The sequence below is a fragment of the Janthinobacterium sp. LS2A genome, assembly GCF_036543145.1.
GTDB classification, from domain to species: domain Bacteria; phylum Pseudomonadota; class Gammaproteobacteria; order Burkholderiales; family Burkholderiaceae_D; genus Janthinobacterium; species Janthinobacterium aestuarii.
Genome location: NZ_JAZHPB010000007.1, coordinates 1 through 56,539, shown reverse-complemented (window position 1 = coordinate 56,539; position 56,539 = coordinate 1). Strand labels below are relative to the sequence as shown.

Here is a 56,539-nt window from a genome sequence, read left to right as displayed (position 1 = left end):
GCGCGCTGGACCGCTCCGTGCTGGGCGGCCTGGCCGGCCTGGAAATCAACGGCGGCAGCTTGTTGCTGAACGGCAGCCTGTCGGCGGACCGCTATGCGCAAGGTGGCGGCGTGCTGAGCGGCAATGGCAATCTGCTCGTCGCCAACAGTTTTAATCAGACTGCCGGCGCCATCCGGCTGGCAGGCCAGCTGGCCATTACGCAAGCGGCTGGCGACTTGCGCTTCGCCAGCGTGGCGGCGAACGACGTAAAGCTGAGCGCCTTGACCGGCGCCATCGGCCAGGATGGCGCGCTGCGCGCCGGTAGCCTGGTTGCGCAGGCACGCGATGGCATCGTGCTGGGCAATGCGGGCAACCAGGTAAGCAGTTTTACCGCCAGCAATAGCGCAGCGGGCGGCATTGCGCTGAACAATACCTCGGCGCCGGGCACCTTGACCTTGGGAACGCTCGTCACGGGCGCGGGCAATATCGCCATCGACAACACGGGCGGCGTCGCCGCTGGCAATATCAATGCGAATGGCGGCAACGTCAGCGTGACGGCGCACAGCCCCGTCACCGTCAACGGCAAGATCACGGGCAATGATATCGCGCTCAATGCCAGCACGGACGTGCTGCTCGGCGATGGCACGCAGTTGGCTGCCGCGCGCGATATCAGCCTGGTGGCTGGCGGAGACATCCATGTCGGCGGCAATGCGAATATCGTCAGCGGCGGCAATTTCAGCGCCAGCGCGGGCGCCAGTGTGCGCTTTGCGGACACGGCAAGTTTTTCCTTGCCGGCAACGGGCAGCATGAGCGTGCTGGCGAAAACAGGCAGCATCACGGGTGACGCGGGCGTGCGCGTCAACCGCCAGCGCAGCGGCGTGACCCTGCTGGCGCCGAATGGCGCGGTGAGCATGGCGGATGCCATCTTCCTGCCAGCGACGACCATCGACAAACCCGTGATCGACGCCGCCACGAACGCCGCCATCGACGACGCCTTGCGCATCATCAAGCAGGCCGACCGTGCCAATGATGTGCTCGTGTCCACGCCGCCAGCCAAGCCGGACGACAAGAAGAAAGACAGCAAGGATGTTGCCGATGCCACAGATAAACCTACAGGATACAAATTCGATGATGCCGCTAAAAAAATGTACTGCAATTAAGGCCTTGCTGTGGCTGGCCCTGATGTGCGTGGGCGCACACGCCTGGGCGGGGCAGGTGGCCGGTACCGTCATGCAATTGAGTGGTCCGCTGATGGCCAAGAAGATGGACGGCAAGGTGAAAATCCTGGCTATCAAGTCCGAGGTCGAGCAGGGTGACACCTTGCTGACGGAAAAGGAAACCTATGCCTTGATCAAGCTGATCGACAATAGCGAAATCATCCTGAAACCGAATACCAGTTTCGTGATCGAGCAATTCAGCTACACGGCCGAGCAGCCCGATGGCGACCATGCCATCTTCAGCTTGCTCAAGGGCGGCTTGCGCTCCGTCACGGGCCTGCTGGGCAAGCGCAACAAGGAGCGCTTCGAGATGAAGACGCCGGCCGCCACCATCGGCATCCGTGGCACCACCTTCATTGCCAGCTACGTGCCGCCGGCGGCACCTGGCGGGGCAGCGGCGCCCAAGGCTGGCCTGCCAGGATTGTATGTGCAGGTGCTCGATGGCATGATTCATGTGACCAATCCTGCGGGCACGCTCAACTTTGCCCCGGGCCAGTTCGGTTTTACGCCCAACTTCCAGCAGCCGCCCACGCTGCTGCCCGTCAATCCTGGCATAAAATTCACGCCACCAGTTGCCTTTGTGCTATCGTCCTCAAGCGGCGGCGGTTCTGCAGGCGGCAGCAAGCCTGCCGCCATCGATTGCGTGGTGCGCTAAGTTTTTCACGCAAGCCCGGGAAACCCATGAAAATAGGGCTTGACCTTCCCATCGTTGGATAGCAGATCCTGACCTTATTCGTTAATCTTTCGGACAGGATCTGCCATGAACCAGAGTGCACTCGCTCCCGCCACTTCCCCACCCGCCGCCGCGCATGCGCAGGCGCTGGCCATCGAAGGCATGAGCTGCGCCTCGTGCGTGGGCCGCGTGGAAAAAGCCCTGGCCGCCGTGCCCGGCGTGACCCAGGCCAGCGTCAACCTGGCCACGGAAGTGGCCAAAATCAGTTCCGACACGCCGATTCCCCTAGCCACCTTGCAGGCAGCCGTGGAAAAGGCCGGCTACACGGTAGCGCAGCGCGAAATCGACCTGAACATCGCCGGCATGACGTGCGCCTCTTGCGTGGGCCGGGTGGAAAAAGCCCTGCTGAAGGTGCCGGGCGTGCTGGGCGCCAGCGTCAACCTGGCGACGGAAAGCGCGCGCATCAAGGTGACGGGTGGCCTGGAAGCGGGCACCCTGATCGCCGCCATCGACAAGGCCGGCTATGCAGCCAGGGTTCCCGCCGCCAGCCAGGCCAGCGCGCCCGCTGCCGCACCCAACCGCGATGGCATGAAAGTGGCGTTCGCGGCCGTGCTGGCCTTCCCCTTGATGTTGCCGATGCTGCTCGAGTGGGCCGGCATCCATCTGATGCTGCCAGGCTGGCTGCAATTCGCGCTGGCCACGCCCGTGCAGTTTTACTTTGGCGCGCGCTTCTACAAGGCCGGCTGGAAGGCGGCCCGCGCCGGCAGCGGCAATATGGATCTGCTCGTCGCGCTGGGGACGAGCGCCGCGTATGGCTTGTCCGTCTACCAATGGCTGACGGCGGGCGAAATGCTGCCGCACCTGTACTTTGAAGCATCGGCCGTCGTCATCACTTTGGTGTTGTTGGGCAAATGGCTGGAAAGCCGCGCCAAGCGCCAGACGGCCTCGGCCATACGCGCGCTGCAAGTCTTGCGTCCGGAATCGGCCCGCGTGCGCCGCGACGGCGTGGAAATCGACTTGCCCGTGGAACAAGTAAAAGTGGGCGACCTGGTGGTCATCCGTCCCGGCGAGCGGGTGGCCGTCGATGGCGTGGTGGTGGAGGGCGCCAGCCAGATCAATGAGTCGCTGATCACGGGAGAAAGCTTGCCGGTCGATAAGCATCCGGGCGACAAGGTCACGGGCGGCGCCATCAATGCCGATGGTTTATTGCTGGTACGCACGCAAGCGGTGGGTGGCGAGACGACCTTGTCGCGCATCATCCGCCTGGTGGAAGACGCCCAGGCGGCCAAGGCGCCGATCCAGCATCTGGTCGACAAGGTCAGCGCGATCTTTGTTCCCGTGGTGCTGGTGCTGGCGCTGCTGACCATGCTGGGCTGGTGGTTTGCTACCGGCGAGCTGGAGAACGCCATTATCAACGCCGTGGCCGTGCTGGTCATCGCCTGCCCCTGCGCGCTGGGCCTGGCCACGCCGACGGCCATCATGGCCGGCACGGGCGTGGCTGCCCGCTACGGCATCCTGATCAAGGATGCGGAAGCGCTGGAAGTGGCGCATGCCGTCAATACCGTCGTGTTCGACAAGACGGGCACCTTGACCATCGGCAAACCTGCGCTGGCGGCCCTGCATGCACACGGCATCGACGATGCCCGCCTGTTGCAGCTGGCGGCCAGCATCCAGCGTGGCAGCGAGCACAGCCTGGCGACGGCCGTACTCGACGCGGCGGCCGCGCGCCACATCGAACCCTTGCCAGCCACGGGCCTGTCGGCCTTGCCGGGCCGCGGCCTGGCGGCCCACGTCGATGGCCTGGAATTGAAACTGGGCAGCACGCGGCTGATGCAGGAGTTGAAGGTGGACATGGCGCCGCTGGCGGAACAGGCCTTGTCGCTGGAGAACACGGGCAACACGATCTCGTGGCTGGCCTCGGGCACGGAACTGCTGGGCCTGTTCGCCTTTTCCGACCAGGTCAAGCCGAACGCGCAGGCGGCCATCGCCCATCTGCACAGCCTCGGCATCCAGACGGTGATGTTGACAGGAGATAACCAGGGTAGCGCGGACGCCGTCGGCAAGCTGCTGGGCATCGACACGGTGGCGGCGAAAATGCTGCCGGCCGATAAAACCGCTAAAATCGTCGCGCTGAAAGGCGAGGGCGCGAAAGTGGCCATGGTGGGCGACGGCATCAACGATGCGCCCGCGCTGGCGGCTGCCGACGTGGGTATCGCCATGTCGACGGGCACGGACGTGGCCATGCATGCGGCCGGCATCACCCTGATGCGCGGCGATCCGGCCCTGGTGGCGGATGCCATCGATATCTCGCGCCGCACGTACAGCAAGATACGGCAGAATCTGTTCTGGGCCTTCATTTATAACCTGATCGGCATTCCGCTGGCCGCCTTCGGCCTGCTCAACCCCATGGTGGCGGGCGCGGCGATGGCCTTCAGTTCGGTCAGCGTGATCAGCAATGCCCTGTTGCTGCGCCGCTGGAAAGCCCGCAGTGCGCATACCAAGGAGTCATAGGATGAATATCGGCCAGGCGGCAAGCGAAACGGGCGTATCGGCAAAAATGATACGCTACTATGAAAGCATTACTTTGTTAAAACCCAGCGCGCGCAGCGATGCCGGCTACCGCATCTACACGCCGAACGACTTGCACGCCCTGCGTTTTATCAAGCGCGGGCGGGGCCTGGGTTTTTCGCTCGAGCAGATCCGCGAACTGCTGTCGCTGTGGCAAAACGATCAGCGCGCCAGCGCGGACGTAAAAGGCATCGCCCTGGCCCACGTGGCGGACTTGAATCAGCGGATCGCCGAACTGACGGAAATGCGCGATACCCTGGCCCACCTGGCGCAATCGTGTCACGGCGACGACAAGCCCGATTGCCCCATCCTGCAAAGCCTGGGACTGGCCGGCGACAAGGAAGCGAAAGCATGTTGCCCTTGATGTAAGTCAACGGAGGTGCATATGGCGTATGAACTGTACTATTGGCCCACGATACAGGGGCGTGGTGAATTCATCCGGCTGGCCCTGGAAGAGGCGGGCGCCGAGTACCACGACATCGCCCGTTTGCCTGAGCGCAAGGGGCAAGGCGCTCCCGCCATGCTGGCCTGCCTCGACGGCGGCAGCACGCCACAGGCCGCCTACGCGCCGCCCGTGCTGCGCGATGGCGAGCTGCTGATCGGCCAGACGACGAATATCCTGTTCTACCTGGGCCGGCGCCTGGGCCTGGCGCCGCGCGCGGAAAGCGGCCGTTTGTGGCTGAACCAGTTGCAGCTGACGATGGCCGACTGGCTGACGGAAGTGCACGACACGCACCATCCGCTGTCGATGAATCAATATTACGAAGAGCAAAAGCAGGCGGCCATGCTGCGCAGCGCCGATTTCCGCCAAACACGTTTACCCAAGTTTCTCGATTATTTCACGCAAGTGTTGCTGAACAGCCGCGGCCAGTATCTGGTGGGCGCCAGGCTCACGTATGGCGACCTGTCGCTGTTCCAGATGCTGGCCGGTTTGCATTATGCATTTCCGCAAGCCATGGCGCGTCTGGTGCCTGAATATCCTGCCTTGTCCGACCTGCACGATGCTGTGGCGGCGCGGCCAAACATCGCCCGCTACCTGAAATCGAAGCGCAGAATCGCCTTCAATGAGGACGGCATCTTCCGCCATTATCCCGAGCTGGACGGATAAAAAAACAGCCGGCGCAATGGCCGGCTGTCGTGACGCTGCTGTGGCTGTTATTGCGCGCTGGTGACGGGAAAGCCCGCCTCCACGATGGCCGCGCTGATGGCGCCCAGCTCGGCGGGCGATTCCACCGTGACGCGTTTGCTGGCCAGGTCGATCTGCACCTGGGCTTGCGGATCGATGGCTTGCACCGCTTTCGTGACCGAGCCGACGCAATGGCCGCAGCTCATGTTTTCAACTTGTAACTGATACATGGCAAGCACTCCTTCAATGGTTAAGTGTGTCCACTGTAAGCCTTCCCCCGATGGTAAGGTCAAGGGGAAAGCTGCCCTACGGGTCAATTCAGCAGGAAATCGACGGCTTGCATGGGCGGCGGCACCTTGTCGTCCTGCACGGATTCGCGCAAGCTGATGTCGATGGCGCGGCACATGGCCGACAGAGGCAGATCGTTGGCATCCTCGCCGAACGGTTCCTCTATCTCGTCGCCCAGCGCGTCGAGGCCAAAGAAGGTGTAGGCGACGATGGCGACGACGAACGGCGTCATGAATCCGAGCGAATCGACGAGGCCGAAAGGCAGCAGGAAACAGTACAGATACGCTGTGCGGTGCAGCAGCAGCGAATACGAAAACGGAATCGGCGTGCTGCGGATGCGTTCGCACGACGCGCCCGCCGCCACCATGGCCGAGACCGTGTTATCGATCTGCGTGGCGAGGATGCTGTCGATGCGGCCCTGCCGGACGCAGTCGGCCAGGTCGTGGCCCATCTGCAGCATCAGGTAGTCGGACGGGTTCGCCGCCTTGCAGGCCGCGTCCCATTCGGCCGGGCGCAGCAGCGGCTGCAAGTCGGCCGGCCCGCGCGTGTCGCGCAGCTGGTGGCGCAGCGCATGGCAAAAGGCGATGGTGCGGTAAATCATTCGCACGCGCACGTCTTCCAGGCCCAGTCTGGCGTGGGCCGGCGTGTCGCTGCGTATCATGGTCTGGCACTGGCGCGAGAAATTACGGCTGCGCAAGACCAGTTCGCCCCACAGCTTGCGCGCTTCCCAGTAGCGGTCGTAGGCGGCCGTGTTGCGAAAGCCCAGGAAGATGGCCAGCGGCAAGCCGATCAGGGTAAACGGGATGGTGGTGAGGATCACCTTGTGGTCGAACAGGGTGCCGTGGCACCAGGTGACGAGCGTGGCGATCAGGGTGTTGACGATGAGCGTGATGCGGATGCGCGGCAGGACGGAACCGCGCACCACGAGGAACAGCCGTAGCGCCGATGGACGCTCGCGCACGATCATGTTGTGCTCCCCGTTTGGGAGCGGGCTGGCGGGGAACGGCGCGCCCGGTGATGGTTAAAAGGGGTAAGACGGAACGGCAATGGCCGGGAACAAAAAGCCCGCGATATGTGCGGGCTGAGCTGGGTGTGCATGGGAAGCAGAGTAGGGGAGACGGCTTGAGTATAGGCCGCCGCTTCTCTTCAGGCCAATTCACAGTAATAATGGGTATTATTCATTTCATGAATGAATATTTCATTTGTAATTTAAGTTCACATAACTACTGAAATTACTGTTTCTTTTTCCGTCGGGGCCAGTCGCAATCGAGCAAGTCGCATGGGTTGCAGGAACAATGGTGGCAGTCCGGCGACGGGATGTCGCAATCGCAAAAGCCTGCCTGGGCCAGATGTCTGCCGCTGCGTCGTGCCTGCGGATGCAGCGCGAGGTGCTGGCGATGCCGTTCGCCGCAGGCGCGCAAGCGGCCTTGCAACAGGGGCAGGCCCGTGCGCAAGCCATGACGTTCAATCATCCGGTAGCCATAGGCGGAGCAGCTGTCGCGCCCCGTCAGCACGCGGTAGGCGCAGGAAAAACCCTTCCATGGGGACAGGTAGCGCTGGTAGGCGCGAATGGCCCACAGGGCCAGGCGTTTGCCGCAAGTGTCGAATGAGAAAATGCCAACTCCTTTACCGGGGGCGTCAAGACGGTGGTGCGAGCATACGACAAGTGTCCAAAAAATAATAGCGCCAGCGGCCTAGGCAGCCATGATTTTCCAGCCATACCAGCCGAACGCCGCCGCCCACGCCAGCAAGATAGCCAGCCCTGGCAGCAATAGCCACTTCGCCACGGACTCTTCCCACGCCACATACGGCTTGCCGCCGCGCGCGATGGCCAGCAGCGCCTGGCCCCCGTTCAAGCCGGCAAACGGCAGCAGGTTGAACGCGCACAGTTTCAATGAGAACAGGGCGAACACGAGCGCAAAGCCGTGCGTGCGGGCAAAGTTTTCTCCATCCCCCAGCAATGCCTGCGCCGTCGACAACGGCGCCAGTGCGCCGTGGATGATTTGTCCGAAGGCAGCGACAAAGCGCTCCCAGCCCGAGGCTCCCAAGATGCACAGCGACAAGGCCAGCAGCACCCCCACGCCGCTCAATGGCAGCAGCACCTGCTTCCACAGCGGCTGGAAGTTATAGGCGTCCAGGCAACGATCGTCGTCATACAAGATTTCCTCGCGCGTATCTTTCAGCACTACATTGCCGGCCAGCGGCAGCAGCTTGATGTGCACTTTCCCCCAGGTCAGCAAAGTCGGGCCCACGCCATAGCTGACGCTGCGCACGGTGATGCCGAATGCGCGGGCGCACGCGGCCATGATGGAAATGTGGATGAGCATGAAAAGGACGAAGCAGAGCAGCAACTGGAGGGCGGGGTGCATCGGATAGGGTGTCCTGAATGAAAGGAGCGGTATTAGAACATACCGTCAAGAAAAGTTGCGCACATGAAAAAAGCCCCGGTCGCATCGCTGCAGCCGGGGCTTCGAATGACTGGGCAGCTTGCGCCGCCCGCTAACACTTACAGCACTTCGCTGGCGTGGTCCGCCAGGCGCGAACGCTCGCCGCGGGCCAGGGTGACGTGGCCGCTGTGGGTCCAGCCCTTGAAGCGGTCGACCACATAGGTCAGGCCGCTCGAGCCTTCCGTCAGGTACGGCGTGTCGATCTGTGCGATGTTGCCCAGGCACAGGATCTTCGTGCCGGGACCGGCGCGCGTGACCAGGGTCTTGACTTGCTTCGGCGTCAAGTTCTGCGCTTCATCGATGATGAGGAACTTGTTGACGAACGTGCGGCCGCGCATGAAGTTGAGCGACTTGATCTTGATGCGCGAGCGGATCAGGTCTTGCGTTGCCGCACGGCCCCATTCGCCGCCATCGGAGTCGGACTTGTTCAGCACTTCCAGGTTGTCGTCGAAGGCGCCCATCCATGGCGACATCTTTTCTTCTTCCGTGCCTGGCAGGAAACCGATGTCTTCGCCTACCGGCACCGTGACGCGGGTGACGATGATCTCGTTGTAGAGCTTGGTTTCCAGCACTTGCGCCAGGCCGGCGGCCAGGGCCAGCAGGGTCTTGCCGGTACCGGCCTGGCCCAGCAGGGTGACGAAGTCGCATTCCGGATTCATCAGCAAGTTCAGCGCGAAGTTCTGTTCGCGGTTGCGCGCCGTCACGCCCCACACATTGTTCTTCGTGTGGCTGAAGTCGCGCAGGGTTTGCAGCACGGCCGTCTTGCCGTTGATCTGTTTCACCTGGCCATAGAACGGCGTTTCGCCGTTTTTCGGTTCCAGATAGATAAACTGGTTGACCAGCAAGGAAGGAATGAACGGGCCCGTCACGCGGTAGAACGTGGAGCTGTAGCCGTTCTTGCTTTCCTGCCACGATTCCATGTCCTTGCCATGCTTGTTCCAGAAGTCGTCCGGCAATTGCACGATGCCCGAATACAGCAAGTCCGTGTCTTCCAGCACATGGTCGTTGAAGTAATCTTCGGCCGGCAAGCCCAGCGCGCGCGCCTTGATGCGCATGTTGATGTCTTTCGACACCAGCACGACAGGGCGGCCTTCCTGTTCCGATTCCAGCGAGCGCACGACGGCGAGGATCTGGTTGTCGGCCTTGCCCACTGGCAAGCCAGCCGGCAAATCGGCGCTTTGCAAGCGCGTCTGGAAGAACAGGCGGCCCTTGGCATCCTTGTTGCCCAGCTTGGACAGCAGGATGCCGTGTTCGATGGCGTCGTCGTCCGTGTTGCTGATCAGGGCGTCCAAGGTGCGCGAGACCTGGCGTGCATTGCGCGCCACTTCCGTCATGCCCTTTTTATGGTTGTCCAGCTCTTCCAGGGTCATCATCGGCAGGTACACGTCGTGTTCCTCGAAGCGGAACAGCGACGATGGATCATGCATCAGCACGTTCGTGTCGAGCACGAACAGCTTGCTGATGCCGCGCTGGTCGGCGGCCCGGCTGGCGGACGATTTGAGCTGCACTTCCACAGGCTTGTGCTTGGCCGGATGCGGTTGCTCGGCTTGCTTGAGGGGCTTGATCGGCGTGACCTTGCCTTTTGCGGCCGGCTTGGCTTTCGCTGCGGGCGCAGCAACGGCGGCAGGCGTGGCCGCAACAGGCGCAGGTGCAGGCGCTGCTGGCTTGGCGACCATCAGGGCCGCCACTTGCTTGATCTTCGTGGCCGCATTGCGGACCGGCTTTGCAACTTCGGCGATTGCCGTTTCAATGATCGGTGCAGCCACTTTCTTGGCTGCCGGGGTTTTGGTGGCCGGGCGCGCTGCGCCTGCGGTTGGGTAATCTTGGGTGGCCAGGATGGTGGCTGGCTTGCTCGGTAATTTTGGCAGTGGCATCAGGATCTCAATCAAAAAATTTCTGGAATGAATCTCCCATGGGCAGCCAGCTTCTGGCGGCACTTCTCATGGGGGGATGCGAGGGGAACAACAATGCTACAGGACGAGAAACTGCCGGAAGGCCGGCAGCATGGCCGGTCATGGACGCCATCGGCGGGCTGCTGGCCCGCCTGGCGGAGTGGATGGAGGCGCTTCGTTGACTCAAAATGGCGATAGGTACCGTGAACTGAACTGCGGTTGAACCAGGCTCGCTGGAAGCCGACAACACGCATTGGATCAACATGGACGATCAATTCAGATGCGCTACGAATTCCAGCACTTCTTCCACGTGAGTTGCGACCTTCACGCCTCTCCATTCTTTCACCAATCGGCCCTGGGCGTCAATCACAAACGTACTGCGCTCGACGCCGCGGACCGTCTTGCCGTACATCTGTTTCATCTTCATGACGTTAAACAGCAGGCAAACGGCTTCGTCCGGGTCGGAAATGAGCTCGAATGGCAGCTCGAGCTTGGCCTTGAAGCTTTCGTGCGAGCGCAGGGAATCGCGGCTGATGCCATAGATTTCCACGCCGGCGGCGACGAATTGCGGATACGCATCGCGGAAAGCGATGTTTTCCGTGGTGCAGCCAGGGGTGTTGTCCTTCGGATAGAAAAACAGCACGGTGGCCTTGGCCGGGCGGCCCAGCAACTGAAAGGTTTTGCCGCTGGTCATGGCGGCGCTAAAGTCGGGTATGCTAACGAGGGATTGGCTATCAGCCACAGGTTCTCTCCTGAACGGTGATCATCAGCGCTGGTTTTTAATCTGGCAACGCATCCAGGTGCAACAATACAGCATTCAGGCCGCTTTGCCCTGCACAATCAGGCGTCCCGAACGCCCGGGCAACTCATCCCAGGTGATGGGGCAAACGGGCAAGTCCGCATCTTTTATCTTTTCATAGTAATCGCCCATCGCTGCAAACCGGTAGCCCTGGGCTTTCCAGCCAGCCAGCAGTTGTTCGAAAATGGGGGCGAGTTTCTGTCCTTCAAGTTCCGCATGCAAGGTATACACGTGATCGCGGGGATTATCCGCCGTCAGCGACAATATATGCGCGGCAACATTGCCGGTGGTGATCAGTTTGCCGTCGATTTCGCAGCCCAGCAATTCATCCAGGGTGGGCAGCGTGGTCGGCAGTTGCACGCATTGCAGGATGGTGTTGCCGTTGCGCACGCGGTGCGGGCCTTGCGACGGCTGCGCCATGGCGCCGCGCGCGTCGAGCATGGCGCGGCCATCTGAGGCAAAGCGGTAGCCGGCCGTGTCGTGCTCGACAAAGGCGCTGACGTTCATTTGCCAGCCGGCCGCGCCGTGCGTGTGCGGCTTGGTGCCAAACACCTGTTCGTAGCGGTTGGCGGCCTTGCGCATCATGTTGATGGTCCAGGCGGCGTTGCGCTTGGCCACGTTGTCTTGCCACAGGGTGTGATCCCAGGTGTGGATGCCGCACTCGAAACCGGCATCGCGCACGGCGCGCAATTGCGCCGCGCATTGCTTGCCGATATCGGGTCCCGGCAGCAAGGTGCCGTACATCAATGTTTTCAAGCCGTAGTGCTCGACTACCGACGTGCGCGACACCTTGCTGAAAAAGCCGGGCCGCAAGGCGCGCCGCAGGGCCCAGCCCGTGTGGTCTGGGCCCAGCGAGAACAGAAAGGTGGCCTTGGCCTGGTGCGCGGTCAGCATGCGCACCAGATTGCCCATGCCTTCACGGGTGCCGCGATAGGTATCGACGTCGATTTTCAGGGTCAGGAACGGCTTGCTCAACATTAATCCATCAGGGCTTTGGCTTGGGCTACCTGGCTGCGGTAGGCGTCGAAAATATTGCGCAGGGAATCGGCCATGGTGGTGGTCGGTGCCCAGCCCAGCTCTTCGCAGGTATTCGTGATTTTCGGCACGCGGTTTTGCACGTCCTGGTAGCCGGCACCGTAGTAGGCGCCCGAGGTCGTTTCCACGATGTTCACGTGTTTCGCGCCTTCGGCGTATTCCGGGTACTCGGCGGCCAGGGTCAGCATCATGCCGGCCAGGTCGCGGATCGAATAGTTATTGGTCGGATTGCCAATGTTGTAGATCTTGCCGCTGGCGATGCCGTTCTTGTTGGCGATGATGCGCATCAGCGCATCGATGCCGTCGTCGATGTAGGTGAACGCGCGTTTTTGCGCGCCGCCGTCCACCAGCGAGATGTTTTCGCCGCGCACGATATGGCCGAAGAATTGCGTCACCACGCGCGAGGAACCTTCTTTTGGCGTGTGGATCGAGTCCAGACCCGCGCCGATCCAGTTGAATGGACGGAACAGGGTGAAGTTCAAGCCTTCCATGCCGTAGCCCCAGATCACGCGGTCCATCAGCTGCTTGGCGTTCGAATAGATCCAGCGCGGCTTGTTGATCGGGCCGCAGATCAGTTCCGAATTTTCCGGATCGAATTCCTCGTCATGGCACATGCCATACACTTCCGAGGTCGACGGGAAGACCAGGTGCTTGCCGTACTTGGCGGCCGAGCGGACGATAGGCAGGTTGGCTTCGAAGTCCAGTTCGAAGACGCGCAGCGGCTGCTTGACATAGGTCGATGGCGTGGCGATGGCCACCAGCGGCAGGATCACGTCGCACTTCTTGACGTGGTACTCGACCCATTCCTTGTTGATTGTGATGTCGCCTTCGAAGAAGTGCATGCGCGACTTGTAGTTGTCATCTTCCAGCAATTCCGTGATGCGGTCCGTGTTCATGTCCATGCCGTAGACATGCCAGTCGGTGGTTTCCAGGATGCGCTTGGACAGGTGGTGGCCGATGAAGCCGTTGACGCCTAAGATGAGGACTTTTTTCATGTGAGATTCTCTTGTGTGATATCAGTGTGTGCTGACGCGGGTGGTCAGACTTGCTTGCAATTGCTGAGCCGAAACCGGCTCCCCGGCAGCCCTCAGCGCGGAAATGGCCAGCATGTGGCCGTCTCCGCAGACGCCAAAGATGCAATTATCCACTACCGCCAAGCCCGGTGGCAAACTTCCTGCTGAATGCTTGCTTAAACGGGCTGTTTCGATGGTGTAAATAACATTGTTGACTTCGGTGAACGCGCCGGGATAGGGCGGCGCGACGGCCCGGTGCAGGTTGTAGACCTGCTGCGCCGGTAACTTCCAGTCGATGCGGCCGTCTTCCGGCGTACGTCCGCCAAAGTAGCCGCCCTGGCGCAAATCGTTGAGCTGGCGCGGCGCCGTGCCGTCCAGCAAGGCCGGCAGCACGTTCCACAAGGTTTGCTCCGCCGCCACGGTGACCTTGCCGAAGACTTCGAAGGCCGTGTCGTCGGGCAGGATGGGCACGGCCGTTTGCGCGACGATGGCGCCGGCATCGGGCTTGACCGTCATTTCATGCAGGGTGGCGCCCGTTTGCGGGGCGCCATGCAGCACGGCCCAGTTGACGGGCGCGCGGCCGCGGAACTGCGGCAGCAGCGAACCGTGCATATTGTAGGCGGGCGCGACTTCCAGGATGCTGGCCGGCAGCATGTGGCGGTAGTAAAAGCTGAACAGCATTTCCGGTGTTGCCGCCTGTACCTGCGCCAGCAGCTCGGGCGCGCGCGCGTCCGATGGCGTGATGTACGGAATGCCTTCAGCCTGGCACAGGCTGGCGACGGATTCGAACCACAGGTTTTCCGTGGGGCTGTCTTCGTGCGTGACGACGAGGGCGATATCGACGCCGCCGGCCAGCAGCACCTTGATGCAGCGTACGCCCACATTGTGGTAGCCGAAGACGACGGCGCGCGGGGCGCCCATCAGCGGCCCACCTGGCGTTTTTCCAGGCGCACGTACGATGGCGCCTCGGCTTCCGCCTGGACCATGCCGTCCTGCAAGATGGTTTGCACCACATAGCGAGGACGGGCCCGCACTTGCTGGAAGATGCGTCCCACGTACTCGCCCACGAGGCCGATGCCGAACAGGATCACGCCCATCAGGAAGAAGGCGATGGCGAACAGGGTGAACACGCCCTGCGCCTCGGCGCCGAACAGGAAGCGGCGCGCCAGCAGATAGATCACCAGCCCGGCCGAACTGAAGGACAGCAGCATGCCCAGCATCGAAAAGATTTGCAGGGGTATCAGCGAAAAGCCCGTGACCAGGTCGAAATTGAGGCGGATCAGGCTGTACAGCGAGTATTTCGACTCGCCGGCTGCCCGTTCCTCGTGCTCGACGGTGATTTCCGTGGGCTTGCGGGCAAACGTGTAGGCCAGGGCGGGCACGAAGGTGTTGACTTCGGCGCACTGGTTGACCAGGTCGATCACGTTGCGGCCGTAGGCGCGCAGCATATTGCCCTGGTCCGTGATCTTGATGTTGGTGATGCGCTCGCGCAGCCGGTTCATCATCTTCGAGGCCAGCGTGCGCCAGGCGGAATCTTGCCGCTTGCGCCGGATCGAGCCCACGTAATCGTAGCCTTCGCGCATCTTCGCCACGAGGTTGCCGATTTCTTCGGGCGGGTTCTGCAGGTCGGCGTCGAGCGTGACCATGATCTGCCCGCGCGACGCTTCAAAACCGGCCAGGATGGCCATGTGCTGGCCATAATTACCGTTGAACAAGACGACGCGCGTGACGTCGGGGCGCTGGCGGAACTGTTCCGCCAGGATGGCCACCGAATTGTCGCGGCTGCCATCGTTGATGAAGATGATCTCGTAGCTCGTTTGCAAGGCATCGAGGGCCGGATACAGGCGGGCGAACAGGCTGGCCAGGCCATCCTGCTCGTTGTAGATCGGAATGATAACGGACAGTTCAGGTTTCATCGGCGCGCTGCTCATTTGATGAGTATGGATTTGACGGTGGCAACGGCGCGTTCCACGTCCTGTGTCGTCATGGCGTAGAACATCGGCAAGGTCACGGTCAGGCGGCCGATCTTTTCCGAGACGGGGAACATGCCCTCGGTAAAGCCGCGTTCGCGGTACATGGTAAACAGGTGGATCGGTGCGTAATGATAGCCCGTTCCCACGTTTTGTTGTGCCATTTGCTGCATGAAGGCGGCGCGCGTGCCGGGGCCGTTGTCGGGCAGGATGATCTGGAACAGGTGCCAGTTGCTGTTTTCAAAGTCCTGCACGGGCAGCTGGGCGCCGCTCTGCGCTTCGAAGTCGCTGCCGAATTGCTCAAAGTAATGGCGCGCCAGCGCGCGGCGGTGGGCCGTGATGGCGTCGATATTGGCGAACTGGCCCAGGCCGATGGCGGCCATGATGTCGCTCATGTTGTATTTGCCGCCCAGCACGTCGACATCGATGCCGTCGACGCCGCTACGCGTGACACCCTGCAGCCGGTATTTCTCGGCCAGCTTCGCTTCTTCCAGGTTGTTCAGGACGAGGCAGCCGCCTTCGCCCGTGGTGATGTTCTTGTTGGCCTGGAAGCTGAACGAGACGAAGTCGCCAAACGCGCCGATGCGCTTGCCCTTCCACGTGGAGCCGAACGCTTGCGCCGCGTCTTCCACGACCCGCAGATTGTATTTTTCAGCAATCGCGTACAGGCGGTCCATGTCGACGGGCAAGCCGGACAGGTAGACGGGGATGATGGCTTTCGTACGCGCGGTGATGGCCGCTTCCAGTTTGTCGAGGTCGATATTGCGCGTGACGGGATCGATGTCGGCAAACACGGGCGTGGCGCCCACTTCGATGATGACGTTGGCCGTCGCTACCCACGACACGGGTGTGGTGATGACTTCGTCGCCGGGGCCGATGCCGGCGATGCGCAGCGCGATTTCCATGGTGCACGTGCCCGAATTGAAGGTGCGCACGGGACGCCCGCCGAAATACTCGGACAGCTGGGCTTCGAAGGCCTGCACTTTCGGGCCGCTGGTGATCCAGCCCGAGCGCAGCACTTCGCCGACGGCGGCGATGGTCGCTTCGTCGATGGTGGGTTTGGAAAATGGCAAAAAGGGCAGGGTAGAAGTCATGGGGTGCGGCTCTTGGGTCGGTATGGTGTCTGGGTATCGGTGTCGCCAAGGCTGCCGTGCGCTCAAACGCGGCCGGCAGGCATGGCTATTTTATATCGTCAGTATGGCGGCGCAGCCGGTTCAGCAGTGAAAAATCCTGCCGCTGCGGGGGCGGGGCAAGCTGGCCGGGGGCGCGATCCATGCTGCCTCGCACCCCAGTTAAAACACTATTTGTTGGCAATGACCATGCGGCGCGCATCCTCGGCGATAACACGCATGGGCACGCCACGTTGTTGCAATTCCTTGTAACGGTTCAGGCTGATAATGGCCATGTCGCGCACGCCGGCGTTGGCATCGTTCGTCCATTGCGTGATGAAAGTCTCGATGCTCGGGATGGACAGTTCCGGCTGCTGTTTCAGGCCAAACGTGAACTCATCCCAGTAATCGACGAGGATCACGGGCCGCTGCAGGTAATACGTCAGCGACTGTTCATAGATGCCGACCGAATAGAGCTTGGTATCGGCCGTCAGTTCGGCCTGGATCTGCGGCAGCATGTCGGTGCCCGCGCGGTTCTGGCCATACAGTTCGGAGCCGGCCAGGATGCAGTGCGTGGCCAGGAAACCGGCGCCGGCAATCGTCAGCACCGTCATGTCGCGGCGCAGCTGGCGCGCATGCAGCAGGGCCAGGGCGCCGCCCGCCAGGGCGAAGAAGCCGGCCGCCATCAGCCATGGCTGGTAGCCCTTGAGCGCGACCAGGGCATCCGCGTCGCGTGCGCTGGCCTTGCTGAAGGCGATCGGTCCGCCGATCAGGATGGCCGCGCCCAGTACGCACAGCAGGCCGGCGGCCAACAGGCGCTGGCGGCGCGATGCCGATTCCAGGTACAGCGCCACCAGCAAGGCCAGCGCGGGGAAGATGGGCACGATATAGCCGGGCAGCTTCGAGGTCGAATAGCTGAAGAAGAAGAAAATGAAGACGGCCCAGATCAGCAGCATCAAACGGGGCTGGAAGGCCCCTTCCTGGCGCTTGAAAGCGGCGGCCAGGCTTTGCGGCAGCACACCTATCCATGGCAGGATGCCGGGAATGAGCAGCACGAGGAAGTAGTACCAGGCGCCTTCGCGCTTGTGGCCCTTCATCAGGAAGCGCTGGAAATGCTCGTGGATGAAGAAGAAATGCGGCTGTTCCGGATTGCGCAGGGCGACCAGCACGAACCATGGCGTGGCGATGGCAAAGAACACCAGCAGGCCCTTGACCAGGTGCAGACGCGTCCAGATGCGCCAGTCGCGCGCACACAGCGAATACAGCACCAGCACGGCGCCCGGCAGCACGATGCCGATCAGGCCCTTGGCCAGCACGGCCAGCGCCATGGCGGCCCAGCAAGCCAGCATCCAGTTGCGCCGTTCGATCGCCGTGGCGTCGTCGCGCTGGGCGATCAGCAGGCTGCCCATGGTGAGGGTCATCATGCCCGACAGGCCCATGTCCAGCGAATTGATCTGGCCCGAAGCGAGCCAGAACAGGCTCGACGCCAGCACCAGGCCCGCATACAGGCCCACGCGCGGGCCGAACACTTTCTTGCCCGCGTAGGCTGTCATGCACACGCCGATGATGCCGCACAGGCCAGTCCACAGGCGTGCCTGCCACTCGCCCAGGCCGAAGGCGGTGAAGGTCAGCGCATTCATCCACGTTTGCAGCGGCGGTTTTTCAAAGTACTTGATGCCGTTCAGGCGCGTGGTGATCCAGTCGCCCGTGACGAACATTTCGCGCGCCATCTCGGCGTAGCGGCCCTCGTCGGGCGGCACCAGGGTGCGCACGCCCAGCGCATACAGGGTGACGACGATGAAGATGCCCAGCAGGGACCACATCAGCACCCGCGACGAGTGCAGTTCGTTGACATTGATTTTCATGCGGCCTTGCCTGCGGCCGGGGCCAGGATCAGGGCCAGGGTGACTTTGCGGCCTTCGCCCATGAGGATATTGTAGGTGCGGCAGGCGGCCTGGCTATCCATGCATTCGACGCCGATGCGGCGCATGGTCAGCGCGGCCGTCAGTTTCGGATGCACGAAGCGCTGGCGTTCGCCCGTGCCGAGGATGACCACGTCGGGAGAGTCGGCCAGGATTTGCGCGAAATGCGCCTCGGTCAATTCTTCGAAACTGGTGACTTCCCACGCGCGTGGCGGCGTTTCCGGCATGACGATCAGGCTGTAGTTGTACGGCTGGGCATTGATCTCGACGCCGTTTTCGTCATAGCCGGTGACAGTCTGGTATTGTTGGGTGCTGCTGGCGTGGAGTTTCATGGCGATATCGGGGCTGGTCGTGTCGGTTGATCGGTACGCGCGCGGCCAAACTGGGCGCCGCGGCCAAGGGCGTAAGCATGCCATAAATGACAGAAAAGAGCGACTGAAAAGCAACATCCTTTCCAGATTGCAATGTTCGGCGCCACAGTGGCGCTGCATGCTTGCGCCATGGTAATGCTGCAAGATTAAGGGAAGATGAAGATGGCGCCCGCCCGATTGTCGTCCGGATGCGCCAACGTGGCAGAATCGGCGTCAAAGGCTGCGGTTCGCCATGTTTAATTTGATAAAATGCCCTGTTTTCGGCGAGAATGGTTGTTTTCGCCTTGCAGTCTTTCGCATCGCAGTTTCACGGGTTCATAGTTCTGGCGCGGCGGCCACGCTGCAAGTTCTGGTCACCGCGCCGCATCACGACAGGGATTTATTTTGCGACCGATTCAGAAATCGAATAAATTGGCGGACGTCTGCTACGACATCCGCGGCCCGGTCCTGGAAAAATCCAGGCAAATGGAAGAAGAAGGCCACAAGATCACCAAGCTCAATATCGGCAACCTGGCCGTATTCGGCTTCGATCCGCCCGACGAGATCGTGCGCGACATGATGCTCAATCTGCAGAATGCGGCCGGCTATACGGATTCGAAAGGCATGTTCGCGCCGCGCAAGGCCGTCATGCACTACACGCAGGGCAAGAATATCGCCGGCGTGACCATCGATGACATTTACCTGGGCAATGGCGCTTCCGAACTGATCGTCATGTCGATGAACGCCCTGCTCAACAGTGGCGACGAAGTGCTGGTGCCGGCGCCCGACTACCCGCTGTGGACGGCCGCCGTCAGCCTGTCGGGCGGTAATCCCGTGCACTATGTGTGCGACGAACAGAACGAGTGGTATCCCGACATCGAGGACATGCGCCGCAAGATCACGCCGCAAACGAAAGCCATCGTCGTCATCAACCCGAACAACCCCACGGGCGCGCTGTATCCGGTTTCCGTGCTGCTGCAGATCGTCGAACTGGCGCGCCAGCACCAATTGATCATTTTCGCCGACGAGATCTACGACAAGGTGCTGTACGACGAAGCCGAGCACGTGTCGATCGCCTCGCTGGCCGACGACGTGCTGTTCATCACCATGAACGGCCTGTCGAAGAATTACCGCTCCTGCGGCTACCGCTCCGGCTGGATGGTGGTCTCGGGCGAAAAGCGCCACGCAAAAGATTACATCGAGGGCCTCAACATGCTGGCCTCGATGCGGCTATGCGCCAACGCGCCGGGGCAGTTTGCCATCCAGACGGCGCTTGGCGGCTACCAGAGCATACAAGACCTGGTGGGGCCCGGCGGGCGCCTGTTGAAACAGCGCGATCTGGCGCACAAGCTGCTGACCGATATTCCGGGCGTCACCTGTGTCAAGCCGAAGGCCGCGCTGTACATGTTCCCGCGGCTGGATCCGGAGATCTACCCGATCGCCGACGACCAGCAGTTTGCCTATGAATTACTGGCCGAAGCGAAGGTCCTGATCGTGCAGGGCACGGGCTTCAACTGGATCGCGCCCGATCATTTTCGCGTCGTCTTCCTGCCCAACTCCGATGACCTGACCGAGGCCATGGGGCGCATTGCGCGCTTCCTCGAAGGTTACCGCAAGCGTCACGGCCGGGGCTGAACCAGCCAGCAGCAATCTCGATCAACCATACCGATCAACCTGGCGCCGCCCAAGGGGGCGCCACTTATGAGCAGTCAAGCACAACTATGAAATCCATCAAGATCGGCCTGCTGGGCCTGGGCAATGTCGGTTACGGCACGTTCAGCGTCCTGAAACGCAACCAGGAAGAAATCAAGCGCCGCGCTGGCCGCGGCATTGAAGTCGTCGCCGTCGCCGTGCGCGACGTGGCGCGCGCCGAAGCGCTCGTCGCCGGCGGCTGCAAGGTCGTCAATGACCCGCACCTGATCGTCAACGATCCCGAGATCGACATCGTCGTCGAACTGATCGGCGGCTACGACCTGTCGAAAACCCTGGTGATGCAGGCCATTGCCAACGGCAAGCACGTGGTCACGGCCAACAAGGCCCTGCTGGCCGTGCACGGCAACGAAATCTTTGCCGCCGCCCAGGACAAGGGCGTGATGGTGGCCTTCGAAGCGGCCGTCGCCGGCGGCATCCCCATCATCAAGGCGCTGCGCGAAGGCTTGACGGCCAACCGCATCGAATGGATCGCCGGCATCATCAACGGCACCACCAATTTCATCCTGTCCGAAATGCGCGACAAGGGCCTCGATTTCGCCACCGTGCTGAAACAGGCGCAGGAACTCGGTTACGCGGAAGCCGATCCCACCTTCGACATCGAAGGCGTCGACGCCGCGCACAAGGCCACCATCATGTCGGCCATCGCCTTCGGCATCCCGGTGCAGTTCGACAAGGCCTACGTGGAAGGCATCAGCAACCTCAGTGCCGTCGACATCCGCTACGCCGAGCAGCTGGGCTACCGCATCAAGCTGCTGGGCATCACCAAGCGCGCCATCGTCAACGGCGTGGAAGGCATCGAGCTGCGTGTGCATCCGACCCTGATCCCCGCCAAGCGCCTGATCGCCAACGTGGAAGGTGCCATGAACGCGGTGCTCGTGCATGGCGACGCCGTCGGCGCCAGCCTGTACTCGGGCCGCGGCGCGGGCGCCGAGCCGACAGCTTCGTCGGTGATCGCCGACCTGGTCGACATCACGCGCCTGGCCACGGCCGACCCGGAACACCGCGTGCCGCACCTGGCGTTCCAGCCGAACGCGATGACCGATATCGCCATCTTGCCGATGTCGGAAATCACCACCAGCTACTACCTGCGCATGCACGTGGCCGACCAGCCGGGCGTGCTGGCCGACCTCACGCGCATCCTGGCCGAACGCGGCATCTCGATCGACGCCATGCTGCAAAAAGAGCCGGCCGAGGGCGAGACGCATACGGACATCATCATGCTGACGCACCAGACGCAGGAAAAGAACGTCACGGCCGCCATCGAGAAGATGGAAGCGTTGAATAGCGTGGTGGGCACGGTCACCAAGATCCGCCTGGAAAACCTCAGCTGATCGGTTTCAGCGAGCCATGCAAAACGGCGCCCTCGGGCGCCGTTTTTTTATGCGTGATGTTGTCGGATTACGGCGCCCACGTCCATGTGGTCATGGCCAGTAGGTCGGATTAGTGCGAAGGCCGGACGTAATCCGACAACATTGTTGGCGTGACCGATGGTGCTGTCGGATTACGGCCCTTCGGACCTGATCCGGCCTGCGCCTACGCCGATCAAGGCGCGGGGACGGGGCCCACGTCCATGCCGTCATAGCTGGCCAGCTGGTTGTCCTGCGCAAACGCCATCAGTTCGCCATTGCGCGCGTGCAGGCTGTCGACGCCATGCACTTCGGCTTTTTCCACGTGCAGCACCCACACGGGCGGTGCCGCCGGATCGTCGAGTTCCGGCTGGTACAGTTCCACGGGCCGGTAGCCCTGCAGCGCCAGCAGGGTGGCGGCCTGCTCCAGCGGTTCGGAGGTCGGGTTGGTGAAGTAATAGCCCCACAGCAGCGGCTGGGACAAATCCCACGGCGCATTCTCGGCGATATTGGCAAACAGTTCGGTTACGTCGTCTTTGGTCATCATGGCTGCGGGCTTTCATTAAAATCTCAGGGCGCGATCTTAGCACCGACTGGCGCCGGGGCGAAATACACGCCGACTTTCAATCCATGCCCATTCGCCGCCGTCGCCAGTTCCAGCCTGGCGCCGTGCAGGGCCGCGATGTCGCGCACGATGGCCAGGCCCAGGCCGGCGCCGCCAGGGTTGCTCTCGAGCGCCGCGCCGACCCGGTAGAACGGCGTGAACACGCGTTCGCGTTCCGCGGGGGGGATGCCGGCGCCGCTGTCTTCCACTTCCAGCAGCGTTTCGTTTCCATCGCCGCCCGCGCGCACGCGCAGGATTACGCTGCCACCCGGTGGCGTGTAGCGCAGGGCATTGTCGACCAGATTGGCGACAAGTTCATGCAGCAGCAGGGCCTGGCCATGCACGGGCGCTTCGTCGGGCGCTTCCAGCGACAGGTCGATATTTTTGGCGACGGCGGCCATGGCCATTTCCAGCCCTACCTGCTGCGCCATGTCGCGCAGCGCGACGGTGTCCATGGCCAGACTCTCGCCGCCATGCTCGATGCGGGCCAGGGTCAGCAGGCGGTTGGCCAGCAGCACGGTCGAATCGGTGGTGACGGCGATCGAGCGCACGATGTCGCGCAGGGCGGCGATGTCCGGCGGCGCGCCCGCCTGGCGGTCGCATTCGCGCATGGCCAGTTCGGCCTGGGTTTTCAGCACCGTCAACGGCGTGCGCAGCTGGTGCGAGGCATCGGCGATGAAGCGGCGCTGGCTGGCGATCAGCTGCTGCAGGCGTGACATGGCGCCGTTCATGGCGCTCACCAGCGGGCGCATTTCCTTGTGCACCAGCGTGGGATCGACGTCGGACAGGTCGGACAGGGTGCGCGTCTCGACTTCCGTTTTCAGGCGCATCAGCGGGCGCAGCACCAGGCGCACGGCAAACCACACGAGGGCGCCCATCACCAGTATCATCGCCGCCTGCCAGCTCAGGGTATCGAACAGGATCTGGTTCGACAGGCCGCGCCGCGCGTCCAGCGTTTCGGCCACCTGGATCAGGGTGATGCCGCGCATCGAGTCGTCATACACGGGCTGCAGCAGGGCGGCAATGCGGATCGGCTTGCCGTGATAGTCGGCGTGGTAGAAGCGCACCAGGGCCGGATAATTTTGCGAGCGGGGCACGTTTTTCGGCACGGGCGGCAAGTCGCCATAGCCCGATACCAGCTCGCCGTTGATGCCCGTGACCTTGTAGTAGATGCGGCCCAGGGTGTCGGTCTCGAAGCTGTCGAGCGCCACGTAAGGCACTTCGGCCACCACCTTGCCATTGACGATGGAGACTCTTTCGGCCAGCGCCCGCGTTGACGCCAGCAAGGAACGGTCATAGGCCATGTCGGCCGCGTCGAGCGCGTTGCGGTACACAAAAACGGCATCGAGCAGCACCAGCATCACCAGCGGGATGAGCAGCCAGCGCAGCAGCTGGCTGCGCAGGCTGCCCAGCGGCCGGCCCTGCGCCCAGCGCCGGCGCAGGCGCTCGAACAGGGGCAGGCTTGGGGCGCGCTCGGTCATTTCGATGCGGCCGGCGCCATCGCGCTGCGCGGCTGCAGCAGGTAGCCGATGCCGCGCAGGGTGGTGATGACGGCACCGTCGGGCGAACCGGTTTCGACGCCGCTCTCGAGTTTCTTGCGCACGCGGTGGATATACAGTTCGATGGCGTCCAGGTTGGCGTCGTCGGCCAGCGCGAAGACTTCGTCGAACAGCTTTTCCTTCGACACTGCGCGCCCGGAGCGCGTGATCAGCGCTTCGAGCACGGCGTGTTCGCGCGGCGTCAGGGGGAAAGGGGCGCCGGCATAGCTGAACATGCGCGTGACGGTGTCGAAACTGAGCGCGCCGCACGTGTGCACGAGCGCTTCGTTGCCCTGGCTGCGGCGCAGCAGGGCTTTCACGCGTGCTTCGAGTTCGGCCAGTTCGAACGGCTTGGCCATGTAGTCGTCGGCGCCCAGGTTCAGGCCCTGTACTTTTTCATCGAGGCCGCCGCGCGCCGTGAGTATCATGACGGGAGTCTTGCCGCGCGTGCCGCCGCGCGCGCGCAGGCGGCGCAGCACGTCCAGACCATCCATCTTCGGCAGGGTCAGGTCGAGCAGCACCAATGAATATTCCTGCGTATGCAGCAGGGCGTCGGCATCGGCGCCGTTGTGGGCGGTCTCCACCGTCAGGTGCGCGTCGCGCAGGGCCTTTGCCAGCCAGTGCGACAGCTCCAGATGGTCTTCCACTAATAATATGCGCATGGTCTCCGCCATTCGTTTGAATTGGTGCAGTGTAAGCCTGTCGGCACGCCGCCGACAGGGGCCGCAATGAATTTGTTGGTATTGCCTGTGGCTGGCCGGCGACACCTGTCAGTCTGAAAGCCAATTGAAAGGATCGCGATCATATAGTGTGATCCTGATTCATGAAATTGATCAGGCATATCACTAATAACTATATCTAAGGGAGACACTCTACATGAAGAAAACTGCATTCTCGCTGGCCGCCATGGCGGTACTCGCCGCAGCCGGCAGCGCCCACGCCCAATCGAACGTCACCCTGTACGGCCGTCTTGACGCCGGCATCAGCAACACCAGCAACGCCGGTCCGAACAAAAGCTCGATGACGCAAGTCAGTTCCGGCGGCATGAACACGTCGCGCTGGGGCATCCTGGGCAGCGAAGACCTGGGCGGTGGCTTGAAAGCCGTGTTCAATCTGGAAGGCGGCATCCTCGTCGACACGGGCGCGGCCGACGGCGCGCTGTTCAAGCGCCAGGCCAACGTGGGCCTGGAAGGCGCGTTTGGCCGCGTCGTACTGGGACGTTCGTTCACCACCGTGTATGACTTCGTGCTGCCATTCGACCCGATGGCCTATGCGCCGTTCTACTCGTGGGCCACTTCGGCCAACGCGACGGGCCCGAGCAAATACGGCATGACGACGGCCTTCGACAATATGGTCAAGTACTCGGGCAAGACAGGCGGCTTCAGCTACGGCGCATCGTACGGCTTCGGCGAACAGTCGACGGGCAGCTCGGACAGCGCCAAGCTGTCGACGGCCGTCACCTACAAGACTGGTCCGGTCAGCCTGCTGGCCACGTATGAACAGGTGAACGGCAACACCATCGCCGGCGGCGCGCGCGACAAGACCACTGTCTACCACCTGGGCGCGATGTACGACGACGGCCCGTGGAAAGTGCAGGCGGCGGCGCGCGACTACAAGCTCGATCCGGCTGCCTCGGGCAAGGCCGACGTGCGCGGCACCATGTACTGGGGCGGCGTCAGCTACAAGACCACACCGGTCATCACCCTGACGGGCGTGATCTACTACCAGGACGTGAAGAACGTGGCCGCCAACCTCGATGCCGATCCGATCATGTACGTGGCGCGCGTGCGCTATGCCCTGTCCAAGCGCACCGACCTGTACGTGGCCGGCGCTTACGCCAAGGCCAAGCACAACCAGTTGGTCAGCCTGTCGCGTGACGACGCCGGTTTCGGCGACACGCAGCGTGGCCTGATCGCCGGCATCCAGCACCGCTTCTAAGGCATGACGATGCTGCGCACCGTGTTCCTGTCGCTGCTGTTGTTGTCCGCGCTGCTGCCGGCGCTGGCAACGGCCGCCGCGCCTGAAGTCGACTGCGTGGTGCCGTCCAAGCCGGGCGGCGCCATGGACCTGACCTGCAAGCTGGCGCAGAAAGGGCTGCTGCAGCCCGATCCGGCGGTGGCGGCGCCGTTCGCGTCCTCGGTGCGCATCAGCTATCTGCCGGGCGGCATCGGTGCGGTGGCGTGGCGTTCGATGGGTTCGCAGCGCCGGCGTGCCGAAGCCAACACCTTGGTGGTGTTTTCGGGCGGCTCGCTGCTGAACCTGGCGCAAGGAAAGTTCGGCAACGCCAAGACGGGCGACGTGCGCTGGGTGGCGGCGCTGGGCGCCGACTACGGCATGATCGCCGTGCGCAGCGACTCGCCCTACAAGAGCCTGGCCGACCTGATCGCCGCGCTCAAGCGCCACCCCGACAAGGTGCTGATCGGCGTGTCCGGCACCATCGGCAGCCAGGACTGGCTGAAGATGGCGCTGGTGGCGCGCAAGGCCGGCATCGACCCGAAAGTGCTGCGCTTCGTGGCGCTGGAAGGTGGCGGCGAGATCTTCACGGCGATGCAGGCCGATTACGTGCAGGTGATGTCGGGCGATACGTCGGAGGCGACCCTGAACGCGGGAGACAGCCATGCGCGCGTGCTGGCGGTGCTGTCGGAAAAGCGCCTGCCCGGCGTGCTGGCCGGCGTGCCGACGGCGCGCGAGCAGGGCGTCGACGTGGTCTGGCCCATCATCCGCGGCCTGTGGATGGGACCACAGGTGCCGGAAGCCGATTACCAGCGCTGGGTGGCCACGTTCGACCGTGCCATGGCCACGCCGCAGTTTGCCCAGTGGCGCACGCAATCGGGCATGTATCCGTTCGCGCTGACGGGCGACAAATTGACGCAGTACGTGAACCAGGCAGTCGAACGCTACTCCAGGCAGGCGGCCGAACTGGGCCTGATGCGCTGAATCGAATAGCAAACCATACAACAATCACAGACGGAGACAAACCATGCAAACCAAGACCATTCTCGCCATCGCCCTGGCAGCCGCTTTCGCGGGCACCACCGGCGCCGCTTTTGCCCAGGTGCCGGCAGGTTATCCGGCCGACTACCAGAAGATCATCGACGCGGCCAAGAAGGAAGGCAAGGTGGTGATCTACAGCGCCACCGACAGCAAGGCCGCCGCGCCGCTGATCAAGGATTTCAGCGCCCTGTATCCGGGCATCTCGGTCGAATACAACGACATGAATTCGACGGAAGTGTACAACCGTTTCATTTCCGAAGTGGCCGCCGGCGGCAATACGGCCGACGTGATGTGGTCGTCGGCGATGGACTTGCAGATGCGCCTGGCCTCGGACGGCTACGCCCTGAAATACAAGTCGGTCGAAGCATCCAAGATCCCCGGCTGGGCCATGTGGGACGACCAGGCTTACGGCACCACGTTCGAGCCTGCCGCCATCGTCTACAACAAGCGTTTGCTCGACCCCAAGGAAGTGCCGAAGAACCACGACGACTTCGTCAAGCTGATCGCCACGCCGAAATTCAAGGACAAGGTCACCACCTACGACATCGAAAAGTCGGGCGTGGGCTTCATGTTCATGTCGCAGGACGCGAAGGAATATCCGCAGTTCCTGGCGCTGCAAAACGCGTTCGGCACGGCCAAGGTGCGCGTGCAATCGTCGACGGGCACCATGATGGAGCGTATTTCGTCGGGCGAAAACCTGATCGGCTATAACGTGCTGGGCTCCTACGCCCTGGTGCGCGCCAAGACCGACCCGTCGATCGGCGTCGTGCTGCCCAAGGATTACACGCTGATCCTGTCGCGCGTGCAGTTCATCAACAAGAACGCGAAGAACGTCAACGCCAGCAAGCTGTGGCTCGACTACATCCTGTCGCACCGCGGCCAGACCATCATCGCGAACGGCGCCAAGCTGTACGCGATTCGCGCCGACGTCACGGGCGAGACCACCTCGGCGGACCTGATCAAGGAAATCGGCGCGGCCAACATCAAGCCGGTGCCGGTGCACCCGATCATCCTGCAATTCCTGGGGCCAGCCAAGCGCATGGCCTTCTTGAAGCAATGGAAAGAAACAGCCGGCAAGAAGTAACGCCGTCCTGGCCGTCCGCAGGCCCGTGCCCGCGGACGGATGCCGTACCCTTCATTCATTGGATTCATCATGCAAACTGCTATCTTGCCGCTGCCTGCACGGTCGCGCTCTCCCTTGTCGCGCCTGAACTGGCCGCGCGGCGTGGTCGTGGCGATCACCATGGTCGCCATTTTCCTGCCGCTGTTCCTGATTTTTTACCAGAGCTTTTTGAACGCGCCGTTTTTCATGCCGGTGCGCGAATTCGGCTTTGACTCCTACCGTTTCATCTTCGATGATCCCGATTTCTCGATGGCCTTCAAGAATGGCCTGATGCTTGCCTGCGGCCTGACCGTCATTGCCGTGCCGCTGGGCGGCATGCTGGCCTTCCTGATGGTGCGCACCGACTTGCCGGGTCGCGGCTGGGTGGCGCCCATGCTGCTGGTGCCGATCTTTGTCTCGCCGATGGTGATGGGCTTTGGCTACGTCGTGTCGATGGGGCCCGTGGGCTTCTACTCGGTCTGGGCCAAGGAGCTGTTCGGCTTCGTGCCCTGGAATATTTATTCCTTCACCAGCATCGTCATCATCGCCGGCCTGACGCACGTGCCGCACGTCTACCTGTATGCCTCGTCGGCCCTGAAAAGCCTGGGTTCGGACGTGGAAGAAGCGGCCCGCGTGGCCGGTGCTTCACCGGTGCAGGTCATGCTGAACGTGTCGCTGCCGATGATCATGCCGGCGCTGGCGTATGCGGGCGTGCTGGTGTTCTTCCTCGGCTTCGAAGTATTCGGCCTGGTGCTGGTGCTCGGCGATCCGGAAGGCCACTTGGTGCTGCCGACCTATCTGTACAAGCTGACCAACAAACTGGGCACGCCGTCGTACCACCTGATGGCCGCCGTTGCCGTCTGCCTGGTGATGGTGACCATGCCGCTGGTGATGATACAGCGCTGGCTGCTCAAGTCCGCCAACAAATATGTGTCGATCAAGGGCAAGGGCGCGCGCAGCAAAGCCATGCCGCTGGGCCGCTGGAAGTGGCTGGCGTTTGCCTTGCTGGCGGGCTGGCTGATCTTCACCATCATCCTGCCGCTGACGGGCATCGTGCTGCGCTCCTTCGTGCAGTACTGGGGCGAGGGCGTGCACCTGGCCGACGTGCTGACCTTGCAGCATTTCCGCGATATTTTCGACCAGCCATCGCTGGTGCGCGGCATCGTCAACACGATCCTGATCGGCGTCGTTGGCGGCGCGCTGGCCGTGGGCTGCTACAGCTTCATCGCGCTGGCCATGCACCGCAAGCAGGACGGCGTCACGCGCCTGCTCGATTACAGCGTGCTGGTGCCGCGCGCCGTGCCGGGTTTGCTCGCAGGCCTGTCGTTCCTGTGGGTGTTCCTGTTCGTGCCGGCCTGGCTCGACGGCATGTTGAAAGGCATGGATAACGGCGTGGCCCTGTGGCTGAGCGGCCATGTGATCCCGGTGCTGCGCGAAGTACGCTCGACGATCTTCGCCCTGTGGCTCGCGTATTCGGTGGTGTGGATGGCCTACGGCATGCGTTTGATTTCCACCGCTCTGCTGCAGGTGGGGCCGGAACTGGAAGAGGCGGCGCGCGCCGTCGGCGCCAACCGTGGCCAGGTGACGCGCGACGTGACCCTGCCGCTGATCAAATACGGTTTGCTGGGCGCCTGGCTGATGGTGTTCCTGATCTTCGAGCGCGAATATTCGACGGGCGTATATCTGCTCTCGCCGGGCACGGAAGTGATCGGCGCCATGCTGGTATCGCTGTGGGCGGGCGGTTCGACCGACCTGGTGGCGGCGCTGTCCTTCATCAATATCACCCTGGTGGCCATCGGCCTGGGCATCGCGCTGCGCTTCGGCGTGAAGTTACACAACTGAGTTGCATAACTAAGAATAGACTGAGACCACATCATGAATGAATTGACCGTCAATGAGCTGTACCTGGACTACGGCACCGGCGCCTCCGCCAACCAGATCCTGAAGGGTGTCTCGATGCACCTGAAAAAAGGCGAAGTGGTCGCCCTGCTGGGGCCTTCGGGCAGCGGCAAGACCACCTTGCTGCGCGCCGTCGCCGGGCTGGAAAGCCCGAAGGCGGGCACGATCGAGATCGGCGAGCGCAATGTCTTCGATGGCGCGAAGCATTTCGAAATGCCGGCCGAGCACCGCAACCTGGGACTGGTGTTCCAGTCGTACGCGCTGTGGCCGCACAAGACCGTGTTCGACAACGTCGCCTACGGCCTCAAACTGCGCAAGATGGGCAGCACGGAAATCGCCGCGCGCATCAAGGAAGTATTGACGCAGCTGGGCCTGGGGCACCTGGGCGAGCGCTATCCGCACCAGCTGTCCGGCGGCCAGCAGCAGCGCGTGGCGATCGCCCGTGCGCTGGTGTACAACCCGCCCGTGATCCTGCTCGACGAACCGCTGTCGAACCTGGACGCCAAGCTGCGCGAGGAAGCGCGCGCCTTCCTGCGCGAGCTGATCGTGCGCCTGGGCCTGTCCGCGCTGATGGTGACGCATGACCAGGGCGAAGCGATGGCCATTTCCGACCGTATTCTGCTGCTCAATAACGGCAAGATCGAGCAGCAGGGCACGCCGCAAAGCATGTATGAAACGCCGGATACCCTGTTCACGGCCGAATTCATGGGCAGTAACAATCGCCTGCCCGGCAAGGTGGTGCAGCGCGAAGGCAATCAGGTGCGCCTGCTGGTCGATGGCGCCTCCATGCAGGGCGTGGCGCGCGGCGCCAACGTGGGCACGGAAGTGACGACCATGATCCGTGTCGAGGAAGTGAAGATCAGCGCCACGCAGGTGGACAACGCCATCGAGCTGCCGCTGCTGACGTGCATGTACCTGGGCGACCGCTGGGAATGCCTGTTCGAGCGCGGCGGCGCCGAGAACATCAGCCTGCGCGCCTATTCGCGCCACAAGCTCGAAGCGGGCAAGTACTGGCTGCACATGCCGGCCGATAAGCTCTGGGTGTTTTAACGGTACCGCGGTGGCCACCTTGGCGCGCAGTCTGTGCCGCGCTGGCCACCGGTTTTGCATCGCCCCCGTATTTCACGGCGCCCGTGCCGGCCTTTCTCATTCTCCATGCGCAGTGATCGCCGGCGCCTTGCCGTTCACGCTGGCGCCATGCCACCGCCTTCTTTGTCATGGCCGTGGATGGCACTGCTGGCCGCTCCATTCTTTTCCCTGCTGACAAGACAACGCCGCCTGAGTTGAATCGGCCGGCTGAAACTCGCATAAAGCAAACGCTCTGTATTGCCCTTGAAGCGCGCCCTTTAATCCTCGCTGCCGCCATGCGCGGGTAATATGGGGGCGCCGTTGCGCCATGCCGCATGTGTTATCTAAAAACAACGCTCTTATGTGTCGCATGCCCGGCTTGTCTTGATCATGGATAAAAAAACACCCGTTCCGAGAATGCCGATGGTTTGCCGGAAAAGGCTGATTTTTCCATCGGAAGAGAATGGATACGAGTGTTACAAATAGTAACTAGGGCGGGGTATTCTTTAAAAGACGGGTTTTGTATTTACATTTAAAAAGTTGCCGCATGGCCATTTATTTTAGTTATTTTTACTTCCATCGTTTATAATTTGAAAAGAACGCCGGCGAGGCTTTTTGCGCAGTTTTGACGTGAGTTCGCCCTTTTTTTGAGCTCAGGAAAATGCATATGCGCACCGATGGTGTCCGTTTTTCAATTGTCAGACATGCCGCATGGGCACCGGGCCTGGAAACGCCGCAGCAATGGCAGGCGTGGGCGCAAAGCGCCTTGCCCATCGCGCCGATTGCCGCTGCCGGCGAGCCGGGCGTGCGTGCGATGGCGCCGATGCTGCGCCGCCGCGCCGGTCAGCTGGGCAAGATGGCGCTCGAAGTGGCGTACACCTGCCTCGGCGAACAGCGCGATATTCCGCTCGTCTTTTGTTCCCGCCACGGCGAGGTGGCGCGCGCCGTCGAACTGTTGTCGGCGCTGGCCCAGGGCGAACCCCTGTCGCCGACGGCGTTCGGCATGGCCGTGCACAATGCCAGCGCAGGCCTGTTTTCCATCGCCCGCGCCGATACGGCGAATCAGCTGGCCATCGCCGCCGGTGCGGCCAGCCTCGAAGCCGCGGTGATCGAGGCGTGCGGCTTGCTGGCCGATGGCGCGGCGCAGGTATTGCTGGTGCTGGCGGAGTGTCCCTTGCCAGTGCCATTTGAAGCTTTTGAAGACTGTCACGAGCAATCGCATGCGTTTGCCTGGCTGCTGCAGGCCGAGGCTGCCCCGGGCACCGCTTTCAGCCTGACGTGGCGTCCCCGCAGCGGTGATGATGCGTTGGCGGCTGCCCCCGGCGCCATGCCGGGCAGCCTGGCCGTGTTGCGATTCATGCTCGGCGAGGCCCGCACGTTCGTGCACGCGGCCAACCGCCAGGCATGGTGCTGGAGCCGCCATGCATAAGCTGGAGGCTGTTCGCGCCGGCATATCGATAGGCTGGCGCACGATCGCGACCGCGCTCAGTTTCGCCGCCTTCGGCCTCGGTGGCTTGCTGTTGCGCGTGCTGGTGTTCCCCGTGCTGCAGGTGCTGGTGTGGCGGCGCGACACGCGCATCGCCTGCGCGCGCGCGATCATCCGCTGGAGTTTTCGCCTGTATATCGGCCTGATGCGTTTTCTCGGCGTGCTGCGCTATGACTTGCGCGGTCTCGACAAGCTGGAACGCGGCGGCTTGCTGATCCTGGCCAATCATCCGACCCTGATCGACACGATTTTCCTGATGGCGTATGTCAAGCAGGCCGATTGCATCGTCAAGTCCGATTTGTGGAATAACCCGTTTACGGGCGGCCCCGTGCGCGCGGCCGGCTATATCAATAACACGGGCGGCGCCGAACTGGTGGACGCCTGCCTGGCATCGCTGGAGCGCGGCAATAACCTGATCATTTTCCCGGAAGGCACGCGCACGCCATGCAGCGGCGAAGTCGTGCTGAAGCGGGGCGCGGCGAATATCGCCGTGCGCGGCCGCCGCGACGTGACGCCGGTGCTGATACGTTGCCTGCCCAGGACCCTGGGCAAGGGCGAGCCATGGTGGCGCGTGCCGGCCCGCCGTGCGCATTTCGAGATCGCCGTGCAGGACGACCTGGCGATCGGCGAGTTTACCGGCGGTGGCGCCAGCGACGTGATGGCGGCGCGCACCTTGACCACTCATCTGCAACATTACTTTAGCGGGAAACAGGAACAACATGCTTGAACAAGAAGTGAAGGAACTGATCATCGAGGCGCTGCAACTGGAAGACGTGAGCGCTGCCGATATCGATACGGATGCACCCCTGTTTGTCGAGGGCCTGGGACTCGATTCGATCGATGCGCTGGAACTGGGCGTCGCCCTGCAAAAAAAATATGGCATTTCCCTGTCGGCCGATTCGGCCGATACGCGCCGCCACTTTGCCTCGGTACGGGCGCTGGCGGCGATGGTTGACACTCACAGAAAGAAGTAAGGAGCAGCAAATGGTAGATATGAGCGCAATGAGCCGCGATGAACTGTACGCATGGGTGGTGCAGCTGCTGGCCGAAATGTTCGAGCTCGATCCGGCGGCGCTGACGCCGCAATCGAATCTGTACGCCGAACTCGATATCGACAGCATCGACGCGGTCGACCTGGCGGTCAAGCTGAAGCAGCTGACGGGCAAGCGCCTGCAGCCGGAAGTATTCAAGACCATCCGCACGATCGACGATGTGGTCGAAGCGCTGCGCGCGATGTCGGTGTCGGAACAGGCGGCGTAACGCGTGCTGCTCAATGCCGTCGCGTTGCTGCTGACCGTACTGTATCCGCTGGCGATCTGGTTCGGTCACGGCCAGGTCGAGCCACGCTGGCTGGCGCTGCTGCTGTTGCTGGCTGCCGCCTGCCGCCTGCCCGCGCTGAAGCTGCAGCGCGCCGCGCGCTGGTCGGTGGCGGCCGCACTGCTGCTGGCCGCCATCGCCCTGTGGAGCAACCTGCTGCTGCCGCTGAAACTGTATCCGGTACTGGTCAACGTCGTCTTGCTGGCCACCTTCGGCTACAGCCTGTGGGCGCCGCCGTCGGTGGTGGAACGCCTGGCGCGCTTGCGCGAGAAGGATTTTCCACCCGCCGCCGTGCGCTATACGCGCCGTGTGACGCAAGTCTGGTGCGGTTTTTTCATCGTCAATGGCAGCATCGCGCTGGGTACGGCACTGTGGGCCAGCGAAGCCGTCTGGTCGCTGTACACGGGCGTCATCGCCTATATCCTGATGGCTCTGTTATTTGGCGGCGAGTATCTCGTCCGCCTGCGTTTTAAGCGTTTGCACCATGCCTGAATCCTCGTTGCCGCAAGCTCCCGTGCCTGACGCACATCCGCCGATTTCCCCGCTGGCGCGCCTTGCGCTGTCCATGCATGGCCGCCCGCCGTCCATGCCCGTCGGCTGGCGCGATGGCGCGGTGCTCGATCATGCGCACTTTGCGGCGCGCATGTCCGCCTGGGCCGGCTTGCTGGAAGGCCAGGCAGGACGCCATTTCGCTTTGTACCTGGACGACAGCATCGAGTTTGGCGCCGCCTTGCTGGGCGCCTGGCAGGCGGGCAAGACCGTCTGGCTGACGGCCGATACGCTGCCGGGCAGCTGCGCTTCGCTGGCTGCGTCCGTCGACGGTTTCCTGGGTCAGTTCCCGGCTGTGCATGCGCCGCTGCCGCTGCCAGCGGACAGCCTGGCCGAGCGTGCGTGGACGCAGCTTGCCGACGATTTCCCAGCGCTGGTGGTGTACACCTCGGGCAGCACGGGCGCGGCGCAAGCCATCCCGAAAAAACTCTCGCAGCTGGCCAGCGAGGTGGCCACGCTGGAGCAGCTGTTTGGCGAACACGCCGATGGCGCGGCCGTCGTCGCCACCGTCTCGCACCAGCATATCTACGGCTTGCTGTTCAAGGTCTTGTGGCCGCTGGCCGCCGGGCGTGCCGTGCATGCGCACAGCGTGGACTACCCGGAACAGCTGGCGGCCTTGCTGGCGCGCGGTCCGTGCGTGCTGGCCGCCAGCCCCGCGCACCTGAAACGCCTGCCGGAACACATCGACTGGTCGGGCGCGCGGGCGCAACTGCGCGCCGTGTTTTCCTCGGGCGGGCCGCTGGCCCTGGACAGTGCGCTGGCGGCGGGGCATTTGTTGGGCCGCGTGCCGCGCGAAATCTATGGCAGCTCGGAGACCGGCGGCGTCGCCTGGCGCCAGCGCGTGCCGGAGCACCCTGACGACGAGAGCTGGCAGGGTTTTCCTGGCGTGGACTGGCGCCTGCTGGACGATGGCGCGCTGGAAGTGCGTTCGGCGCACCTGGCCGACGACGGCTGGTTATGTCTGGCCGACCGCGCGCGCGAAACGGCGCCAGGACGCTTCCAATTGTTGGGACGCAGCGACCGCATCGTGAAGATCGAAGAAAAACGCATTTCCCTCAATGCCATCGAAGCGGCATTGCTGGCCACGCCGCTGGTGCTGGACGCGCGTGTGCTGCTGTGCGATGCGCCGGCCGGCGAGCGTCAGAAGGTGGCCGCCTTTATCGTCTGCAGCGCCGCCGGCCGCGCGCTGCTCGACGCCGAAGGCAAGCTGGCCCTGAACCGCCAGTTGCAAACGGCGCTGGGCGGCCAGGTCGACGCCGTTGCCGTGCCGCGCCGCTGGCGTTACCTGGAACAACTGCCCATCAATGCGCAGGGCAAGACGACGCAGGCGCTGTTGCTGGCATTGCTCGAGAAACCCCGCTTGCCGCATGCGCGGCTGATCGAGCGTTCGGCCGAAGGCGAAACGCCACGGTTGCTGTTCGAGCTGCACGTCCCGGCGAATCTGTTCTATTTCGAGGGCCATTTCACGGGCGCACCCTTGCTGCCCGGCGTGGTGCAAGTGGAGTGGGCGCTGCACTTCGCGCGCCAGCACCTGGACCTGCCCGCGCGGTTCCGCGCCATGCATGCGCTGAAATTCCAGCAGCCGGTCATGCCGGACCGGCCCGTGCGGCTGGCGCTCGAATACGACGCGTCCAAGGCCAGCCTGCAATTTCGTTATCTGTCGGACGCCGGCCAGCATGCCAGCGGCCGCATCCTGTTTCACCCGAATGCCGCTGCCGTTCCCGATGGCGGCGCCGATACACCCACTCCAGCAGCGAGCGCATGTTAGATAAAAAATTCTCACCCGAACGCCAGACCGCCTTTGCCGCCCGTTACGAGGCGCAAAAAATCGCTTTCGGTCCCGTCGTCTTTCAATGCGTGCGCTATGCCTGGAAGCGCGGCATGCTGCAGGCCCTGGCCGACACGGGCCACAGCGGCCTGACGATTGCCGACATGGCCGCCAGCGGCCGCTGGACGGAGTATGCGCTGAAGGTGGCGCTCGAATCGTGCCTGTCGGCCGGCGTCGTCTCGCTGCGCGATGGCGCGTATGTGCTCGATAAAGTCGGTTTTTGCATGCTGACGGACAGCATCACCCAGGTCAACCTGGACTTCATGCATGACGTCTGCTACCAGGGCTTGTTCGACCTGGACCGCTCGCTCGACGCCGAGCAGCCGCTGGGACTGGCCGCGCTGGGCGACTGGCCCACCCTGTACCAGGGCCTGTCGGCCTTGTCGGAGCCGGCCAAGGGCAGCTGGTTCGCCTTCGATCACCATTATTCGGATACATCGTTCCCCGAGATCTTCCCGGACGTCTTCGCCACGGCGCCGCGCCGCATCATGGACATCGGCGCCAATACGGGCAAGTTCGCCAGTGCGGCGCTGGCCTACCATGCGGGCGTGGAACTGCACCTGGTCGACCTGGAGCGCCAGCTGGCGGTGGCGGACCGGACTCTCACCGATGCCGGCGTGCGCGAGCGGGCCCATTTGCACGCCTGCGACCTGCTCGACGACGCGGCGCCGCTGCCGGCCGGCATGGACCTGATCTGGATGAGCCAATTTCTCAGCTGTTTCAGCGAGCCTGCCATCGCCAGCATCCTGCGCCGCGTGGCGCAGGCACTGGGGCCGAACGGGCAAGTGCTGATCATGGATACCTTCTGGGACCGCCAGCAGTACGATATCGCCGCCTACTGCCTGATCAACACCTCGCCGTACTTCACGGCCATGGCCAGCGGTAACAGCAAGATTTACCAGAGCACCGACTATATCCGCCTGGCGCAAGCGGCCGGACTGGAATTGCTGACCACGCGCGACGGTATCGGCTATTGCCATTCGCTGCTGCGCTTTGGCCGCGCCGGAGCGCACAGTGACTGAAGTGCGTTTTCAACCGTGCATCGTGATCCCCGTGTTCAATCATGAACACGCGATCGGCGCCGTGGTGCGGCGCCTGCTGCCGCATGGCGTGCCGCTGATCCTCGTCGACGACGGCAGCGCCGCTGCCGGCGCGCGCACCCTGGACGCGCTGGCCGCCGCGCATCCGTCGCGCGTGACTCTGCTGCGCCATGCGCACAACCAGGGCAAGGGCGGGGCGGTGCTGACGGGCTGCCGCCACGCGCATGCGCACGGCTACAGCCATGCGTTGCAGATCGATGCGGACGGCCAGCACGAAACGGACGACGTGCCGCGCTTCCTGGCGCAGGCGCAGGCCACGCCGGCGGCGGTGGTGATCGGCTATCCCGTGTACGACGCCTCGGTACCCAGGGCGCGCTACTACGGCCGTTATGCGACGCATATCTGGGTATGGATCAATACCCTGTCGCTGCAGATCCGCGACTCCATGTGCGGTTTCCGCGTCTATCCGCTGGCGCCCCTGGCGGCGCTGGCGCAGCGTGGCGTGCTGGGACAGCGCATGAATTTCGACACCGATGTGCTGGTGCGTCTGTACTGGGATGGCTTGTCGATGGCGAATCTGCCCACGCGCGTCGGTTACCCCAGCGACGGCGTCTCGCACTTTGAACTGTGGCGCGACAACGTGCTCATTTCGCGCATGCACGCGCGTCTGTTTTTCGGCATGCTGTGGCGCGCACCGCGCCTGCTGGCCCGCCACTGGCGCGCGCGATGACGGCAGCACCGCAGCCGCCGCGCGGACACTGGTCCGGCTTCAATGAGGTCAGCTTTGTGGCCGGCATGCGCCTGCTGTTCTGGATCTGCCGCGTCTTTGGCCGCTGGCCTTTCCGCATGGTGCTGTACCCCGTGCTGGCCTGGTACGTGCTGACCAAGCCGCGTGCGCGCCGCGTGTCGCGCAGCTACTTGCGTCGCGTCGCGGCCTGCGGCGGCCCGGCAAACCTGACCGTGCTGCGGCACTTTGCCACGTTTGCCGAAACCATCCTCGACAAGATGCTGCTATGGGGCGGCTTGTACGACACGCGCAGCGTGAGCCTGCATGGCGTCGATGGCGACGATGGCGTCAACCGCTGTCTGGACGAGGGGCGCGGCGCCTTGCTGATCTGCGCCCACCTGGGCAACCTGGATTTGTGTCGCGTACTCTCGCAGCGCAATACGCGCTTGAAGCTGACGGTGCTCGTGCACACGCGTCATGCGCAAGCGTTCAACCGCATGCTCGAAACGCTCAATCCGGACAGCCAGCTCAATCTGATGCAGGTAACGGAAATCACGCCTGCCACGGCCATGCTGCTGGCGGAAAAGGTGGCGCAAGGCGAGTTCGTGGTGATCGCCGGCGACCGCGTTCCCGTCTCGCCGCAGCCGCGCGTGGCGGTGGCGCCTTTCCTGGGGCAGCCGGCCGCTTTCCCGATCGGCCCGTATGTGCTGGCCAGCGTGCTGCAATGCCCCGTGTATCTGCTGTTTTCCATGCGCATCGGCCAGCGCTCCGAAATACATTTCGAACTGTTCCGCGAGTCGCTGCACCTGCCGCGCAAGGCACGCGAGGCGATGCTGGCCGAACTGGCGGCCGCCTATGCGGCGCGCCTGCAACACCACTGCCTGCGCGCGCCGCTCGAATGGTTCAACTTCTACGATTTTTGGCAACTCCCCGATACTTCAAGACTGGATACTCCCGATGCAACTCGCTGACCTGAAAAACACCCGGCGCGCCGTCCGCTTCGACCGCGAGCGCCTGCGCATCGAAGACATTACCGATATCGCGCATGGCCGGGCCAGCGCCGAACTGTCCAGCGACCCCGTCTTTCTGGCGGCGATCGCGCGCGGCGCCGATTTCCTCGACCGCCTGCTGCGCGAGGATGGCACCATCTATGGCGTGACCACGGGCTACGGCGATTCGTGCACGGTGACCGTGCCGCCGGAACTGGTGGCCGAACTGCCGCACCACCTGTACACCTATCACGGCTGCGGCCTGGGCGAATTCTTCACGCCGGCGCAGACGCGCGCCATCATGGCCACGCGCCTGGCGTCGCTCTCCAAGGGTTTTTCCGGCGTCAGCGTGGAGCTGCTGGCGCAGATCGCGCGCCTGCTCGATGCGGGCCTGCTGCCGCTGATCCCGTCCGAAGGCTCGGTCGGCGCCAGCGGCGACCTGACGCCGCTGTCCTACCTGGCGGCCGTATTGTGCGGCGAGCGCGAAGTGTGGCGCGACGGCGTGCAAGTGCCGGCGCAGCAGGCGCTGCGCGAAGCGGGCATCGCGCCGCTGCGCCTGCGTCCGAAGGAAGGCCTGGCGATCATGAACGGCACGGCCGTCATGACGGCGCTGGCCTGCCTTGCGTATGAGCGCGCCGAATACCTGACGCGCCTGACGACGCGCATCACGGCCATGGCCTCGTTTGCGCTCGACGGTAACGCGCACCACTTCGATGAAACCCTGTTCTCCGTCAAGCCCCATCCCGGCATGCAGCAAGTGGCGGCCTGGCTGCGCGCCGATCTGCCCACCGATTCCTGGGAGCGCAACGGCAAGCGGCTGCAGGACCGCTACTCGATCCGCTGCGCGCCGCACGTGATCGGCGTGCTGGCCGACGCCTTGCCTTGGCTGCGTTCGTCGATCGAGAATGAACTCAATAGCGCCAACGACAATCCGATCATCGACGCCGAAGGCGAACGCGTGCTGCATGGCGGCCATTTCTACGGCGGCCATATCGCCTTCGCCATGGACAGCATGAAGAATACGGTGGCCAACCTGGCCGACTTGCTGGACCGCCAGATGGCCTTGCTCGTCGACAGCCGTTACAACCAGGGCTTGCCGGCCAACCTGTCGGGCGCCACGGGACCGCGTGCGGCCATCAACCACGGCCTGAAGGCATTGCAGATCAGCGCCTCCGCCTGGACGGCCGAAGCGCTGAAGCTGACCATGCCGGCCTCCGTGTTTTCGCGCTCGACGGAATGCCACAACCAGGACAAGGTCAGCATGGGCACCATCGCCGCGCGCGACTGCCTGCGCGTGCTGGAACTGTGCGAGCAGGTGGCCGCGGCCCTGCTGATTACCGTGCGCCAGGGCGTCTGGCTGCGCTGCAAGGTCAATCCCGACGTGCCACCGCAAGCGGCGCTGGCGGCGATGATGGAGGCGCTGGCCGCCGATATCGCGCCCGTCGAGGAAGACCGCCGGCTCGACCCGGAACTGCGCGTGCTGCTTGAACGCATGCGCGCCCAGGCGTGGCCACTGTACGGAGCCGGGAATGACTGAGACGCATAAAGTGCGCGGCAAGAAGGCCACGCCCAGCCGCTGGCACGCCGAAGTGGAAATGCAGGTGCAGTTCTTCGACCTGGACCCGATGGAGATCGTCTGGCACGGCCGCTACGTGAAATACCTCGAAGTGGTGCGCTGCGCGCTGCTCGACAGCATCGGCTACAACTACGTCGACATGAAGGCCTCCGGCTATGCCTGGCCCGTGATCGACATGCACTTGCGCTATGTGGCGCCAGCCACCTTTGGCCAGCGCCTGACCTTGCGCGCCGACCTGGTGGAGTGGGAAGACCGCTTGAAGATCGAGTACCTGGTCAGCGACAGCGCGACGGGCAAGCGCCTGAACCGCGCCAGCACGACGCAGGTGGCCGTCGATATCGCCAGCGGCGAGATGTGCTTTGCCTCGCCGCCGGTACTGTTTGAAAAATTGGGATTGAAGGCCGTATGAAAAAACAATTCAAAATCCTGTTGGCGGGCCTGTGCCTGCTGGCGATGGCGCCGCTGCACGCGGCCGCGCCGGTAGCGAAGATCGAGGCCATGCTGGCCAAGCCGCAGCAGCTGTGCGGCCGCTTCGACCAGAGCAAGCAGCTGGCCGGCATGAAGAAGGCGCTGGCGTCGAATGGCCGCTTTTGCGTGGTGGCCGGAAAAGGCGTGCTGTGGCGCACCTTGCAGCCGTTTCCGAATACCCTGCGCCTGACGCGCGACGAGATCGTGCATTTCCAGGGCGAGCGCGTGGCCATGCGCCTCGACGCGAAGACGGAGCCGGTGGTCAAGATGATCAACAGCGTGCTGTTTTCGCTGCTGGCCGGCGACCTGGCGCAACTCGATACGCTGTTTGAAGTGGACGGCAGCATCGATGGCGGTACCTGGCAGGTGGCGCTGAAGGCGCGCCAGCCGGCGCTGGCCAAGGCCATCGGCAGCATCCGCCTCGATGGCGGCGCCTTCGTGAAAAACATCAGCATCAGCGAAGCGAGCGGCGACCGTACGAGCATCGTGTTCTCGGCGATTGAAACGGGACCGTCCGCCATCACGGCGCAAGAGGCGGCCCTGTTTTGAACGCATTGACGAAGCGCGGCCGCAACGCCGGGCGCCTGCTGGCCATCGCCTGGGCGCTGGTGGTGGCGCTGCTGCTCGCGCATAACGCCTACCTGTGGCTGGGCAAGCGCATCGCGCCCGAAACCGACATTCTCGCCTTGCTGCCGGTGCAGGAGCGCGACCCGGTGCTGCAGGCGTCATTTACGCACATGGTCGACGCGGCGCAGCAGCGCGTGGCGGTGCTGGTCGGCGCGGCCGAATGGAGCGATGCGAAGCGCGCGGCTGACGCCTACGGCGCCGTGCTGGCGCGCCATGCGGACCTGTTCCAGTCCACGCCGCTCGACGAGCAGACGCAGAACGACTGGCTGGCGCTGTTCCAGCAGCATCGCTTGACCTTGCTGACGGCGCCGCAGGAAATGCAGCTGCGCCAGGAAACGCCCGCGTTCTGGCGCGATTCGGCGTTGAGTCAGCTGTATAGCCCATTCGGCGGGCCGAAACTGGGCGCCTGGCAGGATGATCCTTTCGGCCTGTTTGGCGGCTGGGTGCAGGAACGCGCGCAGGAAACGCCCGTGCGTCCGCGCGACGGCCATCTGTTCGTCGCCGACGCCGAGCGCCAGTATGTGCTGCTGCCGCTGACCTTGAGCCTGCCCGCCTTTTCGCTGGGTGCGCAGGAAAGCGCGCTGCCCGTGCTGGCGCAAGCCGAGGTGGCGGCGCGGCAGGCCGTGCCCGGCGTGGACATCATCAGCGCCGGTGTGATCCTGCATGCGGCGGCCGCCAGCAGCCAGGCGGCGGGCGAAATGTCGACCATCGGCCTGGGCTCCCTGGCAGGCATCATCCTGCTGACGTGGTTTACCTTCCGCTCGTTCAAGCCGATCTCGCTGATCCTGCTGTCGATCGGCATCGGCTGCCTCGGTTCTTTGTCCGTATGCTGGCTGCTGTTTGGCAAAATACACTTGATGACCTTGGTCTTTGGCGCCAGCCTGATCGGCGTGGCGCAGGACTACGGCATTTACTTCCTATGCAATCGCCTTGGCGCCGATCCGTCGCTCGATTCGCGCACCTTGCTGCGCCGTCTGCTGCCGGGGCTGTGCCTGACCCTGCTCGCCGCCGTCATCGGCTACATGGGCCTGGCGCTGACGCCATTCCCCGGCCTGCGCCACATGGCCGTGTTTTCCGCCCTGGGCCTGGTGTTTGCCTGGCTGACGGTGGTGTTCTGGTTTCCCGCGTTGATCGGTGGCGGCACCTTGAAGAGCGGTGCACTGGTCAAACAGTACGGCGCGGCGCGCGCGCGCTGGCCGCTGTTGCGGGCCAACCGCGCCACCCTGGTTGGCGGCGTACTGTTTGCCCTGTTTGCGCTCATCGGCATCAGCCGCCTGGGTGTCAACGACGATATCCGCCTGCTGCAAACGCCACCCGCGCACCTGATACGCGACCAGATCAAATTGAGCAAATTGCTCGATGGACCTACGCCGGTGCAGTTCTACCTGGTGCGCGGCGATAGCGCGGAAGCCGTGCTGCAGCGCGAGGAAGCGTTGAAACAGCGGCTGCTGCCGCTGATCGCGCAACAGCACATCAGCGGTGTCCAGGCCATGTCGAACTGGGTGCCGTCGCTGCAGACGCAGGCGGCGCGCCGGGCCTTGCTCGACACGGCCATCCTGCAGCCGGGCGCCGCGCTAGACCTGCTGGCGCAGTCCGTCGACGAAGGCCCGGAATGGGCCGGCAAGGTGCGCGCGCAACTGGCGCAAGCGGGGGCGCCGCTGTCGATCGACGCCTTCCTGAAGGTGCCGGCCAGCGAGCCGTGGCGCCATCTGTGGCTGGGCAAGGTCGAAGGCGGCTATGCCTCCATCGTCGCCTTGCGCGGCATGCAGTATGCGGCCATTCCCCTGCTGGCGAAGGCGGGCGAGGGCATGCCCGGCGTGCAGTGGGTCGACAAGGTCAGTGAAATATCCTCGGTGCTGGGCCGCTACCGCGTCTACATGGGCGCCGTGGTGCTGGGCGCCTACCTGGTGGTCTCCGGCTTGCTGCTGCCCCGTTACGGGCGCCGCACCTGGCGTGTGCTGGCGCCCACGGCGCTGGCCAGCGTGGCGGCCCTGGCCTTGCTCGGCTATTTGAACTTGCCGCTGCAGCTGTTCCACGTGCTGGCGCTGATGCTGCTGCTGGGCGTCGGCGTCGACTACGGCATCTTCATGCAGGAGCATCCCGACCGCCGCAACGATACGCCATGGCTGGCCGTGGGCCTGTCGGCGGCGAATACCATTTTGTCTTTCGGCTTGCTGGCGCTGAGCAAGACGGCCGCATTGCAGGCGTTTGGCCTGACCATGCTGATCGGCACGGCCCTGGTTTGGCTGCTGTCGCCGTGCTTTGCCGAAGCCGACCACCGTAGCGCGGCCGATGCCGCAGGAGAGTTCTGATGTTTTTGCACTGTCAACGATGGGCGCCCGCATTGCTGCTGGCGCTGGCCGGCTGCGCCAGCACGCCGCCTTCGGCACCCGCACGCCTGGGCCTGAAACTGGCGCCGCAGGCGCTGGGCGCCACGGTCAGCGTGCAGCAGCACCTGGTCGTCGAACGGGCCGGGCGCATCGACGAACTCGATGCGGCGCTGGAAGTGGAGCCGTCGCATCTCGACCTGGTGGGACTGGCGTTCGGCCAGCGCGTGCTGTCGCTGCATTACGACGGCAAGGAGATGACGTCATGGCGCCACCTGATGCTGCCGGCGCAGGTACGCGCCGAGGACGTGCTGGAAGACATGCAGCTGACCCTGTGGCCGCGCGAAGCGATTGCGCAAGCGCTGCCGGCAGGCTGGCGCATCGAGGACAGCGGCTTGCGCCGCACCCTGTTCCTGCATGACGAGGCGGTGACGGTGATCGACTACAGCGGCATGCCGCGCTGGAGCGGCACGGTCGTACTCGACAACCTGCGCTACCGCTATCGCCTGACGATACAGAACGCCCCGGAAGGAAGTTGAATGACTGGCCTGACTGTGTACCTGAACGACTGCGGCATCGTCTGCGCGCTGGGCGCGGACCGCGAAGCAGTGCGCGCGCGCCTGTTTGCCGCGCACAGCGGCGTGATGCCCGTCGATACCTACACGCCGGGGCGCATGCTGCCGCTGGGCGTGGTCGATGCGGCCTTGCCATCGGTGGCGCAGCACGGCATCGCCGCGCGCAGCCGCAACAACCGGATGGCGCTGGCGGCGCTGGCGCAGATCCGTCCCGCCGTGGAACAGGCCATCGCCCGCTACGGCGCGGACCGCGTGGCCGTGGTGATCGGCACCAGCACGTCGGGCATCGCCGAGACGGAAGGCGCGATCGGCCAGCATGTGGCGGGCGACGGCTTGCCGAAAGCCTTTCATTATGGGCAGCAGGAGATGGCGTCGCCGGCATTGATGCTGGCCGAGGAACTGGGCATCGACGGCCCGGCCCTCGTGCATTCGAGCGCCTGTTCGTCGAGCGCCAAGGCGATGGCCAGCGCGGCGCGCCTGATCCGCATGGGCTTGTGCGACGCCGTGCTGACGGGCGGTGTCGATACCCTGTGCGGCTTTACCGTGGCCGGATTTTCCGCGCTGGCGTCCGTCAGTGCGCGGCGCTGCAATCCGCTGGGCGCTAACCGCGACGGCATCAATATCGGCGAGGGTGCGGCCCTGTTCCTGATGACGGCGCAAGCGGCCAGCGTGGCCTTGCGCGGCTGGGGCGAATCGTCCGATGGCCACCACATGTCGGCGCCCGATCCCGCAGGCGGCGGCGCGCGGCTGGCCATCGCCCAAGCACTGGCGCGCGCGGACATCGCGGCGTCGCAAGTCGACTATGTGAACCTGCACGGCACGGCCACGCCGCAGAACGATGCGATGGAAGCGCGCGTGGTGTCCGACCTGTTCGGCGCCACGGCGATGGTCAGCTCCACCAAGCCGCTGACAGGCCATGCGCTGGGCGCGGCGGCCGCCATCGAGGCGGCGCTGTGCTGGCTGGCGATGCAGGACGATAACGCCGAGGGCTTGCTGCCGCCGCACCTGTGGGATGGCGTGCCTGATGAATCCCTGCCGCCGCTGCGCCTGGCCTTGCCCGGTGCGCGCCTGGGGCGTCCGCTCGACTGGGCGCTGAGCAATTCGTTTGCCTTCGGCGGCTCGAACGCCGCCCTGCTGTTCGGGAGGGGAGCATGAGTTTTCCCGCTATCCGCGAACTGGTGCCCCATTCCGGCGCCATGGTGCTGCTCGACCGGGTGTTGTCGGCCGATGCGGAAAACCTGTGCGCCGAAGTCGCCATCCATGCCGGCAGCGTGTTTTATGACGCGCCGTCGGCAGGGGTGGGCAGCTGGGTCGGCATCGAATACATGGCGCAGGCGATCGCCGCGCATGCGGGCTACCTGGCGCGGCTGGCCGGTGTGCCCGTGAAGATCGGGTTTTTGCTGGGGGCGCGGCGCTACGAAGCGCAGCTGCCCCTGTTTGTCGATGGCAGCGTGCTGCAGGTGCATGTGCAGCAGGCCTTGCAAGGCGAGAATGGACTGGGCGCGTTCGAGTGCCGTATCGAGATGGCGGGCGCCGTGCTGGCGCAAGCGACGATTACGGTATTCCAGCCCGAGGATGCAAAGCAATTTCTGCAGGAGAGTATGAATGGAGCGCAGCATGAGTAAAAGTGTATTGGTGACGGGGTCGTCGCGCGGCATCGGCAAGGCCATCGCCTTGCGGCTGGCGCGCGACGGTTTTGACGTGGTGCTGCATTGCCGCAGCGCGCGCGGCGAAGCCGACGCGGTGGCGCAGCAGGTGCAGGCCATGGGACGCGCGGCGCGCGTGCTGCAATTCGATATCGGCGACCGTGCCGCGGCAGCTGCCGCGCTGGAAGCTGACATCGCCGAACATGGCTGCTATTACGGCGTCGTGTGCAACGCCGGCGTGGCGCGCGACAATGCGTTTCCCGCCATGTCGGGCGAGGACTGGGACATCGTCCTGCAGACCAATCTCGATGGTTTCTACAATGTGCTCAATCCGCTGGTGATGCCGATGGTACAGCGCCGCAAACCGGGGCGCATCGTCACCATGGCGTCCGTTTCGGGCCTGATCGGCAACCGGGGGCAAGTCAATTACAGCGCCGCCAAGGCCGGCATCATCGGCGCGACCAAGGCGCTGGCGCTGGAACTGGCCAAGCGTGCCATCACGGTCAACTGTGTGGCGCCGGGCCTGATCGAGACGGACATGATCAGCGAGGTGCCGCTCGACGAAGCGCTGAAGATGATCCCCGCGCGCAGAGTCGGCACGCCGGAAGAAGTGGCCGCCGCCGTCAGTTTCCTCGTCGGCGAGGAAGCGGGCTATATCACGCGCCAGGTCATTTCCGTGAATGGAGGCATGGCATGAGCCGCCGCGTAGTCGTGACCGGCATGGCCGGCATCAGCCCGATCGGCAATGACTGGCCGGCCATCCGCCAGCGCCTGGGCGAGTACCGCAACGCCGTCGTGCGCATGGACGAATGGGCCGATTACGAAGGCTTGAATACGCAACTGGGCGCGCCGGCCGCGCCGTTCGCGCTGACGGACCGCTACAACCGCAAGGCCGTGCGCAGCATGGGACGCATCGCGCTGATGGCCACGCGCGCCAGCGAACTGGCGCTGGAACACGCGGGCCTGGCCGGGCACCCCGTGGTCAAGAGCGGGCAGATGGGCATTTCCTTCGGTTCGTCCGCCGGCACGCCCAGCGCCATCGGCGACTTTGGCCGCATGATGGAAGAGCGCACCACCAAGGGCATCAACGCCACTACCTACATCAAGATGATGGCGCACACGGCGCCCGTCAACATCGGCGTATTCTTCGGCGTCACGGGCAGGGTGATTACCACCTCAAGCGCCTGCACCTCGGGCAGCCAGGGCATCGGCTATGCATACGAGGCGATCGCCGGCGGCAAGCAGCTGGCGATGATCGCCGGCGGCGCCGAGGAGCTGTGCGCCACCGAGGCGGCCGTCTTCGACACCCTGTTCGCCACGAGCACGCGCAACGACGATGGCCACACGACGCCGCGCCCGTTCGACGCCAGTCGCGATGGCCTCGTCATCGGCGAAGGCGCCGGTTGCCTGATCCTCGAAGAATTCGACCATGCGCAGGCGCGCGGCGCCACCATCCATGCGGAACTGGTGGGCTTCGGCACGAACAGCGACGGCTGCCACGTGACCCAGCCGAACGCCGCCACCATGCGCCAGGCGATGCTGCTGGCGCTGGCCGACGCGGGACTGCAGCCATCCGATATCGGCTACATCAATGCGCATGGCACGGGCACGCAGCAGGGCGATATCGCCGAATCGCAAGCGACGTTCGAAGTGTTTGGCGACCGCACGCCTATCAGTTCGCTGAAAAGCTACATGGGCCATACCCTGGGTGCCTGCGGCGCGCTGGAAGCGTGGATCAGCATCGAGATGATGCGCGAAGGCTGGTTTGCGCCCACCATCAACTTGCAGCAGGTCGACCCGCAATGCGCACCGCTCGACTACATCGCCGGCGAAGGCCGGGCCATCGAATGCGAGTACGTGATGTCGAATAATTTTGCCTTTGGCGGCATCAACACGTCGCTGATCTTCAAGCGTTACCGGCCGTGAAGTTAGCTTGCGCTGGCGCAAGTGGCAAGTGTGGTTCCCTTTGTACTATCTTTAACTTATCGAGGAAAACAGCATGAAAAAAATGATGATCCTGGCGGCGCTGAGTGCGGCGCTGACGGTTGCCTTGCCGGCACAGGCAGGCGATACCAAACACATGATGTCGATCGCCAATGCGATGTCCGCCAACGACGCCCAGGCCCGCCTTGGCGACACCGTGAAATTCTATTTTGGCGACCAGGCAACGCCCCCGGTTGCCACGCGCATCAGCAGCGACAAGACCAGCCAGAAAACCAATGGCGTCGGCAAGTCGGCGGAAACCTCGTGCAACTGGGCCTTCCTGTCGGCCATGCTTGCGCTGCAAAAGCGCGCCCAGTCGGTGGGCGCCGATGCCGTCGTCAATATCGTCAGCAATTACAAAAACATCGAAAATTCCAGCGCCACGGAATTCGAGTGCCATGAAGGCACGATGATGACGGGCGTGGCCTTGAAGGGCGAGTTCGTGAAGTTGAAGGCAGGCAAGTAAGTAGCAGTAGCAGGAAGCAGCAGGGAAGTCCACCCCATCGGTAACCGGCGCAATCAGAGCAGCGATCGCGTCCGGAAGCCATTCCAATAAAAAGTAGAAAGAGAATATGCAAAAAGTATCGAAAACTGTCATCCTGGCCGGCGCACTGCTGGCATTGACCATGTTGCAAGGCTGCGCCACGCGCATCAAGGCATCGTCGACGACCAATCCGCCGCCGAGCGAGGCTTTCTCGTCGTTTGGCCGCATTGAAGTCAAGCCGACAGTCTTTGCCGAAGGCTACAAGGGCAACCAGGCCGGCATGGCGAAGATCGACGAGAATATCCGCAAGGACCTGGCCGAATCGCTGACCAGCTGGAATGCCGCCCCGGCCAATGGCCGTGTGCTGACCATCGAGCCTATCGTCGAAGAAATCCAGTTCAAGAGCGGCGCCAAGCGCGTACTGCTGGGACCATTGGCCGGCAGCTCGGGCGTGCGCATGCGCGTCATGATCCGCGACAACAAGGGTGCCGTGGTCGCAACGCCAGAGTTCTTCCAGCGCGCGGACGCGATGGCGGCCGGATTCACGTTCGGCGTGCACGATAACCTGATGCTGACCCGTATTGCCAACCTGACCAGCGCTTACATCAAGGCCAACTATGTACGTGCCGAAGGCGGCCCGACGGGCGCCGACAATAAAGCGGTCGAAGCAGCAATGACGAACTAGGACGGGCGCGGCGCGCAAGCGCCTGCAGACCTGCTGAGAATGGCAGCGACGGGCAACCGCGCTGCCATTTTTTTTGCCGTATGCATGCTGGCAATTTGTGGCAGACTGCGCCTTTGCCTATCCCGACCTTGTCATGCCACCAGCCTTGCCCAGTAGCGGCGCCAGCATCTGGCTGCTCGATTCCCGCAGCATTGATCTTGCGCAGATCAGCCAGTATGAAACGTGGCTCGGTGCCGCTGAAGCGGCCCGCTACGCACGCTTTGTGCGGCCGTTGCGCCAGCGCCAGTTCCTGCTGGGGCGCGCGCTGCTGCGCGTAGCGATGGGGAAACTGCTGGAAGTGGCGCCGGAATCCATCGTGCTGGAAGAGAGGCCGGGCCAGGCGCCACTGCTGCTGTCGCCTGCGGAGGGGCCGCACTTCAGCATTTCGCACAGCGGCCACTGGGTCGCCTGCGCGTTGAGCGGTACTACGCGGCTGGGACTCGATATTGAGCTGCGCGACCCGCGGCGCGACGTGCTGGCGCTGGCCCGCCAGGCGTTTGGCGCAGATGTGGCCGCCGAGCTGGAAAGCATGCCGCTTGAAGCGCGGCTGGCGGCGTTTTACCAGCGCTGGAGCGAGGCCGAGGCGCGCTACAAGCTGGGCATGGACGCGGGCGCTTGCGCGACCTTGGCGCATGCCGAGCTGTCCATCGTGCTGTGCAGCGCGGCGCCGCTGGCGCAGGCGCCCGCCGTGATCGTGCAGGGTCTGGCGCAAGGCTAATTCCCCCGCACGACGATCTCCTGCGCCTTCGGTTCGCGCTGGCGCATGAAGCGCACGATGGAGTCGACGGTGACGACGTCGATCTGGCGCGTCATGCGGCGCTCGAACGGGTGATCGTCGAACGCGATATTCGCGCGGAACATGCGCGCGCCCAGGCGCGTGGCGGCGGGGATGCTCAGCGTTTGCGGCGCGTAGCTGGCGCTGCGCAGCCAGCCTTGCGCTTCGGCGCGCGTTTCGATCTTGCCAGGTTCGTTGCTGGCAGCGGCCAAGGTTTCCAGCACCCACTGGTTCGAATTCTGGTACTTGGTGGAAAACGGGTAGGCCAGCATATTGTAGTGCGGCTCATGCAGGCGCTTGGGCGTGTTCGATGTCAGCAGGCGCACCAGTTGCTGCTGCGTATCCTGGCCGGGAACGAGAATCAGGGTTTCATACATGAACACATCATCCATGAAGAAATTGCCCAAGCCTTCGTTGTACAGCGACGATTGCGCCGTGCCGCATTCATTGAGTTCATGCACCACCAGCCAGCGGCCTTTCGGGTGGTCGCGCCAGGCCAGCGCCATGTGCGAATAGCGCAAGTTGTATTTCGACAGGTCTTGTCCGGCGCGCGCCAGCAGCACCACTTGCGCGCCCGAGGCGTCGAGTGCCTGCAGGGTCTTTTGCGCCAGATCCATCGATTTGACGAGGGTGGTCGCATCCGTTTGCTTTTCCTCGCACGAGCGTCCCGCATGGGCGGTACCGGCCAGTGCCAGGCTGATGAGAATCACGGTCAGGCGTTTCATGGGGTTCACGCTTTCGAATGGTGGAGAATCGCATTGCCGGCCGCATTCGGCACATAGGCGATGGCCTTGCCCGACAGCACCAGCATGTGTCCCGTCGAGACGGCCACGACGTTGATCGCCGTGCCGGCCGCCAGCGACAGGCCTTGCGCAGCCTTCTGGCTCAGCTTGACGGAGGCTGTGGCGGCGGAGGACGCGCCCCTGGCCGCGCTTTTGAGCACGAGGACGCTGCCGTCGGCCGCGTCTTCCACCTTGTCAATGACGATTTCACCGGCGGCGGCCAGCACCGACATGGAGCCGACCAATACGATGGCTGAGGCCATGCTGGCGTTGTCGGAGGCGTTGGTGGTATCGGAGTTGGCGGCCTGGGCCAGCGGCGCCATGGTGGCGGCGCACAGCAGGGCGGTGGCGAGCAGATGTTTCATGGAATGTCCGTTCTTTATTGGTGGTTACACTTTGGAGTGGTGCAGCAGCGCCTTGCCCAGTTCGTTCGGGATGAAGGCGATGGCCTTGCCGGAAAGAACCAGCATATGGCCGGTGGACATCGCCACCACATTGACCACGGTGCCGGCCGCCAGCGACAGGCCCCTGGCCGCTTGCCCGCTCATCTGGATGGACGCGCCACCCGCTTCGGAGGCGCCCTTGAGCACGATGACGATGCCTTCGCCCACCGTTTCCACGCTGGCGACGACCACTTGGCCGGAGGCGACCAGCATCGACATGGAACCGGCGACGACCACGGCGGAACCTTCGCTGAGGTTTTGCGAGCCTTTCGACAGATTCTCGGAGGCGGCGGCGTGGACCAGGCCGGGAGCGGCCACGGAGAGCGTCAACAGCGACAGGGACAAGCAGAGGGGCAGCAGGCGTTTCATGTGTTTCTCCTTCAAGTGTGCCAAGTGGCAACGCCATCATTGTAGACTGTGGGCAATTGGTCAATGAATACGCTACTCGTAGCGGGCAGGCATACCGCAGGTAGCATATTGCGCTACTTTTCTGCCGCCAGAATCGATGCTATTTTTATAAAGGAAGTGCATGCCGCAAACCCACGCCTTGATCGAAGCCTTGAAACGCCTGTTGAAAGCGCGCTCCGTCACGTATGCCGAGCTGGCCCAGCGCATCGGCGTGTCCGAAGCCAGCGTCAAGCGGATGTTTTCGCAGAAGCAATTTACTTTGCAACGGCTGGACCAGATCCTGGTGGCCATCGGCAGCGATTTCCAGCAGCTGGCGCTGGCCGTGCAATCAGCCCAGGCCGCGCCCACCCTGATCACGGGGCTGACGTATGCGCAGGAAAAGGAAATCATCGAGGACACCCGGCTGTTCGTGGTGGCCGTCTCCGCCCTGAACTTGCTGCCGCTGGAACAGATCGTCGCCATCTATGACATCAGCGAAGCGCAAGCCGTGAAATACCTGCTGCGTCTCGACAAGATCGGTTTCCTGGAACTGCTGCCGAATAACCGGGTCAAACTGCTGGTGGCCCGCACGTTTGCGTGGATACCGAACGGTCCCATCCACACGTATTTCAAAAAGGAAGCCTATGGCGACTACTTGAATTCGCAGTTCGATGGCGAGACGGAATTGCTGCGCCTGGTGAACGTGATGCTGTCGAAGAAATCCACGGCCGCCTTGCTGGAACGCCTGAAGCAAGTGGCCGTGGAATTCTCGCAGCAACACCAGGAAGACGCGCGCCTGCCTGGCAATGAGCGCCTGGCCATCAGCTTCATGCTGGCGGCACGTCCCTGGATGCCGCAGACGTTCAAGGCGCTGCTGCGGCAGTAAGTCGGCGAGTAGCGCGCTCAAGCGGTGAACGTTGTGGCTAAGGTTGCTGCTTGTCGGTACTGCCTTGTTCCTCTTTCATTTGCGACAGCAAGCGCCAGGCAAAAAAGCCCAGCACGGCCACGCCCAGCAGTAGTGCGGCCCATAGGGCGGCCAGGCGCAAGCCTGCGCCGTCCGGCGTCTTCTCGATGGGAGCGTCGCTGGTCAGCGCCACCACCCTGGCTGCCGTGGCGACAGGCAGTGCCAGCAATTCCTCCTGCGTGAAGCCGGGCGCGACCTGCGACAGCGGCAACGCTGCCGGCGTTGCACCATTTCTGCCGAAGACCAGTTGATACGGCCCCTTGCCGCTGGCCAGGAACACCAGGCTTGCCGGTGTCCATCCCAGGCGCAAGACGGAGTTGATGTTCGGGTTCGTGCCGCTGTGATATTGCGGCCGGAGCACCCATTGCTCCGTTTGCACGACGGGCATGGCCAAGTCGCCGGAAACCCGTTCCTTGCCATCCATGTTGATACGGTAGAACGTCGTGTGGAGCAATGGTTCGAATTCGGCGGCCTGCGTGGCGCGCGCTCGCGGGCCCAGATGCAGGCGCTGGCGCTGGCGCGGCGCTTCGCTTGCCGGGTGATACACGCCCAGAGTAACGGGCATGGACGTGTTGCCCTCAGCCAGCTGCAAGCCGATGCTGTCGGCGGGAATGGCGATCGGCGTGGCATACAGACGCTCGTCGACGCTCTTGCCTGTCGTCCCCTTCAGCGTGATGGTGGCGCGCGGCAGGGCAAGGGCCGTGACACTGACCTGCTGCGCGGCGATGCCGGCGAAAGTGATGGGATCGCCGTACTGCCAGCTCAACCGCGCATAGCGGAAGGCACGCGGCGCGAATTCGATGCGGTCGTTGGCCAGGGTTTGCGTGTCGCTGTTGCGCAGCCAATTCAGGGTGGTGGTGGCGATGGCATCCCATTGTTTCAGGTCGTCGCTTACTTCCAGCAGTACTTGCGCATTGTAGTTATCGGTTCCTGGCGGCAAGGTAAATTGCAGGGCGCCGATGCGGCTATCCTTGGCGGGCGGGCCCGCATCGAGGATCAACCCTTGCAAGCCCGGCGCCGCATCGAGCGTACTGCCGCCACGCGCCGTGACGGACAGCAGACGGCCGTCATTGCCGGTCCGGATATCCACGTTGTCCAGTTCGTAGTAGCCGATGTTTTTGCCGGTGACGGGAAAGATGCGCATGGCAAGCGTGTCGCGCTGCGTGCGCGATTGCGCGGGCGGGGCCGTCAGAGCGAAGGCCAGTGGCTTGCCGGTACTGTCGAACAGGCGCACGTCGGCCAGGCTGGCCGAGCGCGCATGCAGGTACACGTCGGTGGGGACGCTTATGCGGCTCAGGCCGGCACCGGGCTGCGGCGTCAACGCGATGCTCCAGCGATAGTCCTGTGGCCTGTCCTGGCCAGGCGCGGCCAGCGCGGCGCCTGCCATCAACACGATGCCGAACATGAGTGTGCTTGTTTTCATGCTGCTCCCGGTTGCGGTTCGGCTGACGCTGGCGCGGCAGCCTTGGGGAAGGGCGCCAGGTAGCCGATCAAGACCATCAGCAAGCCGACACCCACGAAAGATACGATGCGTTCGATACCGCCCACGTTGGACAGGTCGATCAGGAATAGTTTCACAACGACCAGCCCCAGCAGGACGGCACCCATGCTCCATTGCTGGCGCCGCTGCTGGCGGGCCGCGTGGCGCATCAGCAACAGGGCCGTGACGCTCCACACGAGCGACAGCATCGCTTGCACGAACTGCGAGGCCAGCATGGCGTCAAAGGTATACGGCACGCCGACATAGTGCGACACCGTGCGCAGCAGCATCAGGTTGAACCACACATACAGCAAGCACGCGGCCACGACGGGCAAGCGCGCCTGCCACAGGGCGGGCAGCGGCAACTGCTTCGCCGGCAGCAAACGGTAGCTGGCAATGGCCAGCAGCACGGCAAAGCCCGTGCTCAAGTCCAGCGGATTGAGCAGCGGCAAGTAGGGCAGCGGCGCCATGGCGCCATCGTCGAAGATGTTCCAGGCGGCGATCAGCAGCAGCGACCAGAGCGCACCCAGCGGTATCAGGGTGCGCTGGTACCACTCGGCAATCGGTGCCACCGGCCAGACGCCGGCACGGCAGCGGCGGATCAGCCAGGCCAGTACCAGCATCATGGCCCAGGCCGGCAAGTAGCGGGCCCAGGCGGGGCTGACGCTGTCTTCATGCTGTGCCAGCCAGGCGTTGACATGCATGGCGCCCACGGGCCACAGCATCAGCCATGGCGCGGCCGTGCGCAGGGTATGCAAGAGCCGCAGCGCACGCACGTCGAGTTGCCAGCCGGCTTTCGGCCAGGCCTGCAGCAGGTATTCGCCGGCCGCCAGCGCGCCGGCCAGGGCCAGCCAGCTCAAGCCCGTCAGCAGATAGTCGCGCAGGTACAGTGCCAGCAGCAGGTTGGCGCTCCACAGGCCCAGGCCGAGCCAGGCGGCCACGGTGAACCAGCGCAGCTGCGGCCAATCGAGGCGCCGCGCCACAATCGCGAACACGGGTGTCGTGACGGACACGGCGATCAGGTACAGCGCCAGCCAGTGCTCGCCCGCGTACGGCTGCATGCTCAGGTCGCCATCGATCAGGCGCAGCAGCCAGCTGGTGAACGGTACGAGGATGGCGGCAAACCACAGCAAGCCGCTCCAGACCAGCAGGGGACGCGCTGCCAGCGCCAGTAGCTCGTCGCCGCCGCGTGCGCGCAGCGCAAGGAAGCGGGCGCTGGCAAAGGCGGCGGCGCCCAGCAGCAGGGCGCTGAGGAAGGAGCCGTCGAACAGGTTGGCCGGATGCTGGTCCCAGGCCCAGCTGGCGCGGCTGAGCATGACCATGCCGGCCAGTACCTGTACGGCCAGCAGCAGGGCGCGCGGCGCATGCCATTGTTCGCGCCGCGCCAGCGCCGCTAGCAGGGCTGCTACCGCCAGCGCGCTGACGGTGAGCAGGTTCAGTTGCGTGGCGGCATCCGTGCGTAGCAGGATTTCGCTCCAGATGCCGCCCAGCAGCCAGGCCGTGGCGGCCGTCAGGAACAGCACGGACAGGCTGCTCATGAATTCAGGATGTAAGTGGCTGGCGTGGCGGCGGAAATTGTAGGCCATCACCAGCGCGGCGGCCGCCAGCAGCGCGCAGCCGAGCCAGATGTTGGCTTGCAGGGCCGCTGCCGTATTGAGTCCCTGCATGGCGCCGAGGAAGGCCAGCCAGGCGGCCCCCTGCACCAGCAGGCCGAAGACCCAGGCCAGGGTCTGGCGCTGGCGCAAGCCGACCCAGACGATGCCCGCGCCTTCCAGCGCCCAGGCGGCGGACGTCCAGCGGCCATCGAGGGCAAACGGGATGGCCAGCGTGCCGAAGACGATGCCCAGAGCGAGGAAGGCTTCGGCCAGCAGTTTGAAACCTGCGCGGCGCCACAGGGCCACGGCCAGTCCCGTGTAGGTCAAGCCGCCGAGCAGCGCGGAAAACGCCAGGCCAAACTCGAAGTGCCGCACCAGGCCGTATTGCAGGCCCATGGCCGCCAGCGGAGTGCCGAACACGAGGGTGCCGTCCACATAGTGTTTCAAGCGCGGCGCCTGGCGCGCGCAGTAGGCAATCGCGATACCCATATAGAACAGCACGAACAGGATCAGGAACAGCTGCGTCGACAGGTAGTGCTCGGGCGTGTAGCGCAGCAAGCCCCAGGTGGTGGCGACGACGAAGGTAAAGCCAAAGCTCAGCACATTCAGGACGCGCCAGGCGCGTTTCAGGGCGATGGCGAAGACGCCCGCGTTGAGCAGCGCGTAATAGCTGAACAGGCCGATATGGTTGCCGCTGCCCGTCGATACGAGCAGGGGCACGGCAAAGCCGCCGACGATGCCGAAGACGGCCAGCCAGACGGCGTTTTGCAGCACGGCCAGCAAGCACGTGAACGCCGTCAGCACGAACAGCACGGCAAACGCCAGGCCCGCCGGGATCAGATCATACAGGCGGAAGGCGCCAAACGTCACCAGCATCAAGATCGCCAGCGCCGTGCCCTGCAGCGGCAAGCTGATGCCGGGGCGTTTGATGCGGATGCGCCAGGCCCAGGCCAGCAGGGCGATATCGGCCAGCGCGATGCCTGCCAGGCGCAGCTCGATGGGCACCGTCACCTGCGCCGACACGTATTTGAGCAGGAAGCTGACGCCGAGGAACAGAATCATCAAGCCCAGCTTGGCAACCAGGTTACCCGTGAACAGCCAGTTCTTCGCCTTGG

At 63.8% G+C, this 56,539-nt stretch carries 55 protein-coding genes (1 of these 55 cut by a window edge); 34 read left to right on the top strand and 21 right to left on the bottom strand.

The window, feature by feature from the left end; all coding sequences use genetic code 11:
- The 5 genes from V3C40_RS19825 to V3C40_RS19805 all read left to right on the top strand — a co-directional run.
- Positions 1-1,139, top strand: partial view of a YDG domain-containing protein gene (locus tag V3C40_RS19825; protein WP_331778321.1) — the final stretch only. It extends 6,709 nt beyond the left edge of the window; 1,139 of the gene's 7,848 nt are visible here — the last part of the coding sequence; its start codon lies beyond the left edge, outside the window; the stop codon is at positions 1,137-1,139.
- Positions 1,108-1,851, top strand: coding sequence for a FecR family protein (locus V3C40_RS19820; protein WP_331778320.1), 744 nt, complete (start codon positions 1,108-1,110; stop codon positions 1,849-1,851). Before V3C40_RS19825 ends, V3C40_RS19820 begins: the two co-directional genes overlap by 32 nt.
- 105 nt (positions 1,852-1,956) lie before the next feature.
- Positions 1,957-4,380, top strand: a complete 2,424-nt coding sequence (locus V3C40_RS19815; RefSeq protein WP_331778319.1) for a heavy metal translocating P-type ATPase — start codon at positions 1,957-1,959, stop codon at positions 4,378-4,380.
- 1 nt (position 4,381) lies between these two features.
- A complete protein-coding gene (gene cueR, locus V3C40_RS19810) occupies positions 4,382-4,801 on the top strand; it encodes a Cu(I)-responsive transcriptional regulator (protein WP_034750463.1) in 420 nt (139 codons plus the stop codon).
- Positions 4,802-4,822: 21 nt separating this feature from the next.
- Positions 4,823-5,545: a glutathione S-transferase gene (locus tag V3C40_RS19805; RefSeq protein ID WP_331778318.1), complete on the top strand. Its 723-nt coding sequence runs from the start codon at positions 4,823-4,825 to the stop codon at positions 5,543-5,545.
- Positions 5,546-5,592: 47 nt separating this feature from the next.
- Here V3C40_RS19805 and V3C40_RS19800 read toward each other — a convergent pair whose 3' ends face one another.
- The 13 genes from V3C40_RS19800 to V3C40_RS19740 form a co-directional block, all read right to left on the bottom strand.
- The gene (locus V3C40_RS19800) at positions 5,593-5,793 is read right to left on the bottom strand and encodes a heavy-metal-associated domain-containing protein (RefSeq protein WP_034750458.1); all 201 of its coding nucleotides are present in this window, start codon (positions 5,791-5,793) and stop codon (positions 5,593-5,595) included.
- 83 nt (positions 5,794-5,876) lie between these two features.
- A complete protein-coding gene (locus V3C40_RS19795; RefSeq protein WP_331778317.1) occupies positions 5,877-6,818 on the bottom strand; it encodes a bestrophin family protein in 942 nt (313 codons plus the stop codon).
- Positions 6,819-7,083: 265 nt separating this feature from the next.
- A complete protein-coding gene (gene yidD, locus V3C40_RS19790; protein ID WP_331778445.1) occupies positions 7,084-7,431 on the bottom strand; it encodes a membrane protein insertion efficiency factor YidD in 348 nt (115 codons plus the stop codon).
- Between the two features lie 114 nt (positions 7,432-7,545).
- On the bottom strand, positions 7,546-8,220 hold the full coding sequence (locus tag V3C40_RS19785; protein WP_331778316.1) for a site-2 protease family protein: 675 nt from the start codon (positions 8,218-8,220) through the stop codon (positions 7,546-7,548).
- 137 nt (positions 8,221-8,357) lie between these two features.
- The gene (locus V3C40_RS19780; protein WP_034750448.1) at positions 8,358-10,172 is read right to left on the bottom strand and encodes a PhoH family protein; all 1,815 of its coding nucleotides are present in this window, start codon (positions 10,170-10,172) and stop codon (positions 8,358-8,360) included.
- A 289-nt stretch (positions 10,173-10,461) separates the two neighbouring features.
- Positions 10,462-10,932, bottom strand: a complete 471-nt coding sequence (locus V3C40_RS19775; RefSeq protein WP_034750445.1) for a peroxiredoxin — start codon at positions 10,930-10,932, stop codon at positions 10,462-10,464.
- A 75-nt stretch (positions 10,933-11,007) separates the two neighbouring features.
- On the bottom strand, positions 11,008-11,967 hold the full coding sequence (locus V3C40_RS19770; protein WP_331778315.1) for a polysaccharide deacetylase family protein: 960 nt from the start codon (positions 11,965-11,967) through the stop codon (positions 11,008-11,010).
- The gene (locus V3C40_RS19765) at positions 11,967-13,019 is read right to left on the bottom strand and encodes a bifunctional UDP-4-keto-pentose/UDP-xylose synthase (RefSeq protein WP_034750441.1); all 1,053 of its coding nucleotides are present in this window, start codon (positions 13,017-13,019) and stop codon (positions 11,967-11,969) included. Before V3C40_RS19765 ends, V3C40_RS19770 begins: the two co-directional genes overlap by 1 nt.
- A 21-nt stretch (positions 13,020-13,040) precedes the next feature.
- Positions 13,041-13,958, bottom strand: a complete 918-nt coding sequence (locus V3C40_RS19760; protein WP_331778314.1) for a formyltransferase — start codon at positions 13,956-13,958, stop codon at positions 13,041-13,043.
- Positions 13,958-14,953 carry a glycosyltransferase gene (locus V3C40_RS19755; RefSeq protein WP_034750895.1) on the bottom strand — a complete coding sequence of 332 codons (996 nt, stop codon included), beginning with the start codon at positions 14,951-14,953 and terminating at the stop codon, positions 13,958-13,960. The genes V3C40_RS19760 and V3C40_RS19755 overlap by 1 nt, the downstream gene beginning before the upstream one ends.
- 11 nt (positions 14,954-14,964) lie before the next feature.
- Positions 14,965-16,101: a DegT/DnrJ/EryC1/StrS family aminotransferase gene (locus V3C40_RS19750; RefSeq protein WP_034750435.1), complete on the bottom strand. Its 1,137-nt coding sequence runs from the start codon at positions 16,099-16,101 to the stop codon at positions 14,965-14,967.
- 206 nt (positions 16,102-16,307) lie between these two features.
- Positions 16,308-17,981 (bottom strand): glycosyltransferase family 39 protein, encoded by a 1,674-nt coding sequence (locus V3C40_RS19745; protein ID WP_331778313.1) that lies wholly within the window; start codon positions 17,979-17,981, stop codon positions 16,308-16,310.
- Complete coding sequence (locus V3C40_RS19740) at positions 17,978-18,370, bottom strand: Mth938-like domain-containing protein (protein WP_070305185.1); 393 nt, start codon at positions 18,368-18,370, stop codon at positions 17,978-17,980. Before V3C40_RS19740 ends, V3C40_RS19745 begins: the two co-directional genes overlap by 4 nt.
- Positions 18,371-18,793: 423 nt before the next feature.
- Here V3C40_RS19740 and V3C40_RS19735 point away from each other — a divergent pair, with 423 nt between their 5' ends.
- The gene (locus tag V3C40_RS19735) at positions 18,794-20,023 is read left to right on the top strand and encodes a pyridoxal phosphate-dependent aminotransferase (protein WP_034750427.1); all 1,230 of its coding nucleotides are present in this window, start codon (positions 18,794-18,796) and stop codon (positions 20,021-20,023) included.
- An 86-nt stretch (positions 20,024-20,109) separates the two neighbouring features.
- On the top strand, positions 20,110-21,432 hold the full coding sequence (locus V3C40_RS19730) for a homoserine dehydrogenase (protein ID WP_070305189.1): 1,323 nt from the start codon (positions 20,110-20,112) through the stop codon (positions 21,430-21,432).
- A gap of 211 nt (positions 21,433-21,643) precedes the next feature.
- Here V3C40_RS19730 and V3C40_RS19725 read toward each other — a convergent pair whose 3' ends face one another.
- The 3 genes from V3C40_RS19725 to V3C40_RS19715 are packed head-to-tail and all read right to left on the bottom strand — an operon-like array spanning position 21,644 to position 24,251.
- Positions 21,644-21,994, bottom strand: a complete 351-nt coding sequence (locus V3C40_RS19725) for a ribonuclease E inhibitor RraB (RefSeq protein ID WP_081367940.1) — start codon at positions 21,992-21,994, stop codon at positions 21,644-21,646.
- A 23-nt stretch (positions 21,995-22,017) separates the two neighbouring features.
- Positions 22,018-23,532, bottom strand: coding sequence for a sensor histidine kinase N-terminal domain-containing protein (locus tag V3C40_RS19720; RefSeq protein WP_331778312.1), 1,515 nt, complete (start codon positions 23,530-23,532; stop codon positions 22,018-22,020).
- Entirely contained in the window at positions 23,529-24,251 is a 723-nt protein-coding gene (locus tag V3C40_RS19715; RefSeq protein ID WP_034750889.1) for a response regulator, read from the bottom strand. Before V3C40_RS19715 ends, V3C40_RS19720 begins: the two co-directional genes overlap by 4 nt.
- Before the next feature lie 214 nt (positions 24,252-24,465).
- Here V3C40_RS19715 and V3C40_RS19710 point away from each other — a divergent pair, with 214 nt between their 5' ends.
- The 26 genes from V3C40_RS19710 (at position 24,466) to V3C40_RS19585 (ending at position 49,716) form a co-directional block, all read left to right on the top strand.
- Complete coding sequence (locus V3C40_RS19710) at positions 24,466-25,527, top strand: porin (protein WP_128142349.1); 1,062 nt, start codon at positions 24,466-24,468, stop codon at positions 25,525-25,527.
- A gap of 3 nt (positions 25,528-25,530) precedes the next feature.
- Positions 25,531-26,526 (top strand): Bug family tripartite tricarboxylate transporter substrate binding protein, encoded by a 996-nt coding sequence (locus V3C40_RS19705; protein ID WP_331778311.1) that lies wholly within the window; start codon positions 25,531-25,533, stop codon positions 26,524-26,526.
- 43 nt (positions 26,527-26,569) lie between these two features.
- Positions 26,570-27,667, top strand: coding sequence for an ABC transporter substrate-binding protein (locus V3C40_RS19700; RefSeq protein WP_046685769.1), 1,098 nt, complete (start codon positions 26,570-26,572; stop codon positions 27,665-27,667).
- 69 nt (positions 27,668-27,736) lie between these two features.
- Positions 27,737-29,527, top strand: coding sequence for an ABC transporter permease (locus V3C40_RS19695; protein ID WP_072454034.1), 1,791 nt, complete (start codon positions 27,737-27,739; stop codon positions 29,525-29,527).
- A 33-nt stretch (positions 29,528-29,560) separates the two neighbouring features.
- Positions 29,561-30,634: an ABC transporter ATP-binding protein gene (locus tag V3C40_RS19690; RefSeq protein WP_070305197.1), complete on the top strand. Its 1,074-nt coding sequence runs from the start codon at positions 29,561-29,563 to the stop codon at positions 30,632-30,634.
- 685 nt (positions 30,635-31,319) lie between these two features.
- A complete protein-coding gene (locus V3C40_RS19685; RefSeq protein ID WP_331778310.1) occupies positions 31,320-32,081 on the top strand; it encodes a beta-ketoacyl synthase chain length factor in 762 nt (253 codons plus the stop codon).
- Positions 32,074-32,865 carry a lysophospholipid acyltransferase family protein gene (locus V3C40_RS19680; RefSeq protein ID WP_070305201.1) on the top strand — a complete coding sequence of 264 codons (792 nt, stop codon included), beginning with the start codon at positions 32,074-32,076 and terminating at the stop codon, positions 32,863-32,865. Before V3C40_RS19685 ends, V3C40_RS19680 begins: the two co-directional genes overlap by 8 nt.
- Positions 32,858-33,112, top strand: coding sequence for a phosphopantetheine-binding protein (locus V3C40_RS19675; RefSeq protein WP_034750401.1), 255 nt, complete (start codon positions 32,858-32,860; stop codon positions 33,110-33,112). The genes V3C40_RS19680 and V3C40_RS19675 overlap by 8 nt, the downstream gene beginning before the upstream one ends.
- A gap of 19 nt (positions 33,113-33,131) precedes the next feature.
- Positions 33,132-33,398, top strand: a complete 267-nt coding sequence (locus V3C40_RS19670) for an acyl carrier protein (protein WP_374106831.1) — start codon at positions 33,132-33,134, stop codon at positions 33,396-33,398.
- Positions 33,399-33,401: 3 nt separating this feature from the next.
- Positions 33,402-33,947: a membrane protein gene (locus tag V3C40_RS19665; RefSeq protein WP_034750396.1), complete on the top strand. Its 546-nt coding sequence runs from the start codon at positions 33,402-33,404 to the stop codon at positions 33,945-33,947.
- Entirely contained in the window at positions 33,940-35,772 is a 1,833-nt protein-coding gene (locus V3C40_RS19660; protein ID WP_331778309.1) for an AMP-binding protein, read from the top strand. Before V3C40_RS19665 ends, V3C40_RS19660 begins: the two co-directional genes overlap by 8 nt.
- Positions 35,766-36,854 carry a class I SAM-dependent methyltransferase gene (locus V3C40_RS19655; RefSeq protein WP_331778308.1) on the top strand — a complete coding sequence of 363 codons (1,089 nt, stop codon included), beginning with the start codon at positions 35,766-35,768 and terminating at the stop codon, positions 36,852-36,854. Before V3C40_RS19660 ends, V3C40_RS19655 begins: the two co-directional genes overlap by 7 nt.
- A complete protein-coding gene (locus V3C40_RS19650; protein ID WP_331778307.1) occupies positions 36,847-37,602 on the top strand; it encodes a glycosyltransferase family 2 protein in 756 nt (251 codons plus the stop codon). Before V3C40_RS19655 ends, V3C40_RS19650 begins: the two co-directional genes overlap by 8 nt.
- Positions 37,599-38,570, top strand: coding sequence for an LpxL/LpxP family acyltransferase (locus V3C40_RS19645; RefSeq protein ID WP_331778306.1), 972 nt, complete (start codon positions 37,599-37,601; stop codon positions 38,568-38,570). Before V3C40_RS19650 ends, V3C40_RS19645 begins: the two co-directional genes overlap by 4 nt.
- On the top strand, positions 38,557-40,125 hold the full coding sequence (locus tag V3C40_RS19640) for an HAL/PAL/TAL family ammonia-lyase (RefSeq protein ID WP_331778305.1): 1,569 nt from the start codon (positions 38,557-38,559) through the stop codon (positions 40,123-40,125). The genes V3C40_RS19645 and V3C40_RS19640 overlap by 14 nt, the downstream gene beginning before the upstream one ends.
- On the top strand, positions 40,118-40,573 hold the full coding sequence (locus V3C40_RS19635; protein ID WP_230517310.1) for an acyl-CoA thioesterase: 456 nt from the start codon (positions 40,118-40,120) through the stop codon (positions 40,571-40,573). Before V3C40_RS19640 ends, V3C40_RS19635 begins: the two co-directional genes overlap by 8 nt.
- Complete coding sequence (locus V3C40_RS19630) at positions 40,570-41,181, top strand: LolA family protein (protein ID WP_034750377.1); 612 nt, start codon at positions 40,570-40,572, stop codon at positions 41,179-41,181. The genes V3C40_RS19635 and V3C40_RS19630 overlap by 4 nt, the downstream gene beginning before the upstream one ends.
- Positions 41,182-41,186: 5 nt before the next feature.
- Positions 41,187-43,571, top strand: coding sequence for an MMPL family transporter (locus V3C40_RS19625; RefSeq protein WP_331778444.1), 2,385 nt, complete (start codon positions 41,187-41,189; stop codon positions 43,569-43,571).
- Entirely contained in the window at positions 43,571-44,125 is a 555-nt protein-coding gene (locus V3C40_RS19620; RefSeq protein WP_070305212.1) for a DUF3261 domain-containing protein, read from the top strand. The genes V3C40_RS19625 and V3C40_RS19620 overlap by 1 nt, the downstream gene beginning before the upstream one ends.
- Entirely contained in the window at positions 44,126-45,316 is a 1,191-nt protein-coding gene (locus V3C40_RS19615; protein WP_331778304.1) for a beta-ketoacyl-ACP synthase, read from the top strand.
- Positions 45,313-45,786 carry a hotdog family protein gene (locus V3C40_RS19610; RefSeq protein ID WP_331778303.1) on the top strand — a complete coding sequence of 158 codons (474 nt, stop codon included), beginning with the start codon at positions 45,313-45,315 and terminating at the stop codon, positions 45,784-45,786. Before V3C40_RS19615 ends, V3C40_RS19610 begins: the two co-directional genes overlap by 4 nt.
- Positions 45,779-46,504: a 3-oxoacyl-ACP reductase FabG gene (gene fabG, locus V3C40_RS19605; protein ID WP_374106824.1), complete on the top strand. Its 726-nt coding sequence runs from the start codon at positions 45,779-45,781 to the stop codon at positions 46,502-46,504. The genes V3C40_RS19610 and fabG overlap by 8 nt, the downstream gene beginning before the upstream one ends.
- On the top strand, positions 46,501-47,733 hold the full coding sequence (locus V3C40_RS19600) for a beta-ketoacyl-ACP synthase (protein WP_034750361.1): 1,233 nt from the start codon (positions 46,501-46,503) through the stop codon (positions 47,731-47,733). Before fabG ends, V3C40_RS19600 begins: the two co-directional genes overlap by 4 nt.
- Before the next feature lie 73 nt (positions 47,734-47,806).
- A complete protein-coding gene (locus V3C40_RS19595) occupies positions 47,807-48,256 on the top strand; it encodes an excinuclease ATPase subunit (protein ID WP_034750358.1) in 450 nt (149 codons plus the stop codon).
- A gap of 106 nt (positions 48,257-48,362) precedes the next feature.
- The gene (locus V3C40_RS19590; protein WP_034750355.1) at positions 48,363-48,959 is read left to right on the top strand and encodes a hypothetical protein; all 597 of its coding nucleotides are present in this window, start codon (positions 48,363-48,365) and stop codon (positions 48,957-48,959) included.
- A gap of 133 nt (positions 48,960-49,092) precedes the next feature.
- The gene (locus V3C40_RS19585) at positions 49,093-49,716 is read left to right on the top strand and encodes a 4'-phosphopantetheinyl transferase family protein (RefSeq protein WP_331778302.1); all 624 of its coding nucleotides are present in this window, start codon (positions 49,093-49,095) and stop codon (positions 49,714-49,716) included.
- Here the strand turns inward: V3C40_RS19585 and V3C40_RS19580 are convergent.
- The 3 genes from V3C40_RS19580 to V3C40_RS19570 are packed head-to-tail and all read right to left on the bottom strand — an operon-like array spanning position 49,713 to position 51,367.
- Entirely contained in the window at positions 49,713-50,498 is a 786-nt protein-coding gene (locus V3C40_RS19580) for a DUF2145 domain-containing protein (RefSeq protein ID WP_331778301.1), read from the bottom strand. The genes V3C40_RS19585 and V3C40_RS19580 overlap by 4 nt on opposite strands.
- Positions 50,499-50,503: 5 nt before the next feature.
- Positions 50,504-50,920 carry a hypothetical protein gene (locus tag V3C40_RS19575; RefSeq protein WP_331778300.1) on the bottom strand — a complete coding sequence of 139 codons (417 nt, stop codon included), beginning with the start codon at positions 50,918-50,920 and terminating at the stop codon, positions 50,504-50,506.
- A 24-nt stretch (positions 50,921-50,944) separates the two neighbouring features.
- Complete coding sequence (locus V3C40_RS19570; RefSeq protein ID WP_051991071.1) at positions 50,945-51,367, bottom strand: hypothetical protein; 423 nt, start codon at positions 51,365-51,367, stop codon at positions 50,945-50,947.
- 160 nt (positions 51,368-51,527) lie between these two features.
- Between V3C40_RS19570 and V3C40_RS19565 the strand changes: the two genes are divergently transcribed.
- A complete protein-coding gene (locus tag V3C40_RS19565) occupies positions 51,528-52,271 on the top strand; it encodes a helix-turn-helix domain-containing protein (RefSeq protein ID WP_034750344.1) in 744 nt (247 codons plus the stop codon).
- A gap of 37 nt (positions 52,272-52,308) precedes the next feature.
- Here the strand turns inward: V3C40_RS19565 and V3C40_RS19560 are convergent, their stop codons facing one another.
- Entirely contained in the window at positions 52,309-53,772 is a 1,464-nt protein-coding gene (locus V3C40_RS19560; RefSeq protein WP_331778299.1) for a DUF3999 family protein, read from the bottom strand.
- The coding region (locus V3C40_RS19555) for a DUF2339 domain-containing protein (RefSeq protein WP_331778298.1) at positions 53,769-56,539 on the bottom strand (2,771 nt) is incomplete at its 5' end. The genes V3C40_RS19555 and V3C40_RS19560, both read right to left, overlap by 4 nt.

Excerpts from the sequence above, each read along its gene's own strand:
- V3C40_RS19820 (WP_331778320.1), top strand. The coding sequence starts at position 1,108 with ATGATGCCGCTAAAAAAATGTACTGCAATTAAGGCCTTGCTGTGGCTG.
- V3C40_RS19815 (WP_331778319.1), top strand. The coding sequence starts at position 1,957 with ATGAACCAGAGTGCACTCGCTCCCGCCACTTCCCCACCCGCCGCCGCG.
- cueR (WP_034750463.1), top strand. The coding sequence starts at position 4,382 with ATGAATATCGGCCAGGCGGCAAGCGAAACGGGCGTATCGGCAAAAATG.
- V3C40_RS19805 (WP_331778318.1), top strand. The coding sequence starts at position 4,823 with ATGGCGTATGAACTGTACTATTGGCCCACGATACAGGGGCGTGGTGAA.
- V3C40_RS19800 (WP_034750458.1), bottom strand. The coding sequence starts at position 5,793 with ATGTATCAGTTACAAGTTGAAAACATGAGCTGCGGCCATTGCGTCGGC.
- V3C40_RS19795 (WP_331778317.1), bottom strand. The coding sequence starts at position 6,818 with ATGATCGTGCGCGAGCGTCCATCGGCGCTACGGCTGTTCCTCGTGGTG.
- V3C40_RS19785 (WP_331778316.1), bottom strand. The coding sequence starts at position 8,220 with ATGCACCCCGCCCTCCAGTTGCTGCTCTGCTTCGTCCTTTTCATGCTC.
- V3C40_RS19780 (WP_034750448.1), bottom strand. The coding sequence starts at position 10,172 with ATGCCACTGCCAAAATTACCGAGCAAGCCAGCCACCATCCTGGCCACC.
- V3C40_RS19770 (WP_331778315.1), bottom strand. The coding sequence starts at position 11,967 with ATGTTGAGCAAGCCGTTCCTGACCCTGAAAATCGACGTCGATACCTAT.
- V3C40_RS19765 (WP_034750441.1), bottom strand. The coding sequence starts at position 13,019 with ATGAAAAAAGTCCTCATCTTAGGCGTCAACGGCTTCATCGGCCACCAC.
- V3C40_RS19760 (WP_331778314.1), bottom strand. The coding sequence starts at position 13,958 with ATGGGCGCCCCGCGCGCCGTCGTCTTCGGCTACCACAATGTGGGCGTA.
- V3C40_RS19755 (WP_034750895.1), bottom strand. The coding sequence starts at position 14,953 with ATGAAACCTGAACTGTCCGTTATCATTCCGATCTACAACGAGCAGGAT.
- V3C40_RS19750 (WP_034750435.1), bottom strand. The coding sequence starts at position 16,101 with ATGACTTCTACCCTGCCCTTTTTGCCATTTTCCAAACCCACCATCGAC.
- V3C40_RS19745 (WP_331778313.1), bottom strand. The coding sequence starts at position 17,981 with ATGAAAATCAATGTCAACGAACTGCACTCGTCGCGGGTGCTGATGTGG.
- V3C40_RS19740 (WP_070305185.1), bottom strand. The coding sequence starts at position 18,370 with ATGAAACTCCACGCCAGCAGCACCCAACAATACCAGACTGTCACCGGC.
- V3C40_RS19730 (WP_070305189.1), top strand. The coding sequence starts at position 20,110 with ATGAAATCCATCAAGATCGGCCTGCTGGGCCTGGGCAATGTCGGTTAC.
- V3C40_RS19725 (WP_081367940.1), bottom strand. The coding sequence starts at position 21,994 with ATGATGACCAAAGACGACGTAACCGAACTGTTTGCCAATATCGCCGAG.
- V3C40_RS19720 (WP_331778312.1), bottom strand. The coding sequence starts at position 23,532 with ATGACCGAGCGCGCCCCAAGCCTGCCCCTGTTCGAGCGCCTGCGCCGG.
- V3C40_RS19715 (WP_034750889.1), bottom strand. The coding sequence starts at position 24,251 with ATGCGCATATTATTAGTGGAAGACCATCTGGAGCTGTCGCACTGGCTG.
- V3C40_RS19710 (WP_128142349.1), top strand. The coding sequence starts at position 24,466 with ATGAAGAAAACTGCATTCTCGCTGGCCGCCATGGCGGTACTCGCCGCA.
- V3C40_RS19705 (WP_331778311.1), top strand. The coding sequence starts at position 25,531 with ATGACGATGCTGCGCACCGTGTTCCTGTCGCTGCTGTTGTTGTCCGCG.
- V3C40_RS19700 (WP_046685769.1), top strand. The coding sequence starts at position 26,570 with ATGCAAACCAAGACCATTCTCGCCATCGCCCTGGCAGCCGCTTTCGCG.
- V3C40_RS19695 (WP_072454034.1), top strand. The coding sequence starts at position 27,737 with ATGCAAACTGCTATCTTGCCGCTGCCTGCACGGTCGCGCTCTCCCTTG.
- V3C40_RS19690 (WP_070305197.1), top strand. The coding sequence starts at position 29,561 with ATGAATGAATTGACCGTCAATGAGCTGTACCTGGACTACGGCACCGGC.
- V3C40_RS19685 (WP_331778310.1), top strand. The coding sequence starts at position 31,320 with ATGCGCACCGATGGTGTCCGTTTTTCAATTGTCAGACATGCCGCATGG.
- V3C40_RS19680 (WP_070305201.1), top strand. The coding sequence starts at position 32,074 with ATGCATAAGCTGGAGGCTGTTCGCGCCGGCATATCGATAGGCTGGCGC.
- V3C40_RS19675 (WP_034750401.1), top strand. The coding sequence starts at position 32,858 with ATGCTTGAACAAGAAGTGAAGGAACTGATCATCGAGGCGCTGCAACTG.
- V3C40_RS19670 (WP_374106831.1), top strand. The coding sequence starts at position 33,132 with ATGAGCGCAATGAGCCGCGATGAACTGTACGCATGGGTGGTGCAGCTG.
- V3C40_RS19660 (WP_331778309.1), top strand. The coding sequence starts at position 33,940 with ATGCCTGAATCCTCGTTGCCGCAAGCTCCCGTGCCTGACGCACATCCG.
- V3C40_RS19655 (WP_331778308.1), top strand. The coding sequence starts at position 35,766 with ATGTTAGATAAAAAATTCTCACCCGAACGCCAGACCGCCTTTGCCGCC.
- V3C40_RS19645 (WP_331778306.1), top strand. The coding sequence starts at position 37,599 with ATGACGGCAGCACCGCAGCCGCCGCGCGGACACTGGTCCGGCTTCAAT.
- V3C40_RS19640 (WP_331778305.1), top strand. The coding sequence starts at position 38,557 with ATGCAACTCGCTGACCTGAAAAACACCCGGCGCGCCGTCCGCTTCGAC.
- V3C40_RS19635 (WP_230517310.1), top strand. The coding sequence starts at position 40,118 with ATGACTGAGACGCATAAAGTGCGCGGCAAGAAGGCCACGCCCAGCCGC.
- V3C40_RS19630 (WP_034750377.1), top strand. The coding sequence starts at position 40,570 with ATGAAAAAACAATTCAAAATCCTGTTGGCGGGCCTGTGCCTGCTGGCG.
- V3C40_RS19620 (WP_070305212.1), top strand. The coding sequence starts at position 43,571 with ATGTTTTTGCACTGTCAACGATGGGCGCCCGCATTGCTGCTGGCGCTG.
- V3C40_RS19615 (WP_331778304.1), top strand. The coding sequence starts at position 44,126 with ATGACTGGCCTGACTGTGTACCTGAACGACTGCGGCATCGTCTGCGCG.
- V3C40_RS19610 (WP_331778303.1), top strand. The coding sequence starts at position 45,313 with ATGAGTTTTCCCGCTATCCGCGAACTGGTGCCCCATTCCGGCGCCATG.
- fabG (WP_374106824.1), top strand. The coding sequence starts at position 45,779 with ATGAGTAAAAGTGTATTGGTGACGGGGTCGTCGCGCGGCATCGGCAAG.
- V3C40_RS19600 (WP_034750361.1), top strand. The coding sequence starts at position 46,501 with ATGAGCCGCCGCGTAGTCGTGACCGGCATGGCCGGCATCAGCCCGATC.
- V3C40_RS19595 (WP_034750358.1), top strand. The coding sequence starts at position 47,807 with ATGAAAAAAATGATGATCCTGGCGGCGCTGAGTGCGGCGCTGACGGTT.
- V3C40_RS19590 (WP_034750355.1), top strand. The coding sequence starts at position 48,363 with ATGCAAAAAGTATCGAAAACTGTCATCCTGGCCGGCGCACTGCTGGCA.
- V3C40_RS19585 (WP_331778302.1), top strand. The coding sequence starts at position 49,093 with ATGCCACCAGCCTTGCCCAGTAGCGGCGCCAGCATCTGGCTGCTCGAT.
- V3C40_RS19580 (WP_331778301.1), bottom strand. The coding sequence starts at position 50,498 with ATGAAACGCCTGACCGTGATTCTCATCAGCCTGGCACTGGCCGGTACC.
- V3C40_RS19575 (WP_331778300.1), bottom strand. The coding sequence starts at position 50,920 with ATGAAACATCTGCTCGCCACCGCCCTGCTGTGCGCCGCCACCATGGCG.
- V3C40_RS19570 (WP_051991071.1), bottom strand. The coding sequence starts at position 51,367 with ATGAAACGCCTGCTGCCCCTCTGCTTGTCCCTGTCGCTGTTGACGCTC.
- V3C40_RS19565 (WP_034750344.1), top strand. The coding sequence starts at position 51,528 with ATGCCGCAAACCCACGCCTTGATCGAAGCCTTGAAACGCCTGTTGAAA.
- V3C40_RS19560 (WP_331778299.1), bottom strand. The coding sequence starts at position 53,772 with ATGAAAACAAGCACACTCATGTTCGGCATCGTGTTGATGGCAGGCGCC.